The organism is Streptomyces sp. SID13666, assembly GCF_010548325.1.
In the GTDB taxonomy this organism is placed as follows: domain Bacteria; phylum Actinomycetota; class Actinomycetes; order Streptomycetales; family Streptomycetaceae; genus Actinacidiphila; species Actinacidiphila fildesensis.
This window is the reverse complement of the sequence record NZ_JAAGLX010000040.1, coordinates 1-57671: the sequence shown is the minus strand read 5'-3', so window position 1 is coordinate 57671 and position 57671 is coordinate 1. Positions and strand designations below refer to the sequence as shown.

The following is a 57671-nucleotide window of genomic DNA, read 5'->3' as shown; positions in this document are numbered from 1 at the left end:
TCCTGGACGAGATCCACCGCATGTCCCGGCCCGCCGAGGAGATGCTCTACATGGCGATGGAGGACTTCCGGGTCGACGTGATCGTCGGCAAGGGTCCCGGCGCCACCGCCATCCCGCTGGAGCTGCCGCCCTTCACCCTGGTCGGCGCCACCACCCGGGCCGGCCTGCTGCCGCCCCCGCTGCGGGACCGCTTCGGCTTCACCGGCCACATGGAGTTCTACGCCCCCGCCGAGCTGGAACGCGTCATCCACCGCTCGGCCCGGCTGCTGGACGTCGAGATCGAGACGGACGGCGGTGCGGAGATCGCCGGCCGCTCCCGCGGCACGCCCCGTATCGCCAACCGGCTGCTGCGCCGGGTCCGGGACTACGCGCAGGTCAGAGCCGACGGCCGGATCACCCGCGAGATCGCCACGCAGGCCCTGGAGGTCTACGAGGTGGACGCCCGGGGCCTCGACCGGCTGGACCGGGCGGTGCTGCGCGCCCTGCTCCAGCTGTTCGGCGGCGGCCCGGTCGGTCTGTCGACACTGGCGGTCGCCGTCGGTGAGGAGCGCGAGACGGTCGAGGAGGTCGCCGAACCGTTCCTGGTCCGGGAGGGTCTGCTGGCGCGTACTCCCCGTGGCCGGGTGGCTACCCGGGCGGCCTGGACGCACCTCGGCCTGGTCCCGCCCCAGCAGCCCGGGGGCCCCGGCCAGGGTGGCCTGTTCGGACCGTGACGGCATGGGGACTCGCCCCCCAGGAACCCCAGTGCCATGCTGGGCGTTGTTTCACCGGCGAGGACTCGCTTAGACTCCGCCGACGCCCTTCCTCCGGAACGGCATACACCCCCGTAGATCAGGCCAGCCACCGCGGCCGTGCGAAGGAACGTTGTAAATCGTGAGTATCGGCTTGCTCCTCCCGTTCATCATCCTTATCGGTGCCATGTTCCTCATGACCCGGTCTGCCAAGAACAAGCAGCGGCAGGCGGCGACGATGCGGAACCAGATGGAACCGGGCTCCGGTGTCCGCACCATCGGCGGCATGTACGCCGTGGTGAAGGAAGTCAACGAGGACACCGTCCTCCTGGAGCTGGCCGACGGGGTGCACGCGCACTTCGCGAAGAACTCCATCGGCGCCGTCCTGGACCAGTCCGAGTACGACCGGATCGTGCACGGCATCGAGCCGGACGAGCTGGAGGACGGCTCCGAGGACACCGACGAGGACGCGGCCACCGATGAGGACGCCGTGACGGCCGAGGCCGCCGATGACGAGCGCATCGACCTGAGCAAGACGGAGGACGAGCCGAAGAAGGACGGCACCGACCCCAAGTAAGGGCGCGTCGGTCTGGACTCTCACATCACTTCGTGGCCACCCCACGGGCGCGCAGGCCCGGGGGCTGGTTGGACAGGGAGATACAAGAAGGTGGCAGCACCCAAGAAGGGCCGCAGGTCCTCGGGGAGTCAGGGGTACCCCGGGCGCGCCCTGGCCGCGATCCTGATCGCGCTCGTGGCGTTGACGGGGACGATGTTCCTCTCGCACAACACCAAGCCGCGACTGGGCATCGACCTCGCAGGCGGTGTCAGCATCACGTTGACCGCCAAGAGCGATCAGGCCGGCGCGGTCAACAAGACCAACATGAACACCGCTGTGAGCATCATCAACCAGCGTGTGAACGGTCTTGGTGTCTCCGAGGCGGAGGTGCAGACCCAGGGCGACAATCACATCATTGTCAACATCCCCAAGGGCACCGACCCCAAGCAGGCGCAGGAGCAGGTCGGCACGACCGCCCAGCTGTACTTCCGGCAGGTGCTCGCCGAGCAGGCGAACCCCCCGGCGGCCAAGACGCCGCCGGCGACGCCCACCCCGTCCGCGACCCCTTCGGCGACTCCGTCGGGCAAGCCCGGTACCAAGCCGACCGGTACGGCCACGCCGAAGAGCACGCCCTCGACGAAGGCGACTCCCTCGTCGAGCGCCACCACTCAGGGCCGCGCGGTCACCGACGGTCTGAAGGCCGACCCGGCCAAGGCGCCGACCCCGACACCCACCCCGTCCGCGCCCCCGGCCGGCACGCTGGACAGCACGATTCCGGCCGATCTGCAGGCCAAGTTCACCGCCCTTGACTGCAACGACCCGAAGCAGCGGCTGGCCGCGAACCAGGGTGTCAAGCCGGAGAACAAGGTCGTCGGCTGCGGCGAGCGTGGCGACGGCAAGGACAAGATCTGGTACAAGTACGCGCTCGGCCCGGCCGTCCTCGACGGCAAGGACGTCTCCAAGGCCAGTGCGAAGTTCGACACCACGTCCGGCAACGGCTGGGTCGTCGACCTCAGCTTCACCGGCGGTGGCGCCAAGAAGTTCACGAGGGTCACCACGCAGCTCGCCGCCCAGCAGCCCCCGCTGAACCAGTTCGCGATCGACCTCGACGGCAACGTCGTCTCGGCGCCCTCGGTTTCGCAGGCCCTGCCCGGCGGCAGCGCGACGATCTTCGGCAGCTTCACCCAGACGTCCGCGACGAACCTGTCGAACGTCCTGTCCTACGGTTCGCTGCCGCTGTCCTTCGACATCAGCGACGTGACCACGGTCTCCGCCGCACTCGGCGGCGAGCAGCTGCGCGGCGGCCTCATCGCGGGCGCCGTCGGCCTCGCGCTGGTCGTGCTCTACATGCTGGCGTACTACCGGGGCCTCGGCCTCGTCGCGATCGTCAGCCTTCTGGTGTCGGCGGCACTCACCTACACGCTGATGTCCCTGCTCGGCCCGGCCATCGGCTTCGCGCTGAACCTGCCGGCCGTCTGTGGAGCCATCGTCGCCATCGGTATCACCGCGGACTCGTTCATCGTCTTCTTCGAACGGATCCGTGACGAGCTGCGCGAGGGCCGCTCGCTGCAGCCCGCCGTGGCCCGCGGCTGGCCGCGCGCCCGGCGCACCATCCTGGTGTCGGACTTCGTGTCCTTCCTGGCCGCCGCGGTGCTGTTCGCCGTCACGGTCGGCAAGGTCCAGGGCTTCGCGTTCACGCTGGGTCTGACCACCCTGCTCGACGTCGTGGTGGTGTTCCTCTTCACCAAGCCGTTGATGACGATCCTGGCCCGCAACAAGTTCTTCGCGGAGGGCCACAAGTGGTCCGGCCTCGACCCGAAGGGCCTGGGTGTCCAGGCCCCCATCCGCCGCGTCCGCCGCAGGACGAGCACCGAGACGAAGGAGGCCTGATGTCCAAGCTCGGTAATCTCGGACAGCTCGGACACCGGCTGCACCGTGGCGAGATCGCCTACGACTTCGTCGGCAAGCGCAACCTCTGGTACGGCGTCTCGATCCTGATCACGATCGTGGCCATCGCCGGCCTGGCGATCAACGGCCTCAAGCTCGGCATCGAGTTCTCCGGTGGCGCGGTCTTCACCACCGGCAAGACGCCGTACTCGGTCACCGACGTGCAGAACAAGATCGCCGGCCACACCGGCGGTCATGTCGCCACCGTGCAGAAGCTCGGCAACGGCGGCGTCCGGATCCAGGTCAGCGACATCTCCACCGAGGAGTCGAAGACCATTCAGGAGCAGGTCGCCACCGACCTCGGCGGCTCGACCAAGATCGACGCACAGATCGTCGGCCCCAGCTGGGGTGAGGAGATCTCGAAGAAGGCCTTCACCGGCCTGATCATCTTCATGATCCTGGTGGTGATCTATCTCGCCATCGCCTTCGAGTGGCGGATGGCCATCGCCGCCCTCGTCGCCCTGATCCACGACCTCACGATCACCGTCGGCGTCTACGCCCTCGTCGGTTTCGAGGTCACCCCGGGCACCGTGATCGGTCTGCTGACGATCCTCGGTTACTCCCTCTACGACACCGTCGTCGTCTTCGACGGTCTCAAGGAGACGACCCGCAGCATCACCAAGCAGACTCGCTACACGTACAGCGAGCTGGCCAACCGCAGCCTGAACCAGACCCTGGTGCGTTCCATCAACACCACGGTCGTCGCGCTGCTCCCCGTCGGTGCCCTGCTGTTCATCGGTGGCGGCATCCTCGGAGCCGGTGTCCTCAACGACATCGCGCTCGCGCTCTTCGTCGGCCTCACCGCCGGTGCGTACTCCTCGATCTTCATCGCGACCCCGCTGGTCGCGGACTTCAAGGAGCGCGACCCGGAGATCAAGGCCCTCAAGAAGCGTGTGCTGGCCAAGCGCAAGGCCGACGCCGCCAAGGGCGTGGACCCGGCCGACGAGGACCGGCGCGCCCGTGAGGACGTCGCCGCCGCCGAGGACGCCGAGGACGACGAGCCGGAGGACGGCGACCGTGCCGCCGCCGGCGGTGTGGTCGGCCAGCGTCCCCAGGCCGCCCGCAACCGTGGCAAGAACCGTCCTTCCGGGAAGCGGCGGTGACGGCGACGGCGGCCGGCGCCGAAGCGCTGCGCGAGCAGCTGCTCGGCCGGATCCGGGACGTGCCGGACTACCCGCAGCCGGGTGTGATGTTCAAGGACATCACCCCGCTGCTGGCCGACCCCGACGCGTTCAACGCCCTGGTGGACGCCCTGGCCGTGCTCTGCGCGCGCCATGGCGCCACCAAGGTCGCCGGACTGGAGGCGCGCGGGTTCATCCTCGCCGCCCCCGCGGCGGCCCGGGCCCACCTCGGCTTCGTGCCCGTGCGCAAGGCGGGCAAGCTGCCCGGCGCGACGCTGTCGCAGCGCTACGAGCTGGAGTACGGCAGCGCCGAGATAGAGGTGCAGCAGGACGCCCTCGCCCCCGGCGACCGGGTCCTGGTCATCGATGACGTGCTGGCCACCGGCGGCACCGCCGAGGCCTCGCTGGAGCTCATCCGGCGGACCGGCGCGGAGGTGGCCGGGGTCGCGGTCCTGCTGGAGCTCGGCTTCCTCAAGGGCCGCGAACGGCTCTCCACCGCCCTCGCGGGCGCCCCGCTGGACGCACTGATCATCGTCTGACACCACAGGCACAGCGCCCTGCGGCACCACAGCACCGCCCGGAGGCGGGCGCCCGGAAACCACCGGGCGCCCGCCTCCTGCCACAGATCGATACCATGGGTGCTCCCACCCGCGTGAGGAGTGCTCTTGCCAGACGAGGCCCAGCCGCTCGACGCCGAAGGCGGGGACGAAACCCCCGCCGGGAGCAACGGAGCCGCCCCCGAGCCGCCGACGCCTGCCGTCCGGCCCGTACGGACCCCCGCCAGCGCGACGCCGTCGCGCGCCGCAGGCTCCTCCAACCGCGTCCGCGCCCGCCTCGCCCGGCTCGGTGTGCAGCGGTCCAGCCCGTACAACCCGGTGCTGGAGCCGATGCTGCGGATCGTCCGGGGCAACGACCCGAAGGGCGACACCGCGCAGCTGCGCCAGATCGAGCGCGCCTACCAGGTCGCGGAGCGCTGGCACCGCGGAGTGAAGCGCAAGAGCGGCGACCCGTACATCACCCACCCGCTCGCGGTCACCACGATCCTCGCCGAGCTCGGCATGGACCCGGCCACACTGATGGCGGGACTGCTGCACGACACCGTCGAGGACACCGACTACAGCCTGGACGCGCTGCGCCGGGACTTCGGCGACCAGGTCGCGCTGCTCGTCGACGGCGTCACCAAGCTCGACAAGGTGAAGTTCGGCGAGGCCGCGCAGGCCGAGACGGTACGCAAGATGGTCGTGGCCATGGCCAAGGACCCGCGCGTCCTGGTCATCAAGCTCGCCGACCGCCTGCACAACATGCGCACCATGCGGTATCTCAAGCGGGAGAAGCAGGAGAAGAAGGCCCGCGAGACGCTGGAGATCTACGCCCCGCTGGCGCACCGGCTGGGCATGAACACCATCAAGTGGGAGCTGGAGGACCTCGCCTTCGCGATCCTCTACCCCAAGATGTACGACGAGATCGTGCGGCTGGTCGCCGAGCGCGCCCCCAAGCGCGACGAGTACCTCGCCGTCGTCACCGACCAGGTCCAGCAGGACCTGCGCGCGGCCCGGATCAAGGCGACCGTCACCGGCCGCCCGAAGCACTACTACAGCGTCTACCAGAAGATGATCGTGCGAGGCCGCGACTTCGCCGAGATCTACGACCTGGTGGGGATCCGCGTCCTCGTCGACACCGTCCGCGACAGCTATGCGGCGCTCGGGACCATCCACGCGCGCTGGAACCCGGTGCCCGGGCGGTTCAAGGACTACATCGCGATGCCCAAGTTCAACATGTACCAGTCGCTGCACACGACGGTCATCGGGCCCAGCGGAAAACCCGTCGAGCTGCAGATCCGCACCTTCGACATGCACCGCAGGGCCGAGTACGGCATCGCCGCGCACTGGAAGTACAAGCAGGACCCGGTCTCCGGCGCCTCGAAGGTGCGCACCGACACCCCGCGCAAGAGCGACGGCGACACCGTCAACGACATGGCGTGGCTGCGGCAGCTGCTGGACTGGCAGAAGGAGACCGAGGACCCGAGCGAGTTCCTGGAGTCGCTGCGCTTCGACCTCTCGCAGAACGAGGTCTTCGTCTTCACCCCCAAGGGCGACGTCATAGCGCTGCCGGCCGGCGCCACCCCGGTGGACTTCGCCTACGCGGTGCACACCGACGTCGGGCACCGGACCATAGGGGCCCGGGTCAACGGCCGCCTGGTGCCGCTGGAGTCGACGCTCGACAACGGCGACCTGGTGGAGGTCTTCACCTCCAAGGCCGCGAGCGCCGCCCCGTCGCGCGACTGGCTGGGCTTCGTGAAGTCCCCGCGCGCCCGGAACAAGATCCGCGCCTGGTTCTCCAAGGAGCGCCGCGAGGAGGCCGTCGAGCAGGGCAAGGACGCCATCGCGCGGGCGATGCGCAAGCAGAACCTGCCGATCCAGCGGGTCCTGACCGGCGACTCGCTCGTCACCCTCGCCCACGAGATGCGCTACCCGGACATCTCCGCGCTCTACGCGGCGATCGGCGAGGGGCACATCACCGCCCAGTCCGTCGTCCAGAAGCTGGTCGACGCGCTCGGCGGCGAGGAAGGTGCGACCGAGGAGATCGAGGAGGTCACCACCCCCTCGCGCAACCGCTCCAAGCGGCGGGCCAACGCCGACCCCGGCGTGGTCGTCAAGGGCGTCGACGACGTGTGGGTCAAGCTGTCCCGCTGTTGCACCCCGGTGCCCGGCGACCCGATCATCGGCTTCGTCACCCGGGGCAGCGGAGTCTCGGTGCACCGCACGGACTGCGTCAACATCGAGTCGCTGTCCCAGGAGCCCGAGCGGATCCTGGAGGTCGAGTGGGCGCCCACCCAGTCGTCCGTCTTCCTGGTCGCCATCCAGGTCGAGGCGCTGGACCGGTCGCGGTTGCTGTCGGACGTGACGCGGGTGCTGTCCGACCAGCACGTCAACATCCTGTCCGCCGCCGTGCAGACCTCCCGTGACCGGGTCGCGACCTCGCGTTTCACCTTCGAGATGGGCGACCCCAAGCACCTGGGGCACGTCCTGAAGGCCGTACGCGGCGTCGAGGGCGTCTACGACGTGTACCGCGTCACCTCGGGCCGTCAGCGCTGAGCCCGTACGCGAGCGGCCCCGGTACGGAAGATCCGTACCGGGGCCGCTTCGTCGTGCGGTGCGGGCCTCAGGGCCTGCTCAGCCGCCGAACTCCTCCAGGCCCTTCAGGGCCTGGTCCAGCAGGGCCTGCCGGCCCTCGAGCTCACGGGTGAGCTTGTCGGCCTTCGACGCGTTGCCCGCTGCCCGTGCCGCCTCGGCCTGGGTGCGCAGCTTGTCCATGGCTGCCTGGAGCTGACCCGTCAGACCCGCGGCGCGGGCCCGCGCCTCCGGGTTCGTACGGCGCCACTCGTTCTCCTCCGAGTCCTGGATCGCGCGCTCGACCGCGTGCATCCGGGCCTCGATACGGGGCCGGGCGTCGCGCGGCACATGGCCGACGGCCTCCCAGCGCTCGTTGATCGCGCGGAACGCCGCACGGGCCGCCTTGAGATCCGTCACCGGAAGGATCTTCTCGGCCTCGATGGCGAGCTCCTCCTTGAGCGCGAGGTTCTCCCGCTCCTGGGAGTCGCGCTCGTTGAAGACCTCGGTGCGGGCCTGGAAGAACTGGTCCTGGGCGCCGCGGAAGCGGTTCCACAGGTCGTCCTCGGACTCGCGCTGCGCGCGGCCCGCGGCCTTCCACTCCGTCATCAGCTCGCGGTAGCGGGCGGCGGTCGCACCCCAGTCGGTGGAGTTCGACAGCGCCAGCGCCTCCGTGACCAGCTTCTCCTTGGCGCGGCGGGCCTCCTCGCGCTGGGAGTCCAGCGACGCGAAGTGCGCCTTGCGCCGCTTGGAGAAGACCGAACGGGCGTGGCTGAAACGGTGCCACAGCTCGTCGTCGGCCTTGCGGTCCAGGCGCGGCAGCGCCTTCCAGGTGTCCACCAGGGCGCGCAGCCGCTCGCCCGCGGTCCGCCACTGCTCGCTCTCGGCCAGCCCCTCGGCCTCCGCGACCAGCTCCTCCTTGGCCACCTTGGCCTCGTCGGTCGCCTTCGCCTTCGCGACCTTGCGCTCCTCGCGGCGCGATTCCACCAGCCCGACGAGTGCGTCCAGCCGTGTGGCGAGCGCCGCCAGGTCGCCCACCGCGTGCGCCTCGGTGACCGACGCCCGAAGGTGCTCGATCGCGGTCAGCGCGTCCTTGGGCGCGAGGTCGGTGGTCTTCACCCGCCGCTCGAGGAGGCCGATCTCGACGACAAGCCCCTCGTACTTGCGCTCGAAGTAGGCCAGTGCCTCATCCGGAGACCCCGCCTGCCACGAACCGACCTCCCGCTCCCCGTCGGCCGTACGCACGTACACGGTCCCCGTCTCATCGACGCGGCCCCATGGGTCGCTGCTCACAGCGCCTCCTCCACGTGATGCCCGGCCGCTTTCCGGCTCGCGGGCATCGTTCACAGTTTCCTCCGGCCGGGCTGCGCCCTGACCGGTCCAACGCCAACATAGGCGACCGGCGCCCCGGCTGTCCGCATCCAGCACACGCGAAATTTACCGCCGGGGCCCGGCTCATCAGGGGTTCACGACTGCTTCACGACCGCCTTGTTGATCACCACGGTCGCGTTCGGGGCGGTGTTCTGTTGGGCGTCGGGGGCCGCCGCGCCCGCTGCCGCGATCTTCTGCAGCACCTTCATGCCGTCGGCGCCGATGGTGCCGAAGGGCGTGTAGGACGCCGGCAGCGGGCTGTCCTTGTAGACCAGGAAGAACTGGCTGCCGCCGGTGTGAGGCTGCCCGGTGTTCGCCATCGCGATCGTGCCCGCCGGGTAGGTGCCCTTGGCGACGGCCGGGTCCTTGAGGTTCTCGTCCGGAATCGTGTAGCCGGGGCCGCCCTGGCCGGTACCGGTCGGGTCGCCGCACTGCAGGACGAAGATGTTGTCGGCGGTGAGCCGGTGGCACTTGGTGTGGTCGAAGAAGCCCTTGTCGGCGAGGAACTTGAACGAGTTCACGGTGGCCGGCGCCTTCGCCGCGTCCAGCGCCATCGCGATGTCACCGCAGGTGGTCTGGAGCGTGAAGGTGTACTTCGCGCTCTTGTCGACGTCCATCGCCGGCTCGGTCTTCCACTGCTGCTTCCCCGGGGTGCCCGCGCCCGGCTTGGCGCACGGGTCCGGCGCCTTGGAAGGCGTCGTGGCCGACGGGCTGGCGGCCGCGTCGGTCTTCGACTTCTCCTTGCCGTCCAGGCTGCCCGTCGCGTACGCGGTGGCGCCGGCGGCCACCACGACGGCCACCACGGCGGCGATCACGCTGTTGCGCCGGCGGGCCTTGGACTGCTCCGCGGTCCTGCGCTGCTGCTGCCGCTCGAACTTCTCTCGGGCGAGCTGTCGCCGCCGCTGTTCCTTGGTGACCACTTCGCCGTCTCCCGGTCTTCTGCTTCAGTCTTCTCGAAAACGTCATCTCGAACGTGAATCCGCGTGCGGCAGATCTTCGCGCCCCACCCGGCCCGCAGTCCAGTACCCGCGCGCCACGCACAGGCGCACCTGCGGGACGATACGGGTTCGCCGCGGCCACTCCCGCGCCGGTAGGCTCGTGAGCTGCCGACACCTCCGCGGACGACAGAAGGACGAACGTGCTTATTGCCGGGTTCCCCGCCGGGGCCTGGGGGACCAATTGTTATGTGGTCGCCCCCGCCGCCGGTGAGGAGTGCGTGATCATCGACCCGGGTCACCAAGCGACCCAGGGCGTCGAGGACACGCTCGCCAAGCATCGCCTCAAGCCCGTCGCCGTCATCCTCACCCATGGCCACCTCGACCATGTGGCGTCCGTCGTGCCGGTCTGCGGGGCCCATGACGTCCCGGCCTGGATCCACCCCCGGGACCGCTACATGATGAGCGATCCGGAGAAGGCCCTGGGGCGCTCCATCGGGCAGCAGCTGCTGGGCGAGCTGACGATCGGGGAACCCGACGACGTCCGGGAGCTGACCGACGGCGCCGCCCTCGGGCTGGCCGGCCTGGAGTTCACCGTCTCGCACGCGCCGGGCCATACGAAGGGGTCGGTGACCTTCAGGCTTCCCGAGACCTCCGACGTGCCGTCGGTGTTCTTCTCGGGCGACCTGCTGTTCGCCGGCTCCGTCGGACGCTCCGACCTGCCCGGTGGCTCCGCGGACGAGCTGATGGAGTCGCTGGCGCGGGTGTGCCTGCCGCTCGACGACTCGACCGTGGTGCTGTCCGGCCACGGCCCCCAGACGACCATCGGCCGCGAGCGCGCCGCCAACCCCTACCTGGGGGAAGCGGCCCGCGGCTTCGGAGCCGGTTCACCGGCTCCGCGACGAGGATTGTGACAAGGCTTCCTGTGAGTACCTTCCAGGCCCCCAAGGGCACGTACGACCTGATCCCGCCGGACTCCGCGGCGTATCTCGCGGTGCGCGAGGCGATCTCCGCACCGCTCAAGCGGGCCGGCTACGGCTATATCGAGACCCCCGGGTTCGAGGCGGTCGAACTCTTCTCCCGCGGCGTCGGCGAGTCCACCGACATCGTCAGCAAGGAGATGTACACGCTCACCACCAAGGGCGGCACCACGCTCGCGCTGCGCCCCGAGGGCACCGCCTCCGTGCTGCGCGCCGCCCTGCAGAACAACCTGCACAAGCTCGGCAACCTGCCGGTCAAGCTCTGGTACTCGGGCTCGTACTACCGCTACGAGCGCCCGCAGGCCGGCCGGTACCGGCACTTCTCGCAGGTCGGCGCCGAGGCGATCGGCACCGAGGACCCGGTGCTGGACGCCGAGCTGATCATCCTGGCCGTCGACGCGTACAAGGCACTCGGCCTGAAGAACTTCCGGGTGCTGCTCAACTCGCTCGGCGACAAGGAGTGCCGTCCGGTCTACCGGGCCGCGCTCCAGCAGTTCCTGGCCGGTCTCGACCTGGACGAGGACACCGTGCGCCGGGCGGAGATCAACCCGCTGCGCGTTCTGGACGACAAGCGCGACGCGGTGCAGAAGCAGCTGACCGGTGCCCCCATGCTCCGTGACTACCTGTGCGAGGCGTGCAAGGAGTACCACGAGCAGGTGCGCGAGCTGCTGACGGCCGCGGGCGTGGCGTACGAGGACGACCCGAAGCTGGTGCGCGGCCTGGACTACTACACCCGCACCACCTTCGAGTTCGTGCACGGCGGTCTCGGCTCGCAGTCCGCCGTCGGCGGCGGCGGGCGGTACGACGGCCTGTCCGAGATGATCGGCGGCCCCGCGCTGCCGTCCGTCGGCTGGGCGCTGGGCGTGGACCGTACGGTGCTGGCGCTCAAGGCCGAGGGCGTCGAGCTCGAACTGCCCGCGACGACCGACGTGTTCGCCGTACCGCTCGGCGAGGAGGCGCGCCGCACGCTCTTCGGCACGGTCACCGAGCTGCGCCGGGCGGGTATCGCCACCGACTTCGCGTTCGGCGGCAAGGGCCTGAAGAACGCGATGAAGTCGGCGAACCGCGCCGACGCCCGCTTCGCGATCGTGGCCGGTGAGCGTGATCTGGCCGAGGGCGTGGTGCAGCTCAAGGACATGCGGAGCGGTGAGCAGACGGCGGTCGCCCTGGACGCGCTGGTCACCACCCTCCAGGAGAAGCTGGCCTGACCCGCTGCTCCGACCTGCGGGGAAGGGCCCGGACAGCGGTCGCTGTCCGGGCCTTTCGCCCTGTGCGGGACGCGGGGTCAGAGCAGCCCGTGCCGCATCGCGCTGGTGACCGGCCTTGTCCTCGGGACCGACCAGGGCGATGACCTCCGCCGGATCGCGCGGTCGCGGGTAGTACCGCGCGAAGTGCCGCACGCTCTCGCGGACGGTCAGCTCCGCCCGCGCCGACTCGTCTGCCAGACGATGCCGACCCGTGAGCGCCAGGCGCGGCCGGCCAGGTCCGGGTCCTCGCCCAGCACGGTCACCTCGCCGCCGTCCCCCGACCGGTGCCCCTGCAGGATCTCGACCGTCGTGATCTTGCCCGCCCCGTTGGGGCCCAGGATCCCGAACACCTCGCCACGTTCGATGTCGAGATCGACTCCGTCGACCGCGGTGACCTCGCCGTACCGCTTGCGGAGGCCCCGCACCCGCACCGCCTCGTTTCCCATGCCGGTAGGAATCCTCCCGGGCGGGCGCCGCGGGGGACGACCAGGAGGACACTCCCGTGTCCACCGTTCGATGGACCACCGGGCACCTGCGGGCCCTGCCACTGGTGCACAATGAAGGTCGCGCGGGATAACGACGGATCTACGGAACGGCGATATGACGACTTCGGCGCTCGACCAGACTCTCACCGACGGTGACCGCGAGACCGGGAACACCATCGGGGCGGGACGTCCCTTCGCGTGGCTGCTGGTGATCTGCGGCGCGCTCGGCACGCTCGCGTCCTTCGTGATCACCTGGGACAAGTTCAAGCTCCTCGAAGACCCGAACTTCGTCCCGGGCTGCAGCCTGAACCCGATCATCTCCTGCGGCAACATCATGAAGAGCGAACAGGCCCACGCGTTCGGCTTCCCGAACCCGATGATCGGCCTGATCGCCTACCCGATCGTGGTGTGCATCGGCGTCGGTGTGCTCGCGGGCGCCCGCTACCGGGGCTGGTTCTGGCTCGGCCTGCAGGCCGGCACCCTGTTCGGCGTCGGGTTCGTGACCTGGCTGCAGTACCAGTCGCTGTACAACATCAACTCCCTGTGCCTGTGGTGCTCCCTGGCCTGGGTCGTCACCATCGCGCTCTTCTGGTACACGGCCGTGCACAACATCAAGCACGGCATCATCAAGGTCCCGGCCGGGGTGCGTAGCGCGGTCCTGGAGTTCCACTGGGTCGTGCCGGTGCTCTGGTACGGCATCATCGCGATGCTGATCCTGACCCGCTGGTGGTCGTACTGGAAGACGCTCATCTGAGCCCGGGGGCCCGGTAGGCCCGCCGCACCCGTCCTCCGGGCGCGGCGGGGCCCGCGGCTACTGCGGGGTGACGTACGCCCCGCCGATGCCGCCGTCCACGAGGAACTCGCTCGCCGTCATGAAGCTGGAGTCGTCGCTGGCGAGGAACGCCACCGCGGCGGCGATCTCCGTCGGCTCGGCGAAGCGGCCCACCGGAATGTGCACGATCCGGCGGGCGGCGCGCTCCGGGTCCTTGGCGAACAGCTCCTGGAGCAGCGGGGTGTTGACCGGGCCGGGGCACAGCGCGTTGACCCGGATGCCCTCGCGGGCGAACTGCACGCCCAGCTCGCGGGTCATGGCCAGGACGCCGCCCTTGGACGCCGTGTAGGAGATCTGCGAGGTGGCCGCGCCCATCTTGGCCACGAACGACGCGGTGTTGATGATCGAGCCCTTGCCCTGCCGCTGCATGTACGGCAGCACGGCCTTGCAGCACAGGTAGACGGAGGTCAGGTTGACCTCCTGGACCCGGCGCCAGGCGTCCAGGCCGGTGGTGAGGATCGAGTCGTCGTCGGGCGGCGAGATCCCGGCGTTGTTGAAGGCGATGTCGACCGATCCGTAGGTGTCGTACGCCGTCCTGAACAGCGCCTCGACCTGCTCGGGGTCGGTGACGTCGACCTTGACGAAGATCCCGCCGACCTCCTCGGCCGCGGCCTTGCCCGACCCCTCGTCGATATCGGCGACGACCACGTTCGCGCCCTCGGAGGCGAAGCGGCGTGCGGTGGCCAGCCCGATGCCGCTGCCGGCGCCGGTGATGACCGCGGTACGGCCGACGAGGCGGCGGCAGACTTCGGTGGTGGATGGCTCTGACATGCGCTGCTACTCCTCAGTGCTGATGAAGACGTTCTTGGTCTCGGTGAAGGCGGCGAGGGCGTCGGGGCCCAGTTCCCGGCCGAGGCCGGATTCCCCGAAGCCGCCGAACGGCGTCGCGTAGCGGACCGAACTGTGGCTGTTGACCGACAGGTTGCCCGCCGCGACCCCGCGCGACATCCGGAGGGCCCGGCCGAGGTCGCGGGTCCAGATCGAGCCGGACAGCCCGTAGCGGGTGGCGTTGGCGAGCCGCAGTGCGTCCGCCTCGTCCTCGAAGGGCAGGACGACGGCGACCGGCCCGAAGATCTCCTCGGTGGCGGCGGGGGCGGCGGCGCCGACCGGGGCCAGCACCGTCGGCGGGTACCAGAAGCCGGGTCCTTCGGGGGCGCTGCCGCGGGCGGCGACCGGCAGGTCGTCCGTGACGAGCGAGCGGACCCGCTCCCGCTGGACCGCCGAGATCAGCGGGCCCATCTCGGTGGCGGGGTCCGACGGGTCGCCTACCCGGACGGCCTCGACCGCCGGGACCAGCAGCTCCAGGAACCGTTCGTAGACCTCCCGCTGGACCAGGATCCGGGTGCGGGCGCAGCAGTCCTGGCCCGCGTTGTCCAGGAACGCCATCGGGGCCGCCGCCGCGGCCTTCTCCAGGTCCGCGTCGGCGAAGACGATGTTCGGGCTCTTGCCGCCGAGTTCGAGGGTGACCCGCTTCACCTGACGTGCGCACTGCTCCATGATCCGCTTGCCGACGGCGGTGGAGCCGGTGAACACGATCTTCCGCACGTCCGGGTGCTCGACGAGCCGGGTCCCGGTGACCGGGCCCGCGCCGGGTAGTACCTGGAAGAGCCCTTCGGGCAGGCCCGCGGACAGGGCGAGTTCGGCCAGCCGCAGTGCGGTCAGCGGGGTGGTCTCGGCCGGTTTGAGCAGGACGGCGTTGCCCGCCGCGAGCGCCGGGGCGGTGCCCCACGCGGCGATCGGCATCGGGAAGTTCCACGGGGCGATGACGCCGACGACGCCGATCGGCTCGTGGAAGGTGAGGTCGATGCCGCCGGCGACCGGGATCTGCCGGCCGCTGAGCCGTTCCACGCCGCCGGCGGCGTAGTCGAGCAGATCACGGACGTTCCCGGCCTCCCAGCGGGCGTTGCCGAGGGTGTGGCCGGCCTCGCGGACCTCCAGCGCGGCGAGCTCCTCGGCGTGCGCGTCGACCTCGGCGGCGAACCGGCGCAGGCCGCGCGCCCGGTCGGCCGGGGCCAGCGCCGCCCAGCCCTGCTGGGCCTTGGCCGCCGCGGCGACGGCGGTGTCCACGCCCTCCGGGGTGGTCGCCGCGACCGTGGCGACGACCTCCTCGGTGGCGGGGTTGAGTACCTGGTGGTGCTCGGTCACGGGGCTGCTTCCTTACATCCGCTCGAAGGAGCGGAACCGCTCCCAGTCCGTGATGGCGGTGTCGAACGCTTCCTGCTCGATCCGCGCCATGTTGCTGTAGTGGTCGACGACGTCCTGGCCGAAGGCCTCCCGCGCGATCGGGCTGGCCGCCCACAGTCCGGCGGCCTCCCGCAGGGTGCCGGGCACCTGCGCGTAGTCGGCGGTGTAGGCGTTGCCCGTGCAGGCCTCCGGCAGTTCGAGCTTGTGCTCGATGCCGTACAGACCCGCCGCGACCATGCCCGCCACGGCCAGGTACGGGTTGACGTCGCCGCCCGCGACGCGGTTCTCCAGGCGCAGCGAGGCGCCGTGCCCGACGACGCGCAGCGCGCAGGTGCGGTTGTCGACGCCCCAGGCGACCGCGGTGGGGGCGAAGGAGCCCGGCCGGAAACGCTTGTAGGAGTTGATGTTGGGCGCGTACAACAGGGAGAAGTCGCGCAGGGCGGCGAGCTGCCCGGCCAGGAAGTGCCGCATGAGGGGCGACATCTCGCCGTCCTCGCCCGCCATGACAGGGCGTCCCGCCTCGTCCCGCAAGGAGAGGTGGATATGACAGGAGTTGCCCTCGCGCTCGTTGAACTTCGCCATGAAGGTGAGCGAGGCGCCCTCCTGGGCGGCGATCTCCTTGGCCCCGGTCTTGTAGACGGTGTGCTGGTCGCAGGTGACGAGCGCCTCGTCGTAGCGGAAGACGATCTCGTGCTGGCCGAGATTGCACTCGCCCTTGGCGGACTCCGGGGTCAGGCCCGCCCCGGCCATCTCGTTGCGGATCCGGCGCAGCAGCGGCTCGACGCGGGAGGTGGCGAGCACCGAGTAGTCGGCGTTGTACTGGTTGGCGGGGGTCAGGCCGCGGTAGCCGCCGTCCCATGCCTGCTCGTAGGTGTCGCGGAAGACCATGAACTCCAGCTCGGTGCCGGCATGGGCGGTCCAGCCCTGGTCCGCGAGCCGGCCCAGCTGGTGGCGCAGGATCTGCCGGGGCGCGGCGACCACCGGCTTGCCGTCGTTCCAGGCGAGGTCGGCGATGAGCAGCGCCGTGCCGTCCTGCCAGGGGACGTGGCGCAGGGTGCTGATGTCGGGGTGCATGGCGAAGTCGCCGTAGCCGCGTTCCCAGGAGGACATCGCGTAGCCGTCGACGGTGTTGAGGTCGACGTCCACCGCGAGCAGGTAGTTGCAGCCCTCGGTACCGTGGGCCAGCACCTCGTCGAGGAAGAACGGTGCGGCGAATCGTTTGCCCTGCAGCCGCCCCTGCATATCGGCGAAGCCGAGGATGACGGTGTGGATCTTCCCCGCTGCCACCAGGGCGCGCAGGGCGTCGACGGACAGGGGGGGTGTGCGATCTGCCACGAGGGAGGTCCTCTCGGATCGGGCGGAAGCACTAAGGTATGGGTTGGAACCATTGATTGGGAAGGGGCCCGCGCATGAGTGAGCAGCAAATCTCCGCGGATCCGCTCGCCTCGGTGCTGCGGCCGGTCCGCGGCGGCAATGGTTTCGAGGAGGCGCTGGAGCAGGTGCTCCAGGTCGTCCGGCTCGGTCTGGTGCCCGACGGCGAGCGGCTGCCCGCCGAGCGCGAACTGGCCGAACGGCTGCGGATCAGCCGCGTCACCCTGCGCGAGGTACTGAAGGTCCTGCACGAGCAGGGGCTGGTCGAGACCCGCCGCGGCCGGCACGGCGGCACCTTCGTCCGCAACCGGCCGCCGTCCCACGGCGCGGGCCGGGCGGACGCGGAGAACGAACTGCGGCGCAGGGCGGCCGGACTGGGCACCGGCGGCCTGGACGACGTGCTGCGCTTCCGCGAAGTCCTGGAGGTCGGTGCGGCCGGTCTCTGCGCCCGCACCGAACTGACCGGGGAGCAGGCGGACCTGCTGCGCCGCCGGCTGCGCGAGACGGGCGACGCGCCCACCGCCGACTACCGGCGCGCCGACACCCTGCTGCACCTGGCCATCGCCGAGCTCTGCGGCTCCCCTTCGCTGGTCACGCAGTACGCCGCGGTGCGCGCCCAGGTCAACGAACTCCTGGACTGCATCCCCATCCTGGTACGCAACCTCGAACACTCGCAGGGCCAGCACACCGCGCTGGTCGAGGCCATTCTCGACGGCGAGGAGGAGGCCGCGGCGGCGGTGATGCGCGAGCACGCCGAGGGCACCGCGGCCCTGCTGCGCGGCTTCCTCGCCTGACCCCGCCGTGGCCGGCGAACCGGCCGGCCGGTCCCTGCCGGGGGCTTGCGCATCTCCGCGACAGCCGTAAAGGTATGCGTTCAAACCTTTACCCCTCGTCCCGTACGGGAGTGACGCATGCCCCAGCCCGGCGATTCACCGTCCCCAACAGGCAGCACGGCAGGCAGCACGGCGACGGCGACCCCGCCCGGCGCCCCACCCGGCGGCGACGACTACCTGGAGCGCCGCACCCTGCGCCGCGGCACCGCGGGCTGGCTGCTGCTCACCGGACTCGGCGTCGCCTACGTCGTCTCGGGCGACTACTCCGGCTGGAACTTCGGCCTGCGCGAGGGCGGTTTCGGCGGACTGGCCATCGCCACCGCCCTGATGGGCCTGATGTACACCTGCCTGGTCTTCTCGCTCGCCGAGATGTCCTCGGTGCTGCCCACGGCCGGCGGCGGCTACGGCTTCGCCCGCCGCGCCCTCGGACCCTGGGGCGGCTTCCTCACCGGTACCGCCATCCTCATCGAGTACGTGCTCGCGCCCGCCGCCATCGCCACGTTCATCGGTGCCTACGTCGAGTCCCTCAACCTCTTCGGGCTCACCTCCGGCTGGCCGGTCTTCCTCGCCTGCTTCGTGATCTTCATCGGCGTGCATCTGTGGGGCGTCGGCGAGGCGCTGCGGTTCAGCTTCGTCGTCACCGCCGTCGCCGTCCTCGCGCTGGTGGTCTTCGCCGTCGGAGCCCTGGGCTCCTTCGACGCGAGCCGGCTCAACGACATCAAGGTGACCGACGCGGTCGGCGCCGGATCCTGGCTGCCCTTCGGCCTGATGGGGATCTGGGCCGCGTTCCCCTTCGGAATGTGGTTCTTCCTGGGCGTCGAAGGCGTTCCGCTCGCCGCCGAGGAGACCAAGGACCCGGTGAAGAGCCTGCCCAGGGCCATGGCGCTCTCCATCGGCATCCTCGTGGTGCTCGCCGTCATCACCCTGCTTCCGACGGTCGGAGCGGGCGGCGCCGACGCGCTCAAGGAGTCCGGGAACCCGCTGGTCGAGGCGCTGCAGACGGCCAACGACGGGAAGTCCTCCGCACTGAGCCAGATCGTCAACTACGCGGGTCTCGCCGGTCTGGTCGCCTCGTTCTTCTCGCTCATCTACGCCGGATCGCGGCAGCTGTTCGCCCTGTCCCGGGCCGGCTATCTGCCCCGCTTCCTCTCCCTGACCAGCAAGCGCAAGGCCCCGTACCTGGGGCTGGTGGTCCCCGGCACCATCGGCTTCGTCCTGGCTGCGGCCAACGCCGACGACGGGTCCAAGGTCCTGAACATGGCGGTCTTCGGCGCGGCGGTCAGCTACGTCCTCATGGCGCTGTCGCACATCGTGCTGCGGCTGCGCGAGCCCGCCCTGCACCGGCCCTACCGCACCCCCGGCGGCATCGTCACCTCCGCCGTCGCCTTCGTACTCGCCGTCGCGGCCGTGGTCGCCACGTTCCTGGTCGACATCGACGCGGCCCTCACCGCACTCGCCGTCTACGCCGTGGCCATCGCCTACTTCGCCCTCTACAGCCGCAAGCGGCTGGTCGCCTCCGCCCCCGAGGAGGAGTTCGCAGCACTGGCCGCCGCCGAGGCCGAGCTGGCACGGGACTGACGGCCGCCGCGCGACACCCGCGCGACACCCGCGCGGCTCCGGACGCCCGGCAGCCGTCCGCGCCACAATCGACCCCGTCATCCAGGAGGATCAGTTCATGCCCGAGCAGCCGCTGGTCGGCGTCACGACCTATCTCGACACCGCCAGGTGGGGCGTCTGGGAGACCAGCGCCGTACTCCTGCCGGAGGTCTACCCCCGCATGGTCCGCGCCGCGGGCGGCATCGCCGCGCTGCTGCCGCCGGACGATCCCGACGTCGCGGCCGCGGCGGTCGCCAGGATGGACGCCGTCATCGTCGCCGGCGGCCCCGACGTCGAACCCTCGCTCTACGGGGAACCGCGCCATCCGCGCACCGGGCCGCAGGCGCGCGAGCGCGACCGGTGGGAACTGGCGGTGCTGCGGGCCGCGATCGACTCCGGCACACCCGTCCTGGCCGTGTGCCGCGGGATGCAGCTGTTGAACGTGCTGTGCGGCGGGACGCTCGTCCAGCACCTCCCGGAGCAGGTCGGCCACGACGGGCACGCCGTCACGCCGGGGGTCTTCGGCGACCACGTCGTGACACCGGTGCCGGGCACCCTGCTGGCCCGGATCACCCCGGCCCCGGAGAAGGTGCCGACCTACCACCACCAGGCCGTCGGCTCGCTCGGCGCCGGTCTGACGGTGAGCGCGTACGCCGAGGACGGCACCGTGGAGGCGGTCGAGCTGCCCGGGCCCGGCTTCGCGCTGGGCGTGCAGTGGCACCCCGAGATGGGCTCCGACCCGCGGCTGGTGCGGGCGCTGCTGGCCGCGGCAGGAGGCGCTGTCACACCCGTGCCATAGGCTCGGACGAATGGAGCCCGACCTGTTCACCGCAGCTGCCGAGGAACGCCAGGAGAGGGAGCCGGGCAACAGCCCGCTCGCCGTGCGGATGCGTCCGCGCGTCCTGGACGAGGTGGTCGGCCAGCAGCATCTGCTCAAGCAGGGAGCACCGCTGCGCCGGCTCGTCGGCGAGGGCAGCGGCGGCCCGGCGGGGCCGTCCTCGGTGATCCTGTGGGGCCCGCCCGGCACCGGCAAGACGACGCTCGCGTACGTGGTCAGCAAGGCCACCAACAAGCGCTTCGTCGAGCTCTCGGCGATCACCGCGGGCGTCAAGGAGGTCCGCGCGGTCATCGAGAGCGCCAAGCGGCAGTCCGGCGGCTACGACCGGGAGACGGTGCTCTTCCTGGACGAGATCCACCGCTTCAGCAAGGCGCAGCAGGACTCGCTGCTGCCGGCCGTCGAGAACCGCTGGGTCACCCTGATCGCGGCCACCACCGAGAACCCGTACTTCTCGATCATCTCCCCGCTGCTGTCCCGCTCGCTGCTGCTCACCCTGGAGCCGCTCACCGACGAGGACCTGAGCGGAGTGCTGCGCCGGGCGCTGACCCACGAGCGCGGTCTCGGCGGCGCCGTCACGCTCCCCGCCGACTCCGAGGCCCATCTGCTGCGCATCGCGGGCGGGGACGCACGGCGGGCCCTGACCGCCCTGGAGGCGGGCGCCGGCGCGGCCATCGCCAAGGGCGAAGCGGAGATCACCCTCAGCACGCTGGAGGAGTCCGTCGACCAGGCCGCGGTGAAGTACGACCGGGACGGCGACCAGCACTACGACGTGGCGAGCGCCCTGATCAAGTCCATCCGGGGCTCGGACGTGGACGCCACGCTGCACTATCTGGCGCGCATGATCGAGGCGGGGGAGGACCCCCGCTTCATCGCCCGCCGGCTGATGATCTCGGCGAGCGAGGACGTCGGCATGGCCGACCCCACCGCGCTGCAGACCGCGGTCGCCGCCGCGCAGGCCGTCGCGATGATCGGCTTCCCCGAGGCGCGCATCATCCTGTCGCAGGCCGCGATCGCGCTCGCCCTGGCGCCGAAGTCCAACGCGGCGTACATGGCGATCGACGCGGCGCTCGCCGATGTGCGCAAGGGCCTGGCGGGGCCGGTGCCGCCGCATCTGCGCGACGGGCACTACAAGGGCGCGGCCAAGCTCGGCCACGCGCAGGGCTACCAGTACCCGCACGATCTGCCCGGCGCCATCGCCGCCCAGCAGTACGCCCCCGACGAGATCCACGGCCGCCGCTACTACGAGCCCACCCGCTACGGTGCGGAGGCCCGGTACGCCGACGTCCTCGACCGCGTCCGGGAACGCCTGTCGGGGGAGTGACCCCGCCGGCAGGGCGAAGTGGCCGGGCCCGTGATCAGACCGGCAGTTCCTGGCGGTACTCCGCCATCGCCGGCACCGTCTTCGTGGCCAGGAACTCGGTGATCCGGTAGGCGCAGACCCCCGCGGTGACGAACGGGTCGCCGGAGACGATCTCCTCGATCGCCGCCCGGTCCCGGGCCACCGCGAGGATCACCCCGCCCTCGCGCGGCTCCTTGCGGCCCGAGGCCAGGAAAGCCCCGGCCGCGTACTGCAGGTCCAGCCAGCCGACGTGATCGGCGAGGACGGCGTCGACCTGCTCCACGGGGGCGGTGTACGTGATGTCGAGTACGAACATGAAAGTCAGGCTACGCCCCGTGAAGATCGTCCGCGGAGGCGCGGGCCGCGTCGAAGAGGGTGTGCATCGCGTGGTGCAACTCCTCGTGGCCGCGCACCGGTTCGGGGAAGTCGAAGCGCGCGTCGAAGCTGCCGTCGGGGTCGGTGAAGCGGACCCGCAGCCCGAAGCGGTCCAGCGCCACCGGCACCGCCGTCCGGGTGCCGGCGCACTCGGGGCCCCGTCCGCCGTAGCCGCCGACGAGCCCGCACAGCCACCCCACCTGGTCCTCGTGCGCGGCGGCCAGGTGCTGGAGCAGCTCGGACTCGTGGGCCGCCAGCGGGTCGGCGGTGGCGTCGGCGAACTCGTCGGGTTCCACCTGCTCCGCGCCCCACAGGTCGTCCACGGACGCCTCGCCGACCTCCAGCCGGAGCAGCGCGGTGCCGGGCACGACCGGTTCGTCGCGCACCGGCGTCAGCCAGCCCGCGATCCAGGCCCGCCCGCGGATCCGGTACGGCACCGAGACCGGTGCGACGTCCGTGATCTCCAGCACAGCGGTCAGCTCGTCGGCCTCGGCGTGGGTGGCGGCCCGCACGGCCGGGGAATCCACCGGGAACAGCAGGAACACGTCGCCCTCGGGGCCGACGCTGCGCATCTCGGGGACCATCTGACCGGGCAGTACGGGGTCCAGCCCGGGAATGACCAGGACAGCCGACGGGTTACCCTCGACTAGAGTTCGCGCGCGTTCGGCTGCCGATGGCATCCGGAGCGCATCGTCCACGTCGGGGCGCGGCTGACCGTGCGCAGGCATGGGGTTCCCGGGTCGAATCATGCGATCTCCTCAGCTAAGGTAAGCCTTACCTAATTTACATGGAGGATCGTTCCACGTGAACCAGTCGCGTCCCAAGGTCAAGAAGTCGCGTGCGCTCGGCATCGCGCTGACCCCGAAGGCAGTCAAGTACTTCGAGGCCCGCCCCTACCCGCCCGGCGAGCACGGTCGCGGTCGCAAGCAGAACAGCGACTACAAGACCCGTCTGCTCGAGAAGCAGCGTCTGCGTGCCCAGTACGACATCAGCGAAACGCAGATGCGCCGTGCCTACGACCGCGCTCGGAAGGTCGACCTCAAGACAGGCGAAGCGCTGATCATCGAGCTGGAGCGCCGTCTGGACGCGCTCGTCCTGCGGGCCGGTCTGGCCCGCACCATCTACCAGTCCCGGCAGATGGTCGTGCACGGTCACATCGAGGTCAACGGCCGCAAGGTCGACAAGCCCTCCTTCCGCGTGCGCCCCGACGACGTCGTCATGGTCCGCGAGCGCAGCCGCGAGAAGACCCCGTTCCAGGTCGCCCGTGAGGGTGGCTGGGCCGGCGAGGGCGAGACGCCGAAGTACCTGCAGGTCAACCTGCAGGCCCTGGCCTTCCGCCTGGACCGCGACCCGAACCGTCGCGAGATCCCGGTGATCTGCGACGAGCAGCTCGTCGTCGAGTACTACGCCCGCTGATCCAGCGAGAGCCCCCGTACTTCTCAGCCCGCCGTCTCCCCGCCGCCCACGGCAGGGGAGGCGGCGGGTTCGTGCGTACGGGGGCCGGCCACCCGCGCCACCGTGCCGAGCCGCTCCGGCGGCTGCTCCGCCGGCAGCTCGCGCAGCGCCCGTGCCACCGCCGCGTCCAGGCCGAACCGCGCGCCCTCAGCCAGCCCCGCCTCGTAGGCGGCATCGCCCAGGGCGGTCCTGGCCCGCTTCTCGCACAGCTCGTGCGGCGCGTTGAAGAACTGCGAGCCGAACAGCCGCAGGCCCACCGAGCGCCAGAGCCGGCCGGCCGCGCCCTGCAGCACCGCCGCCTCGTACGGCGCGCCCTCGCCCTCGGTGATCAGCGCCAGCAGCTCGATGGCGAGCACCGCGCCGACCAGGTCGTGGAAGGCGTGGTCGATGACCAGGCACTCCTCGACCAGTTCCCGGGCGGTGGCCGGGTCCCCGCCGAGCCAGGCCGCGTACCCCAGGACATAGAGCGCGTAGGCCAGCGCCCAGCGCTCACCGTGGTCGCGGCAGATGTCGCGGACCTCCTCGCTCAGCGCCACCGCCCGCTCGAGATCGCCCCGGAAGGCGACCGCCATCGCCAGCTCGACCTGCGCCATCAGCACATTGCTGTTGAGCTCGCCGATCTCGCGGTAGGCGTCCAGCGCCGCCCCGATCAGCTCCTCGGCCCTGACCATGTCGTCCGACAGCAGCGCGAGGCATCCCAGCCGGTGCACCGCGTACGCCGAGGCCGGCGCGTTGCCCGTCAGCGCGGCCTCGTCGCGGCACTCCTGCAGCACGCCGAGCGCGCACACCGGATCGCCCTGCAGCACGGCCACATACCCGTACACCCACATCGCCTTGGCCCGCGCCTCGGCGTGCGAGGTCTCCAGCTCCAGCGCTCTGGCCAGCCAGAGCCGGCCCTCGGACAGCCGGCCGCAGCCCACCCAGTAGAACCAGAGGGTGGCCGCGAGGTACTGGCCCACGTGCGGATCCTCGGCGCCGCTGAGGCTGAACTCCAGCGCCAGCCGCAGATTGGGCAGATCCGTCTCGACCCGGGCGGCGACCTCGGCCTGCCGGGGGCTGAACCAGTCCAGCTCGCACCAGGTGGCCAGCCCGAGGTACCAGTCGCGGTGCCGGCGCTGCATGCGCTCCGTGTCGTCCAGCGCCTCCAGCCAGCCGGCGCCGTACTCGCGGACGGTCTCCAGCATCCGGTAGCCGACGCCCGCCTCGCAGGCCACCACCGACTGCGCCACCAGCTGGGCGACCGTCTCCATGACGTCCTCGGCGGGCAGATCGGGACTGGAGCACACGTACTCCGCGGCCTCCAGGTCGAACAGCCCGGCGAAGACCGAGAGCCGGGCCCACAGCAGCCGCTGGGCGGGCGTGCACAGTTCGTGGCTCCAGCCGATCGCGGTCCGCAGTGTGTGATGCCGGGTCGGCGCGCTGGGGTCGCCGCCGGTCAGCAGCCGGAAACGGTCGTCGAGGCGCTGCAGCACCTGGTCCACCGAGAGCGCCCGCAGCCGGCCCGCCGCCAGTTCCAGCGCCAGCGGAATGCCGTCCAGCCGCCGGCACAGCTCCACCGTGGCCTCCTGGTCGGCCGCGGTGACCGTGAAGCCCGGCAGCACGGCGGCCGCCCGGTCGGCGAACAGCCGGACGGCGTCACCGTCCGCGGCCGCCGCGGGCAGCGGCGCCAGCGGGACGGTGTGCTCGCCGGTGATGCCCAGCGGCCGGCGCGCGGCGGCCAGCACCCGCAGCCCGGGCGCCCGGCGCAGCAGTTCCGCGACGAGTTCCGCGCACTCCCGCACCACATGCTCGAAACCGTCCAGCACCAGCAGCAGTTCACGTTCGGCCAGTTCCTCGGCGAGCGCGGTCCGCGGCGGCCGTCCGGTGTGGTCGGCCAGCTTCAGCGCCTCGGCCAGGCTGTGTTCCAGCAGCTCCGCGTTGTACAGGGCGGACAGCTCCACGAGCCACACCCCGTCGGGGAACCTGCCGGCCACCTGCCGTGCCGTCCGCACCGCCAGCCGGGTCTTGCCGACGCCGCCGACCCCGGTGATGGTGACCAGCCGCGCCTGCTCCAGCAAACCGGCGAGGGCCGAGAGTTCGGCGGCCCGCCCGACGAAGCTGTTCAGCTCGGCGGGGAGGTTTCCCGCAGTGTCCATGGTCTACGGAGAGTACGGGGTGGTAAGCGGAACGTACAATCACGCCACCTCCGGGGGCCCGGGGCACTACCCTGCGACGCTGCCGCCGCGCCGGGAATGCGGTACGAACGCCGAGGCCGGGCGCGATAGGGTCGGTAGCTGATTGTTGTTGTGAAGTGGTGACGGTGAGGGAGCGCAGCAACGTGTCCGGTGGAGAGGTGGCCGGCCTGATCGTGGCCGTCTTCTGGGCGATCCTGGTGTCGTTCCTGGCGGTGGCGCTCGTCCGGCTGTCCCAGACGCTCAGGAAGACCACCGAACTGGTCGCGAACGTCACCGAACAGGCCGTTCCGCTGCTCGGCGAGGCGACCTCGGCGCTCCGCTCCGCGCACACCCAGCTCGACCGGGTCGACACGATCACCGCGGACGTCGCCGAGGTGACCGCCAACGCCTCCGCGCTCTCCTCGACGGTGGCCTCCACCTTCGGCGGGCCGCTGGTGAAGGTCGCCGCCTTCGGCTACGGGGTGCGGCGCGCGGTCGGCCTGCAGGCCAAGGGCGCGGGGAAGACCCGCACCGTCGTGGTCGGCAAGGCGCTGCCGGCCGCCCGGCGCGGCAGCCGACGCAACCGTTCGAAGGGCTGACACACCATGTTCCGCCGCCTGTTCTGGTTCTTCACCGGCGCCGCCGCGGGCGTCTGGGCCACCACCAAGGTCAACCGCGCGGTGCGCAGGCTCTCCCCGGACAGCCTCGCCGCGACGGCGGCCGACAAGGCGCTCGAAACCGGCGCCCGCCTGCGGCTCTTCGCCCAGGACGTGCGCGCCGGGATGACCGAGCGCGAGATCGAACTCAAGGACGCGCTGGGCCTGGAGGCCGCCGAGGGAGACCTCCCCGGGCAGCGCCGGGCCGAACTCGACGCACCGCAGCCGCTCCCGCAGCAGTCACACCCCCAGAAGTCCTACAAGCAGTCGCACAAGCAGTCGTACAACCGGAAGGACAATCACTGATGGAGTCGGCAGAAATCCGCCGCCGCTGGCTGCGCTTCTTCGAGGAGCGCGGGCACACGGTCGTGCCCTCGGCGTCCCTCATCGCCGACGACCCGACGCTGCTGCTGGTCCCGGCGGGCATGGTCCCGTTCAAGCCGTACTTCCTCGGCGAGGTCAAGCCGCCCTTCGAGCGCGCCACCAGCGTGCAGAAGTGCGTGCGGACGCCCGACATCGAAGAGGTCGGCAAGACCACCCGGCACGGCACGTTCTTCCAGATGTGCGGCAACTTCTCCTTCGGCGACTACTTCAAGGAAGGCGCCATCACGTACGCCTGGGAGCTGCTCACCAGCTCCGTGGCGGACGGCGGCTACGGCCTGAAGCCCGAGAAGCTCTGGGTCACCGTGTACCTGGACGACGACGAGGCCGAGCGCATCTGGCGCGAGGTCGTGGGCGTCCCCGCCGAGCGGATCCAGCGCCTGGGCAAGGCCGACAACTACTGGTCCATGGGCGTCCCCGGACCGTGCGGACCCTGCTCCGAGATCAACTACGACCGGGGCCCGGCGTTCGGCGAGGAGGGCGGCCCGGCCGTCAACGACGAGCGCTACGTGGAGATCTGGAACCTGGTCTTCATGCAGTACGAGCGCGGCCCCGGCCAGGGCAAGGACGACTTCGAGATCCTCGGCGAGCTGCCGTCGAAGAACATCGACACCGGCCTCGGCCTCGAACGCCTCGCGATGATCCTGCAGGGCGTGCAGAACATGTACGAGACCGACACCCTGCGCGTGGTGATGGACACGGCCACCGAACTCACCGGTGTCCGGTACGGCGCCGAGCACGGCACCGACGTCTCGCTGCGCGTCGTCGCCGACCACATGCGCACCTCCGTGATGCTCATCGGCGACGGGGTCACCCCCGGCAACGAGGGCCGCGGCTACGTGCTGCGCCGCATCATGCGCCGTGCCATCCGCAACATGCGGCTGATGGGCGCCACCGGGCCGGTCGTCGGCGAGCTCGTGGACACCGTCATCAAGACGATGGGCGAGCAGTACCCGGAGCTGGTCACCGACCGCAAGCGCATCGAGACCGTCGCCCTCTCCGAGGAGGTCGCCTTCCTCAAGGCGATCAGCGGCGGCACCAACATCCTGGACTCCGCCGTCAGTGAGACCAAGGCCGCCGGCGGCACCGTCCTCTCCGGCGACAAGGCGTTCCTGCTGCACGACACGTGGGGCTTCCCGATCGACCTCACCCTCGAAATGGCCTCCGAGCAGGGCCTGTCGGTGGACGAGGAGGGCTTCCGCCGGCTCATGAAGGAGCAGCGGGACCGCGCCAAGGCCGACGCCCGCGGCAAGAAGCAGGGCCACGCCGACCTCTCGGCCTACCGTGAGGTCGCCGACCGCTCCGGCACCACCGAGTTCACCGGCTACAGCTCCAACCAGAACGAGGCCACCGTCGTCGGACTGCTCGTCGACGGTGTCCCGTCGCCGGCCGCCCACGAGGGCGACGAGGTCGAGATCGTCCTGGACCGCACCCCGTTCTACGCCGAGGGCGGCGGCCAGCTCGCCGACACCGGCCGGATCAGGATCGACACCGGCGCGATCATCGAGATCCGCGACGTGCAGCAGCCGGTGGCCGGCGTCAGCGTGCACAAGGGCGTCGTCCAGGTCGGCGAGGTCACCCTCGGCGCCGGCGCGCTCGCCCAGATCGACCTGGTGCGCCGCCGGGCCATCGCCCGCGCGCACAGCGCGACGCACCTCACGCACCAGGCGCTGCGGGACGCGCTCGGCCCCACCGCCGCCCAGGCCGGTTCGGAGAACTCCCCGGGGCGCTTCCGCTTCGACTTCGGCTCGCCCGCCGCCGTACCCGGCACGGTGCTCACCGACGTCGAACAGAAGATCAACGAGGTGCTCGCCCGGGAGCTCGACGTGACCGCCGAGGTCATGAGCATGGAAGAGGCCAAGAAGCAGGGCGCCATCGCCGAGTTCGGCGAGAAGTACGGCGACCGGGTCCGCGTGGTCACCATCGGCGACTTCTCCAAGGAGCTGTGCGGCGGTACGCACGTCGGCAACACCGCCCAGCTCGGGCTGGTCAAGCTGCTCGGTGAGTCGTCCATCGGCTCCGGAGTGCGCCGGGTCGAGGCGCTGGTCGGGGTGGACGCGTACAAGTTCCTGGCCCGTGAGCACACGGTCGTCGCGCAGCTCACCGAGCTGGTGAAGGGCCGTCCCGAGGAGCTGCCCGACAAGATCTCGGGCATGCTCGCCAAGCTCAAGGACGCGGAGAAGGAGATCGAGCGGTTCCGCGCCGACAAGGTCCTGCAGGCCGCGGCCGGACTGGCGCAGGGCGCCCAGGACATCAAGGGCGTGGCCCTGGTCACCGGCACCGTGCCGGAGGGCACCGGCGCCGACGACCTGCGCAAGCTCGTCCTGGACGTGCGGCAGCGCATCGGGGGCGGCCGGCGCGCCGTCGTCGCGCTGTTCACCGTGGCCAACGGCCGCCCGCTCACCGTCATCGCCACCAACGAGGCCGCCCGCGAGCGCGGTATCAAGGCCGGTGAACTCGTCAGGTCCGCCGCCAAGACCCTCGGTGGTGGTGGAGGCGGCAAGGACGACGTCGCGCAGGGCGGCGGCCAGAACCCGGCCGCCGTGGACGAGGCCGTCGCCGCGGTCCAGCGCCTGGTCGAAGAGAAGGCCTGACGGTGCGCAGAGGCAGGCGTATCGCCGTCGATGTCGGGGATGCCCGGATCGGGGTCGCCTCGTGCGACCCCGACGGGGTCCTCGCGACACCGGTCGAGACGGTTCCGGGGCGGGACGTCCCGGCGGCGCTGCGCCGCCTCGCGGCGATCATCGAGGAGTACGAGCCGATCGAGGTCGTCCTGGGGCTGCCGCGCTCGCTGAGCGGGAACGAGGGTCCCGCGGCGGTCAAGGTCCGGGCGTTCGCGCAGGATGTGGCAAAAATCATCGCGCCCGTCCCGGTGCGGCTGGTGGACGAGCGGATGACCACGGTCACCGCCACCCAGGGCCTGCGGGCATCGGGCGTCAAGGCCAAGAAGGGCCGTGCGGTGGTCGATCAGGCAGCCGCGATCGTCATCCTGCAGAGCGCCCTCGAGACCGAACGGGTGTCGGGGAAACCAGCGGGGGAGAGCGTCGAAGTGGTCATCTGATCGCGGTACGGTAACGTTCCGCGCGACACGGCGGCGCCACCTGGCGCCGCCCGTTTCGCAAGGGGCGGCCAGTTCCGAGGATGCGATCGCCCCGCGTACCGACGCGTACCAAGGGGATCGATGACTGACTATGGCCGGGGCTCCGGCTCCGAACCGTGGCATCCCGAGGACCCGCTCTTCGGTGACCAGGGGTACCAGCAGCAGCCGCGCCAGCCGCAGCCGCAGGACGACTGGGACCCCTACGCCACCGGGCAGCAGCCGCAGTACCCGTACAACGGTCAGCAGGCTCCCCAGCAGCAGTACCCCCCGCAGCAGCAATACCCCCAGAACCAGCAGCAGAACCCCCAACAGCAGCAATACCCCCAGAACCAGCAGCAGAACCCCCAACAGCAGCAATACCCGCAGAATCCGCAACAGCAGCAGTACCCCCAGCAGGAGCAGTACCCGCAGCAGGGGTACCCCCAGCAGCACCAGCAGTACCCGCAGCAGCAGCAACAGCACCTCCAGCAGGGCCAGCAGCAGTACAACGACTGGGACACCTCCGGAGGTTCGTCCGCCCCGTACGGTGCCAACCCCGGCGATCCCTACGGCGGCCAGCCGCCGGCCGATCCCTACGGCGCCCAGCAGCCCGACTTCTACGGCCAGGGCGGCTACCCGCCCCCGCAGCAGCCGCAGCACCGGCAGCCGCCGGAGCAGCAGCCCCAGCAGCCGATGCGGTCCGCCCCGGACAACACCGGCGACTGGGAGGCCGAGTCCGAGCCGGAGACGCACGCCTTCTTCGCCGACGACACGGACGAGGAAGAGCCGGACGACGACACCCCGGCCGGCCGCGGTGGACGCAAGCGTGGCGGCAAGGGCGGCAAGAAAGAGGGCAAGAAGCGCCGCAGCGGCTGCGCCTGCCTGGTCGTCCTGCTGGTCCTTGGCGGCGGCATCGGCGGTGCCGGCTACTTCGGCTACCAGTTCTACGAGAGCCACTTCGGCGCGGCACCCGACTTCTCGGGCGAGGGCACCGGCGACGTACAGGTCGAGATCAAAAAGGGCTCGACGCTCACGGACATGGGCAACATCCTCAAGGCGGCGGGCGTGGTGAAGAGCGTCGACGCCTTCACCGCGGCGGCCGGCAAGAACCCCAAGGGCAAGAGCATCCAGGCCGGCATCTTCCTCCTCCACAAGGAGATGTCGGCGGCGGCGGCGGTCACGATGATGACCGACCCGTCCAAGCAGAGCGCCATCATCATTCCCGAGGGATGGCGCGACACTCAGGTCTACGCGTTGATCGACAACAAGTTGGGACTCGCGGCGGGTACGACCAAGGGTGTGGCGATCGCCAAGGCCAAGAGTCTCGGTCTGCCAGCCTGGGCGAATTCAGCCGCGAATATCAAGGACCCGCTGGAAGGCTTCCTCTTCCCCACGCGCTACAGCGTAGGAAAGGGCATGAAGCCCGAGGAAGTACTGAGCCAGATGGTCAAGGAAGCCTCGAAGCGGTACGCGGAGTACGACCTCGCGGGCGAGGCGACGAAGCTGGGCCTCAAGTCGCCGCTCGAAGTCATCACGGTCGCGAGCCTGGTGCAGGCCGAGGGAAAGACGACGGACGACTTCCGTAAGATGTCGCGCGTTGTCTACAACCGCCTGAATCCGAAGAACACCGAGACCAATGGCAAGCTCGAGTTCGACTCCACATTCAACTACATCAAGAACCAGCACAACACAAAGCTGAATCTTGCCGAAATGCGTAAGCTGAACGACCCGTACAACACGTACCACAACGCGGGTCTTCCGCCCGGCCCGATCGGCAACCCGAGTATCGACGCGCTGAAGGCAGCCATCGATCCCGAGCCCGGTGACTGGTACTACTTCATCTCGCTGGACGGGAAGAAGACTCAGTTCACCAAGACCTTGGCAGAACACGACAAACTCGCCAGGCAGTACAAGGGCTAGCGGCAAGACATGTGGAGGGCTTCGGCGGGGAGCCGGCTGCACGGCACCCCGACGAAGCCCTGCGTCTCTATGAGCTGGTCTTGCGGTCCAGCATCAGGATCGGACCCGCTCGATAGCTGTGCTGCGAGACGACACCAGCGATCAATGGATCATAGAGATTCATAGCGCAATTGCTTAGAACTGGGCGGTCCAGTCTTGCGAAGCGTCCGCATAATAATCTTCTTGGATAACATTGGTTCCGTTTTCGAGGCTCCAATTTGCGCCGGTTATCCACTGATTACTACTGTAGCCGCGGAGGCCGATGGCGCCACTATTTGTTCGCCAGTTTTGGACTTCGGCACCATTGCAAGGCCAGAGAGTGAGTTGGGCGCCACTTTTGCTGCTGTTTCCGTAGGGAGTGAGGCACTTTCCGCTCGCATTGTTCACGAGTTGATAAAGATTGCCCCCCAATGCCATTGTTGACTGGCGCCCCCATTGCAAGGCCATACGGTTATGCGAGTTCCATTTGCCGTTCCGTTCCCGTATGGGGTCAGGCATTTCGGAGACCAATTGACCCGAAGATTTCCGATCACCCCGGATCCGCTGGGAGCGGCATTCGCCACACCACCGCACGTTATGGATATAAATATGAATGCCGCTGCGATCGCTATGGACTTTCTTGAAGACATGGAATCTCCTTTGTTTGCATGAAGTAGTGATCATCTCATGCCCGCGAGGCGCCATGGAAGAGCATCTTTTTTGGAAACATTTAGAAGGGGATCGTAGCGCTATAGATACCTTCGACTTGTGGAAATGGGTGAGATTCTATGCTTATATCGGACATGTGGCAGCGCTTTGTCTCGCCTGAACGCATAAATCGGCGTACTGGTGAAGGGCGACTGTGTCGAAGCCGCATCCCTCCTGGACCGGACTGGGGTAAGGGACTCCAAGGACCCCGCCGGTCCAGTCGTGGCCTTCAATTTCGAAGCGTGGTCGGCGTTCGTTGCCGACGTGAAGCGCGACGCGTTCCGGGCGGTATGACCGCCCACGACCAATCGGCGTTGGTCGAGAAGATCGGTTGCGCGGCTGGTTTGCTGCCCGGCCCCGCACGCTGCCCCGAGAAGGTGCATCCCGACGCCGCTACGGCCGCTCGGCGGAACGTGGACGTCAACGTCCGGCTAAGCAGCGTATGCCTGCACGATGTGGGTGCCCAGGGAGGCAACCAGCGGATCGACATTGGGCTGACGCTGCCCATCCGTATTCTGGGGTGATCAGCGGGACCGGGCATGACCGCGCGCCTCACTCGGGAGGCAGCGGGACCGGCGGAACGGAAACGGGCAACGTGAACGTGGAGCAGCGCCGGGCAGCAGTTCTGGGATCGCCGATCGCCCACTCGCTCTCACCGGTGCTGCACCGGGCCGCGTACGCCGAGCTCGGTCTCAGCGGCTGGCGCTACGACCCCTTCGAGGTGGACGAGGCTGCGCTGCCCGGCTTCCTGGCCGGGCTCCGGGACGGCACGGGGGAGCCGGGCAGCTGGGCCGGGCTGTCGCTGACGATGCCGCTCAAGCGCGCGGTCATCCCGCTGCTGGACGAGGTCAGCGCCACCGCGGCCTCCGTCGAGGCCGTCAACACCGTGGTCTTCACCGCGGACGGCCGGCTGACCGGCGACAACACCGACATCCCGGGAATCGCCGCCGCGCTGCGCGAACACGGTGTGACGAGCGTGGAGTCCGCGGTCGTGCTCGGCGCCGGGGCGACCGCCTCGTCCGCGCTGGCCGCGCTCGCCCGGATCTGCGCCGGCGAGGTCACCGTGTACGTGCGCAGCGCCGCGCGTGCCGCCGAGATGCGCGAGTGGGGCGAACGGCTGGGCGTGCGGGTGCGCACCGAGGACTGGGGCGACGCGGCGAAGGCCTTCGAGGCACCGCTGGTGATCGCCACCACCCCGGCGGGCGCCACCGACGGCCTCGCCGAGTTCGTGCCGGAGCGGCCGGGCGCGCTCTTCGACGTGCTGTACCACCCGTGGCCGACCGCCCTCGCGGCGGCCTGGACGGCCCGCGGTGGCGAGGTCGTCGGCGGCCTCGACCTCCTGGTGCACCAAGCCGTGCTCCAGGTCGAGCGGATGACCGGCCGGACGCCCGCACCGCTCGCGGCGATGCGCGCCGCCGGCGAGGCGGCACTGGGTGTCTGACACCGGCGGCGTCCACCCGTTCTGAGCCCGCCGCGCCGCCACGTCCACAACCTGGACCGGAGGCGGGACGTCCGCCCCGGCCGTGGGAGGATCGGTGGTGGCGGGCCAGGGCCGCGCACCCGGCCGTGCCGTTGAATTTCGGACGTTCGAGGCGCGAGCAAGAGGAGCACCGTTGAGCAGGTTGCGCTGGCTGACCGCGGGGGAGTCGCACGGTCCCGCACTCGTCGCGACGCTGGAGGGGCTGCCCTCCGGCGTACCCGTCACCACGGCGATGGTGGCGGACGCGCTGGCGCGCCGGCGGCTGGGTTATGGCCGCGGTGCCCGGATGAAGTTCGAGCAGGACGAGGTCACCTTCCTCGGCGGCGTACGGCACGGCCTGACCATGGGCAGCCCGGTCGCCATCATGGTCGGCAACACCGAGTGGCCCAAGTGGGAACAGGTCATGGCGGCCGACCCCGTCGACCCGGAGATCCTGGCCGGTCTGGGGCGCAACGCGCCGCTGACCCGCCCGCGCCCCGGCCACGCGGACCTCGCCGGTATGCAGAAGTACGCGCTGGACGAGGCCCGGCCGATCCTGGAGCGCGCCAGCGCCCGGGAGACCGCCGCCCGCGTCGCGCTGGGCGCCGTCGCCCGCTCCTACCTCAAGGAGACGACGGGCATCGAGATCGTCAGCCATGTCGTCGAACTGGCCGCGGCCAAGGCCCCGTACGGGGTCCTGCCGGTGCCCGCCGACGAGGCCCGGCTCGACGCCGACCCGGTGCGCTGCCTGGACTCCGACGCGAGCGACGCGATGGTCGCCGAGATCGACCAGGCCCACAAGGACGGCGACACCCTGGGCGGAGTCGTCGAGGTGCTGGCGTACGGCGTTCCCGTCGGACTCGGCAGCCACGTCCACTGGGACCGCCGGCTCGACGCGCGGCTGGCCGCCGCCCTGATGGGCATCCAGGCGATCAAGGGCGTCGAGGTCGGCGACGGCTTCGGGCTGGCCCGGGTGCCGGGTTCGCAGGCGCACGACGAGATCGTGCCCGGCCCCGAGGGCATCCGCCGCTCCACCGGCCGCTCCGGCGGCACCGAGGGCGGGATGAGCACCGGTGAGCTGCTGCGGGTCCGGGCGGCGATGAAGCCGATCGCGACGGTGCCGCGCGCCCTGGCCACCGTCGACGTCACCACCGGTGAGGTCGCCGCGGCCCATCACCAGCGCTCGGACGTCTGCGCGGTGCCGGCCGCCGGGATCGTCGCGGAGGCCATGGTCGCGCTGGTGCTCGCCGACGCGGTCGCGGAGAAGTTCGGCGGCGACTCGGTGGGCGAGACCCGGCGCAACGTCCAGGGGTACCTCGAGAACCTGGCGATCCGTTGACCGGGCCGCTGGTCGTCCTCGTCGGCCCGCCCGGTGCGGGCAAGACCACCGTCGGCATGCTGCTCGCGGCCCGGCTCGGCACCACCTACCGGGACACCGACGCGGATGTCGCGCAGACCGCGGGCAAGTCCATCCCGGAGATCTTCATCAACGACGGTGAGGACCACTTCCGGCAGCTCGAACTGGCCGCGGTCACCGACGCCCTCGCCGAGCACACCGGCGTACTGGCGCTCGGCGGCGGAGCGATCATGTCGCCGGTCGCCCGCAGCCTGCTGCGCGGCCGCCCGGTGGTCTTCCTGGACGTCGGGGTCAACGACGCCGTCAAGCGGGTCGGGCTGGACGCCCCACGCCCGCTGCTCGCCGTCGCCCCGCGCCAGCAGTGGCGCGAGCTGATGGAGAAGCGCCGTCCGCTGTACACCGAGGTCGCCCGCGCGGTCGTCTCCACCGACGACCGCACCCCCGAGGACGCTGCCGAAGCGGTCCTCGACGCACTGGAGTTGAAGGACGCATGAGCGAGAACCCCACCCGTATCGCGATCGCCGGCACCGCGGGTACGGAACCCTACGAGGTGCTGGTCGGACGCCAGCTGCTGGCCGAGCTGCCCGCCCTCATCGGGCCGGCCGCCAAGCGGGTCGCGGTCCTGCACCCGGAGGCGCTCGCCGCCACCGGCGAGGCGCTGCGCGCTGACCTCGCCGAGCAGGGCTTCGAGGCCATCGCGATCCAGCTGCCGAACGCCGAGGAGGCCAAGACCGTCGAGGTCGCCGCCTACTGCTGGAAGGCGCTGGGCCAGACCGGCTTCACCCGCACCGACGTGATCGTCGGCGTCGGCGGCGGAGCCACCACGGACATCGCCGGCTTCGTGGCGGCGACCTGGCTGCGCGGAGTGCGCTGGATCGCCGTCCCCACCACCGTGCTGGGCATGGTGGACGCGGCGGTCGGCGGGAAGACCGGCATCAACACCGCCGAGGGCAAGAACCTGGTCGGGGCGTTCCACCCGCCGACCGGGGTGCTGTGCGACCTCGCGGCGCTGGACTCGCTGCCGCCCAACGACTACATCAGCGGCCTCGCCGAGATCATCAAGGCCGGCTTCATCGCCGACCCGGTGATCCTGGACCTGATCGAGGCCGACCCGGCCGGGGCCCGTACGCCGCAGGGCGAGCACACCGCCGAGCTGATCGTGCGCTCCATCCAGGTCAAGGCCGACGTGGTCTCCGCCGACCTCAAGGAGAGCGGCCCGCGCGAGATCCTGAACTACGGCCACACCCTGGCGCACGCCATCGAGAAGAACGAGCGCTACAACTGGCGGCACGGCGCCGCGGTCTCCATCGGCATGGTCTTCGCCGCCGAGCTGGGCCGGCTGGCCGGCCGGCTGGACGACGCGACCGCCGACCGGCACCGCACCGTCCTGGAGTCGGTGGGGCTGCCGCTGACCTACCGCGGGGACCAGTGGCCGAAGCTGCTGGACACCATGCGCGTCGACAAGAAGTCCCGCGGTGACCTGCTGCGCTTCATCGTGCTGGACGGGCTGGCCAAGCCCACCGTCCTGGAGGGCCCGGACCCGGCGGTCCTGGTGGCCGCCTACGCGGAGGTCTCCAAGTGACCGGGGTGAGCGGCCGCGTCCTGGTGCTGAACGGGCCGAACCTCGGCCGGCTCGGCTCCCGCGAGCCCGACGTGTACGGCGCCACCTCGTACGCCGGGCTCGTCGAGGCCTGCACCACCCTCGGCAAGGAGCTCGGCTTCGACGTCGAGGTCCGCGAGACCAACGACGAGGGCGAGCTGATCCGCTGGCTGCACGAGGCGGCCGACGGCCGGATCCCGGTCGTCATCAACCCGGGCGCGTTCACCCACTACTCGTACGGGATCCGGGACGCGGCGGCGCAGCGCACCGCTCCGCTCATCGAGGTGCACATCTCGAACCCGTACACCCGTGAGGAATTCCGCCACACCTCGGTCATCGCGGCCGTCTCCACCGGTACCGTCGCCGGCTTCGGCATCGGCTCCTACCGGCTGGCGCTGCGCGCCCTGGCGGAGGAGATCACCGGCTGACATCGCCGTCCGGGCACCTGTGCCGCTCCCCGGCCGTTCACACAAGAGCCTCCGGGGACGGTACGGTTCGGTTCGAACGGCCTGTTCCCGGCCGTCACGGAAGCAGAACCTCCGGCACGAGATGGAGTGGGACGGGATGCAGCACGCTGTGGGGGCACCGCAGCCCGGCCGGCCGGGACCTCAGCCGGCCCCCAGCACCACCGGCCACTTCCCCCTGCCTGCCGCCGGCCCGGTCCAGCTGCCCGCCGCTTCCGGCGGCTCGCCGCCGGGCGGCGGCCCGGGGCCCGTGGCGGTCCTGCTGATCGGCGCGGCCGGGGCCGGCAAGACCACCATCGCCCGGCACTGGGCGGACAACCGCGGCGTACCGACCGCCCACATCAGCCTCGACGACGTCCGCGAGTGGGTCCGCTCCGGTTTCGCGGACCCGCAGGCCGGCTGGAACGAGCACTCCGAAGCCCAGTACCGGCTGGCCCGCCGCACCTGCGGCTTCTCGGCCCGGAACTTCCTGGCCAACGGCATATCGTGCATCATCGACGACGCGGTCTTCCCGGACCGGCCGGTCGTCGGCCTCGGCGGCTGGAAGCGGCACGTCGGCCCCGGCCTGCTGCCCGTCGTCCTGCTCCCGGGCCTGGACGTGGTGCTGGCCCGCAACGCCGCGCGCAACGGGAACCGGCGGCTGTCCGACGAGGAGGTCGCCCGGATCCACGGCCGGATGGCCGGCTGGTACGGATCAGGGCTGCCGATCATCGACAATTCGCAGCTCGACGTGGTCGCGGCGGCCGCGGCGCTGGACCGGGTCGTGGCCCGCAGCGTCCAGGGCCCGCCCGTCTGGTAGCCCGGCGGGCCGTCCCCGGTCGGACGCGCTCGGGCGGCCCCCCGGGCGGCCCGCACGTACGCTCGCGACATGTCCGACGTGCACGCAGCCCGCAGAGAACGCCTGCGCGACCGATGCGCGGCGTCCGGAGCGGCGGCGGCGCTGGTCTCCCGCCCCGCGAACGTCCGCTATCTGACCGGCTGCGCGCCCACCGGCGCGGTCCTGCTGATCGGCCCCGGCGACCAGGACGCGCTGGTCCGCAGCCGCCCCGCGGTCGGGGACCTGTCCGAGGCGCAGCCGCCGGAGGACGTACGGACCGTGGTCCTGGCCCGGTCGGACGGCGATCCGGTGGTGGCCGCCGCCGGACTGGTCCTCGACCGGCGGGGCGACACGCTGGCCGTCGAGGAACACCACCTCACGGTCAGCCGGCACCGGGCGATCGGCTCGGTCGCGCCCGGCCTGCGGCTGACCGACCTCCGCGGGGCCGTGGAACAGCTGCGGGTGGTCAAGGACGAGCAGGAGATCGCCTCGATCCGGATCGCCGCCGAACTCGCCGACCAGGCGCTCGGCGAGCTGCTGGAGTCGATCCTGGTCGGCAGGACCGAGCGGCACCTCGCGCTGGAACTGGAGCGCCGGCTGGTCGACCACGGCGCGGACGGTCCGGCCTTCCCCACCTGTGTGGGCACCGGGCCGCACTCGGGGGCCGCGCGGCACGTCCCCACCGACCGGCGCGTCGAGGAGGGCGACTTCCTCACCGTCCGGCTCGGCGCCTGCTACCGCGGATACCGCTGCGAGGTCGGCCGCACCTTCGTCGTGGGGACTTCTCCCGCTGACTGGCAGATCGAGCTGTACGAGCTGGTCTTCGCCGCCCAGCGGGCCGGCCGGGAGGCGCTCGCACCCGGTGTGGCCTGCCGTGATGTGGACCACGCGGCGCGCTCCGTACTGGCCGCCGCGGGCTACGGGGAGGCCCTCGGAGAGGTGACGGGACACGGCGTGGGACTCGAAATCGACGAGGACCCTCGGCTGTCACCTGCGGCCATGGGTAAACTGGACGCTTGCGTGCCGGTCACCGTCGAACCGGGGGTCCACCTTCCGGGCCGCGGCGGTGTCCGCATCGACGACACACTCGTCGTACGTCCACCGACGGACGGCGGGCCCGAGCTACTCACCATTACGACCAAGGAACTGCTCGCCCTGTAAAAGGGCGCGCCCCCTCGGTCTCCGAAGCTGCACTTTCAGGAGATTCCGCAACCGTGGCATCCACGAACGACCTCAAGAACGGCCTCGTGCTCAAGCTCGACGGCGGCCAGCTCTGGACCGTTGTCGAGTTCCAGCACGTCAAGCCCGGCAAGGGCCCCGCCTTCGTCCGCACGAAGCTCAAGCACGTGCTGTCCGGCAAGGTCGTCGACAAGACCTTCAACGCCGGCATCAAGGTCGAGACGGCCAACGTCGACAAGCGCGGTATGCAGTTCTCCTACAAGGACGGCACCGACTTCGTCTTCATGGACACCGACACCTTCGACCAGGTGTACATCACCCCCGAGGTCGTCGGCGACGCCGCCAACTACCTCCTCGAAGGCTTCGAGGCCGTCGTGGCGATGTACGAGGGCGCTCCGCTCTACATCGAGCTCCCGGCCTCCGTCGAGCTGGTCATCGAGTACACCGAGCCGGGTGTCCAGGGCGACCGGTCCACCGGTGGCTCCAAGCCGGCCCGGCTCGAGACCGGCTACGAGATCGGCGTTCCGCTCTTCATCACCACCGGTGAGAAGATCAAGGTCGACACCCGTTCGGGTGACTATCTCGGCCGGGTGAACAGCTAACGTGGCTGCTCGGAACAAGGCCCGCAAGCGTGCCTTCCAGATCCTCTTCGAAGCGGATCAGCGGGGTGTCGACCCGAAGACCGCCATGGCGGACTGGATCCGGCTCGCCCGGACCGACGACCGGCAGCCGCCGGTCACCGAGTACACCATGCAGCTGGTCGAGGGGTACGCCGCCAACGCGCCCCGCATCGACGAGCTGCTCGCGACCTACTCGGTGGGCTGGACGCTGGACCGGATGCCGGTCGTCGACCGGAACGTCCTGCGGCTCGGCACCTATGAGCTGATCTGGGAGGACGAGACCCCGGACGCGGTCGTGCTGGACGAGGCGGTCCAGCTCGCCAAGGAGTTCTCCACCGATGAGTCGCCCGCCTTCGTCAACGGGCTGCTGGCCCGTCTGAAGGACCTCAAGCCGACTCTCCGGCGATAGCGTCACCCGCACCGACCAGGCCCGGAGCAGAAGCTGAACAATCTTCTGCTTTGGGCCTGGTGCGTTTCCCGGACGGTGGCCTAGTTTCGCTGGCATGTCCGATCAGGAGACCGATCAGGAGATCATCGACCGGCTGACGGCGCTGCGGTCCCAGGACCTGCCGGTGCGCGGCGGCCGCACCATGGCGTACGTCTACGACTCCGGGCTGGACGGTCTCGACGACCTCGCGGAGCGCGCCCAGGCGGCCTTCGCCGGGGTCAACGGCCTGGACATGACGGCCTTTCCCAGCGTGGTGGCCCTGGAGAACGACATCGTCGGCCGGGTCGCCGGACTGCTCGGCGGGGACGACAGGACAGCCGGCACCTTCACCAGCGGCGGTACCGAGAGCTGTCTGCTCGCCGTGCTGACCGCCCGGAACCACGCCCGCCGCACCCGGGGCGTCACCGCCCCGGAACTCGTGCTGCCCGCCACCGCCCACGCGGCCTTCCGCAAGGCCGCCGCGCTCTTCGGCCTGACCGTCGTCACGGTCCCGGTGGACCCGGCGACGTTCCGGGCCCGCCCGGAGGCCATGGCGGCCGCCACCACCGACCGGACGGCCCTGGTGGTGGCCTCGGCACCGTCCTACGCCCACGGGGTGATCGATCCGGTCACCGAGATCGCCGCCGCGGCGGCCGGGCGCGGGGTGCTGTGCCATGTCGACGCCTGCATCGGCGGCTGGTACCTGGCGCACCTGCCCAGGACGCTGCCCCGGCCGCCCGCGTTCGACCTGGCGGTGCCGGGCGTCACGTCGCTCTCGGTGGACCTGCACAAGTACGCGTACACCCCCAAGGGCGCCTCGGTGCTGCTCTTCCGGGACGCCGAGCTGCGCCGGCACGGCTGGTTCGCGGACGCCTCATGGCCCGGCTACCCGGTGGTCAACGCGACGCTCCAGGGCACCAAGTCCGCCGGGCCGCTGGCCGCCGCCTGGGCGGTCCTGCGGCGGATCGGCCCCTCGGCCTACGCCGAGCTCTCCGGGCGCGTGCACGAGGCGGTACAGGCCCTCGTCGGGGGCATCGGCCGAATCGACGGGCTGCGGGTGCTGGGCAGCCCGCAGGCGTCGCTGGTCGCCGTGGCCTCCGACGACCCGGGGCTGGACCCCTTCGTCGTCGCCGACGAGATGCGGCTGCGCGGGTGGTTCCTGCAGCCGCAGCCCGCCTTCGGCGGCTCCCCGCCCAATCTGCATCTGACCGTCACGGCCGCGGTGGCGTCCCCCGGGCGGATCGCCCTGCTGCTGGAGGAGCTCGGCGGCGCCGTACGGCGGGCCCGTGACCTCGGCCCGGCCACCGTCGACGAAGGGCTCGCCGGGCTCGCCGCCCAGCTCGATCCCGACACGCTCGGCCCCGAGGAGGTCGCTCTGGCCCTCCAGCTCGCCGGCATTTCCGACGACGGGGCGCTCCCGGAGCGGATGGCCCCGGTGCTGGCGGTCCTGCAGGCGCTGCCGCCCCGGCTGACCGAACGGCTGCTGCCGGAAGTCATCGGCCGGCTCTACCGGGCGCGGACTGGGCCGTACGAGTGACGGGGACCGCCGCGGGCCCGTTCCGGGCGCCGGGGCAAACAGAACCGCCCGGGGCGGTGTCCCTGCGGACACCGCCCCGGGCGGTACGTTTCTGCACTTGTGTTTGACAGCCGTTTTCAGCCGTCTTCGTGCTGAACCGCGCGGCGCGCGTCGGCGTCGAGGACGCCCCAGCCGATGAGCTGCTCGGTGAGGACCGACGGCGACTGGTCGTAGATCACGGCCAGCGTGCGCAGGTCGTCCTGGCGGATCGACAGCACCTTGCCGTTGTAGTCCCCGCGCTGGCTCTGGATGGTGGCGGCGTAGCGCTGCAGCGGACCGGCCTTGTCCGGCGGGACCTGGGACAGTCGCTCCAGGTCCAGGACAAGCTTCGGCGGCGGCTCGGCGGCCCCGCCCGGCGTGGTGCCGGGCAGCAGTTCCTGGACCGGCACTCCGTAGAAGTCCGCCAGCTCGGCGAGTCGCTGTACGGTCACGGCGCGGTCGCCACGCTCGTACGAGCCGACGACGACGGCCTTCCAGCGGCCCTGGGACTTCTCCTCGACGCCGTGAAGGGAGAGACCCTGCTGCGTGCGGATGGCGCGGAGCTTGGCTCCGAGCTGTTTGGCGTAATCGCTGGACATAAGGCTCCCCGGACGGAATCTCGGTGACTCACTGTGAGGTTACGCAGCGTAATTTGACTTCGTCAAGCCGAATGGTCCGGACCGGTCTCCCTGTACTGCACGAGCGTCCGATTCGTACCGGTGTGCCTATCGTGCGGGTGACCGCCCGAGAACGCGACCTGCGCGCCTGGTAACGTGAGGCTGTATCCCTGGCGTCCTTTAAGACCCGTCCTGTGAGGCGGGGAAGGAGAGCCCTTCATGGCTGAAGACCGCAGTACATCCGCACGCCCGGTGCTCGAAGCACCGGACATGGCCCGGGTCCTGACCCGCATCGCCCACGAGATCGTCGAACGCGCAAAGGGCGCCGACGACGTGGTGCTCCTCGGCATTCCCACCCGCGGTGTCTTCCTCGCCCGCAGGCTGGCCGACAAGCTCGCCGACATCACCGGCCGCAAGGTCCCGGTCGGGTCGCTCGACATCACCATGTACCGCGACGACCTGCGGCTGCACCCGGCCCGCGCGCTGGCCCGCACCGACATCCCCGGTGACGGCGTCGACGGCCGGCTGGTGATCCTCGTCGACGACGTGCTCTTCTCGGGCCGCACGATCCGCGCCGCCCTCGACGCGCTCAACGACATCGGCCGGCCGCGAGCCGTACAGCTCGCCGTCCTGGTCGACCGCGGCCACCGCGAACTCCCGATCCGGGCCGACTACGTCGGCAAGAACCTCCCCACCTCGCTGCGCGAGACCGTCAAGGTCCACCTCACCGAAGAGGACGGCCGTGACACGGTCCTCCTCGGCGTGCGCGAGGGCTCCCCGGCGGACGAATAGCGCAAGCACGACCCGGACCCCTGTGTGGTCCGGGCCCACGAGCATGCCCTCCGCCGTCCCAGTACCCCCTTCGGAGTGACCCGATGAAGCGCCACCTGATCTCGGCCGCCGACCTGACCCGCGACGACGCCATCCTCGTACTCGACACCGCCGAGGAAATGGCCCGCGTGGCCGACCGGCCGATCAAGAAGCTGCCGACCCTGCGCGGCCGCACCGTCGTCAACCTCTTCTTCGAGGACTCGACCCGCACCCGCATCTCCTTCGAGGCCGCCGCCAAGCGGCTCTCCGCCGATGTCATCAACTTCTCCGCCAAGGGCTCCTCGGTCTCCAAGGGCGAGTCCCTCAAGGACACCGCGCTGACCCTGGAGGCGATGGGCGCCGACGCCGTCGTCATCCGGCACGGCTCCTCCGGCGCCCCGCACCGGCTCGCCACCTCCGGCTGGATCGGCGGCTCGGTCGTCAACGCCGGTGACGGCACCCACGAACACCCCACCCAGGCGCTGCTCGACGCCTTCACCATGCGCCGGCACCTGGCGGGCTCAAAGGATGGTGGCCCCACGTTCCACCGCGGCCCCGGTGACGGAAGCGGGCGCGATCTGGCGGGCCGCCGGATCACGATCGTGGGCGACATCCTGCACAGCCGGGTCGCCCGCTCCAACGTCCATCTGCTCAACACGCTCGGCGCCCAGGTCACCCTGGTCGCCCCGCCGACCCTGCTGCCGATCGGCGTGGACACCTGGCCCTGCGACGTCTCCTACGACCTGGACGCGGTGCTCGCCAAGTCCGACGCCGTGATGATGCTGCGGGTGCAGAGCGAACGGATGAACGCCGCGTTCTTCCCCACCGAGCGCGAGTACTCCCGGCGCTACGGCCTCGACGGCGGCCGGATGGCCGCCCTGCCGGAACACGCCATCGTCATGCACCCCGGCCCGATGAACCGCGGCATGGAGATCACCGCCGAGGTCGCCGACTCCGAGCGCTGCACCGTCGTCGAGCAGGTCGCCAACGGCGTCAGCATCCGGATGGCCGTCCTGTACCTGCTGCTCGGCGGGAACGAACCCGCCATCGCCACGGCCGCCCCCGCCGCCCGCACCGAGGAGAACCACCAGTCATGAGCAAGACCCTGATCCGAGGCGCGAAGATCCTTGGCGGCGACCCGCAGGACGTCCTGATCGACGGTGAGACGATCGCCGCCGTCGGAACCGCTCTGGAGGCCGGCGACGCCACCGTCGTCGAGGCCGACGGCATGATCCTGCTGCCGGGCCTCGTCGACCTGCACACCCATCTGCGCGAGCCGGGCCGCGAGGACTCCGAGACGGTCCTGACCGGCACCCGCGCCGCCGCCATCGGCGGCTACACCGCCGTGCACGCGATGGCCAACACCTTCCCCGTCGCGGACACCGCGGGCGTCGTCGAGCAGGTCTGGCGGCTCGGCCGCGAGTCCGGCTACTGCGACGTGCAGCCGGTCGGCGCCGTCACCGTCGGCCTGGCGGGCAAGCAGCTCGCCGAGCTCGGCGCGATGGCCGACTCCGCCGCCGGTGTGCGGGTCTTCTCCGACGACGGCAAGTGCGTCGACGACGCGGTGATCATGCGCCGCGCGCTGGAGTACGTGAAGGCCTTCGACGGTGTCGTCGCCCAGCACGCCCAGGAGCCCCGCCTCACCGAGGGCGCCCAGATGAACGAGGGCATCGTCTCCGGCGAACTGGGCCTGATCGGCTGGCCGGCGGTCGCCGAGGAGTCGATCATCGCTCGCGATGTGCTGCTCGCCGCGCACGTCGACTCCCGGGTGCACATCTGCCACCTGTCCACGGCCGGCTCCGTCGAGATCGTCCGCTGGGCCAAGTCCAAGGGCTGGAACGTGACCGCCGAGGTCACCCCGCACCACCTGCTGCTCACCGACGAGCTGGTCCGCTCGTACAACCCGGTTTACAAGGTCAACCCGCCGCTGCGCACCGAGGCCGACGTCATGGCGCTGCGCGAGGCGCTGGCCGACGGCACCATCGACTGCGTCGCCACCGACCACGCGCCGCACCCGCACGAGGACAAGGACTGCGAGTGGGCCGCGGCCGCCATGGGCATGGTGGGCCTGGAGACCGCGCTGTCCGTCGTCCAGCAGACGATGGTCGACACCGGTCTGCTCGACTGGGCCGGCGTCGCCGACCGCATGTCGGCGCGGCCCGCCGCCATCGGCCGGCTGGCAGGACACGGACGGCCGGTCGCCGCGGGCGAGCCCGCGAACCTCACTCTCGTCGATCCGGCATACCGTGGAGTGGTGAACCCCGCGGGCTTCGCCTCCCGCAGCCGCAACACCCCGTACGAGGGCCGCGAGCTGCCGGGCCGGGTGATCGCCACCTTCCTGCGGGGCAGGGCGACGGTCGTGGACGGGAAACTCGCGTGACAACTCTGACTCTTCTGCTGGCGGCGGACCAGAAGTCCCAGCAGGTCACCGACTGGTCCGCACGGATCGGCTGGATCGTCGGCCTGGGCCTGTTCGTCGCGCTCGTCTACTGGCTGATGCGCGAGGGCTGGAAGTGGCGCGGCACCCTGCAGGGCGGCCTGCCCGAGCTGCCCACCGCCCCCGAGGACGGCGCCGAACCGCTGCTGACCCTCAAGGGCCGCTACCACGGCAGCACCACCGCGGGTCAGTGGCTTGACCGCATCGTCGCCCACGGTCTCGGGGTGCGCAGCATGGTCGTGCTCACTCTGACGGAGCAGGGCCTGCGCGCGGAACGGACCGGCGCGCCGGACTTCTTCGTCCCCACCGCCGCACTGCGCGGCGCCCGGCTCGACAAGGGCATCGCCGGCAAGGTCCTCACCGAGGGCGGCCTGCTGGTGATCACCTGGGAGCACGGCGGCCGGCTCATCGACTCGGGCTTCCGCTCCGAGCACGCGGCCGAGCACGCCGGCTGGGTCGACGCGGTCGACTCCATGGCATCAGCATCCGGGGCCGCGGCATCCGCAGCGGACGCCCCCGAACCCGACCAGCACCCCGGCGACAGTGCCGTCGCCGCCCCGCTCCACCAGGAAGGCCCACGATGACGACCTCCACCCAGCGGGCAGACAGGACCCCCGCCGTACTCGTCCTGGAGGACGGCCGGATCTTCCGCGGCCGTGCTTACGGCGCGGTGGGGGAGACCTTCGGCGAGGCCGTCTTCTCCACCGGCATGTCCGGTTACCAGGAGACGCTGACCGACCCGTCGTACCACCGCCAGGTGGTCGTCATGACGGCCCCGCACATCGGCAACACCGGCGTCAACGACGAGGACCCGGAGTCCTCCCGCATCTGGGTCGCCGGCTATGTGGTCCGCGACCCCGCCCGGGTCTCCTCCAACTGGCGCGCCCGCCGCACCCTCGACGAGGAACTCGTCAACCAGGGCGTCGTCGGCATCAGCGGCATCGACACCCGCGCCCTCACCCGCCATCTGCGCGAGCGCGGCGCCATGCGGGTCGGCATCTTCTCCGGTGCCGGCATCGGCACCGACGCGGACCTGCTCGCCAAGGTCCTCCAGGCGCCCGAGATGAAGGGCGCCGACCTGTCGGCCGAGGTGGCGACCAAGGAGTCGTACATCGTCCCGGCGATCGGCACCAAGCGCTTCACCGTGGCCGCGATCGACCTCGGCATCAAGGCGATGACGCCGCAGCGGATGGCCGAGCGCGGCATCGAGGTCCATGTGCTGCCCGCCACCGCGACCGTCGAGGACGTGTACGCCGTCGCGCCCGACGGGGTGTTCTTCTCCAACGGCCCCGGCGACCCGGCCACCGCCGACCACCCGGTCGCGGTGATGCGCGGTGTGCTGGAGCGGAAGACCCCGCTCTTCGGCATCTGCTTCGGCAACCAGATCCTGGGCCGCGCGCTCGGGTTCGGCACCTACAAGCTCAAGTACGGCCACCGCGGCATCAACCAGCCGGTCCAGGACCGCACCACCGGCAAGGTCGAGGTCACCGCGCACAACCACGGCTTCGCCGTCGACGCGCCGCTCGACACGGTCTCCGACACGCCTTACGGCCGGGCCGAGGTCAGCCACGTCTGCCTGAACGACAACGTGGTCGAGGGACTCCACCTCCTCGACCAGCCGGCGTTCAGCGTCCAGTACCACCCCGAAGCAGCCGCCGGCCCGCACGACGCCGCGTACCTGTTCGACCGCTTCGTATCTCTGATGGAGGGCCAGCGTGCCTAAGCGCACCGATATCCAGTCCGTCCTGGTCATCGGCTCCGGCCCGATCGTCATCGGCCAGGCAGCGGAGTTCGACTACTCCGGTACCCAGGCCTGCCGGGTGCTGAAGTCCGAGGGCCTGCGGGTCATCCTCGTGAACTCCAACCCGGCCACGATCATGACCGACCCCGAGATCGCCGACGCCACCTACGTCGAGCCGATCACGCCGGAGTACGTCGAGAAGATCATCGCCAAGGAGCGCCCCGACGCGCTCCTGCCCACCCTCGGCGGCCAGACCGCGCTCAACACGGCGATCTCGCTGCACGACAACGGCGTCCTGGACAAGCACAACGTCGAGCTGATCGGCGCCAACGTCGAGGCGATCAACAAGGGCGAGGACCGCCAGCTCTTCAAGGGCGTCGTCGAGGCCGTCAACGCCAAGATCGGCTACGGCGAGTCCGCCCGCTCCGTCATCTGCCACTCGATGGACGACGTCATCTCGGGCGTGGACACCCTCGGCGGCTACCCCGTCGTCGTCCGCCCGTCCTTCACCATGGGCGGCGCCGGCTCCGGCTTCGCCCACGACGAGGAGGAACTGCGCCGTATCGCCGGCCAGGGCCTCACGCTCTCGCCGACCACCGAGGTGCTCCTGGAGGAGTCCATCCTCGGCTGGAAGGAGTACGAGCTGGAGCTGATGCGCGACCGCAACGACAACGTCGTGGTCGTCTGCTCCATCGAGAACTTCGACCCGATGGGCGTCCACACCGGCGACTCCATCACCGTCGCCCCGGCGCTGACGCTGACCGACCGCGAGTACCAGAACCTGCGGGACGTCGGTATCGCGATCATCCGCGAGGTCGGCGTCGACACCGGCGGCTGCAACATCCAGTTCGCGATCAACCCCGAAGACGGCCGCGTCATCGTCATCGAGATGAACCCGCGGGTCTCGCGCTCCTCGGCGCTCGCCTCCAAGGCCACCGGCTTCCCGATCGCCAAGATCGCCGCCCGGCTCGCCGTCGGCTACACGCTCGACGAGATCCCGAACGACATCACCGAGAAGACCCCGGCGTCCTTCGAGCCGACGCTCGACTACGTCGTCGTCAAGGTGCCGCGCTTCGCCTTCGAGAAGTTCCCGGCGGCCGACGCGACCCTCACCACCACCATGAAGTCGGTCGGCGAGGCCATGGCGATGGGCCGCAACTTCACCGAGGCGCTGCAGAAGGCGCTGCGCTCGCTGGAGAAGAAGGGCAGCCAGTTCACCTTCGTCGGCGAGCCCGGCCACAAGGACGCGCTGCTGGCCACGGCGGCGGTGCCGACCGACGGCCGGATCAACACCGTCATGCAGGCGATCCGCGCCGGCGCCACCCCGGAGGAGATCTTCGACGCGACGCGGATCGACCCGTGGTTCACCGACCAGCTCTTCCTGATCAAGGAGGTCGCCGACGATCTGGCGGCCGCCGACAAGCTCGGCCCCGAGCTGCTCGCCGACGCCAAGCGGCACGGGTTCTCCGACATTCAGATCGGTGAGATCCGGGGACTGCGCGAGGACGTCGTGCGCGAGGTCCGGCACGCGCTGGGGGTGCGCCCGGTCTACAAGACGGTCGACACCTGCGCCGCCGAGTTCGCCGCCAAGACCCCGTACTTCTACTCGTCCTACGACGAGGAGTCCGAGGTCGCGCCGCGCGAGAAGCCCGCCGTGATCATCCTCGGCTCGGGCCCCAACCGCATCGGCCAGGGCATCGAGTTCGACTACTCCTGCGTCCACGCCTCGTTCGCGCTGCACGACGCGGGCTACGAGACCGTGATGGTCAACTGCAACCCCGAGACCGTCTCGACGGACTACGACACCTCCGACCGCCTGTACTTCGAGCCGCTGACGCTCGAGGACGTGCTGGAGATCGTGCACGCCGAGTCGCTGGCCGGCCCGATCGCGGGCGTCATCGTCCAGCTCGGCGGCCAGACCCCACTCGGCCTGGCGCAGGCCCTCAAGGACAACGGGGTGCCGATCGTCGGCACCTCGCCCGAGGCCATCCACCTCGCCGAGGACCGCGGCGCCTTCGGCCGCGTCCTGGCCGAGGCCGGACTGCCCGCCCCCAAGCACGGCACCGCGACCACCTTCGACGAGGCCAAGGCCATCGCCGACGAGATCGGCTACCCGGTCCTGGTCCGCCCGTCGTACGTGCTCGGCGGCCGCGGTATGGAGATCGTCTACGAGGAGGCCCGGCTCTCCTCGTACATCGCCGAGTCCACCGAGATCAGCCCGACCCGCCCGGTCCTGGTCGACCGGTTCCTCGACGACGCCATCGAGATCGACGTCGACGCGCTCTACGACGGCACCGAGCTCTACCTCGGCGGCGTCATGGAGCACATCGAGGAGGCCGGTATCCACTCCGGCGACTCCGCCTGCGCACTGCCCCCGATGACCCTCGGCGGCTACGACATCAAGCGGCTGCGCGCCTCCACCGAGGCCATCGCCAAGGGTGTCGGCGTCCAGGGTCTGATCAACATCCAGTTCGCGCTGGCCGGGGACATCCTCTATGTCCTCGAGGCCAACCCGCGCGCCTCGCGCACCGTCCCCTTCACCTCGAAGGCGACCGCGGTGCCGCTGGCCAAGGCCGCCGCCCGGATCTCGCTCGGTGCGACCGTCGCCGAACTGCGGGCCGAGGGCATGCTCCCGAAGACCGGCGACGGCGGCACCCTGCCGCTGGACGCGCCGATCTCCGTCAAGGAGGCCGTCATGCCATGGAGCCGCTTCCGCGACATCCACGGCCGCGGCGTCGACACCGTGCTGGGCCCGGAGATGCGCTCCACGGGCGAGGTCATGGGCATCGACTCCGTCTTCGGCACCGCCTACGCCAAGTCCCAGGCCGGCGCGTACGGCGCGCTGCCCACCAAGGGCACCGCGTTCATCTCGGTGGCCAACCGCGACAAGCGCAACCTGGTCTTCCCGGCCCGCGCGCTCGCCGACCACGGCTTCGAACTGCTCGCCACCTCCGGCACCGCCGAGGTGCTGCGCCGTAACGGCATCCACGCCACCATCGTGCGCAAGCAGAGCGAGGGCACCGGCCCGGACGGTGAGCCGACCGTGGTGCAGCTGATCCACGACGGCAAGATCGACCTGATCGTCAACACCCCGTTCGGCACCGGCGGCCGCCTCGACGGCTACGACATCAGGACCGCCGCGGTCTCCCGCGGTGTCCCGTGCCTGACCACGGTGCAGGCGCTCGCCGCCGCCGTGCAGGGCATCGACGCGCTCAACCGCGGCGACATCGGGGTCAGATCGCTGCAGGAACACGCGGAACGGCTGAACGCCGCCCGCGAGGGATAGCGCCAGGAGGGGGACACCGAACGGTGTCCCCCTCGCCATGTGACCGCCGCCCCGCAGAATCCCGTAGAAGGCTCCGCATGTATCCCCTCCTCTTCCGACTGCTCTTCCGGCGCATGGACCCCGAGCGGGCGCACCACCTGGCGTTCGCCTGGATCCGGTTCGCCGCCCGCGTCCCGGTCCTGCGCACCCTCGTGGCGGCCGTGCTCGCGCCCCGCCACAAGGCGCTGCGCACCGAGGCGCTGGGCTTGCGCATGCACGGCCCGTTCGGCCTCGCGGCCGGCTTCGACAAGAACGCCGTCGCGATCGACGGCATGGCGATGCTCGGCTTCGACCACATCGAGATCGGCACCGTCACCGGGCAGCCGCAGTCCGGCAACCCGAAGAAGCGGCTCTTCCGCCTCGTCCAGGACCGGGCGCTGATCAACCGCATGGGCTTCAACAACGAGGGCTCCGCCGCGGTCGCCGCCCGGCTGGCGGCCCGTAACCCGGTCTTCCGGACGACGGTCGGCGTCAACATCGGCAAGACCAAGGTGGTCCCCGAGAACGAGGCCACCGGGGACTACGTGACGTCCACCGAGCGGCTCGCGGCCCACGCGGACTACCTCGTCGTCAACGTCTCGTCGCCGAACACCCCGGGCCTGCGCAATCTGCAGGCCGTCGACCAGCTGCGCCCGCTGCTGACCGCGGTGCGCGAGGCCGCCGACCGCACGGTCACCACCCGCCGGGTACCGCTGCTGGTGAAGATCGCCCCCGACCTGGCCGACGACGACATCGACGCGGTCGCCGACCTCGCCGTCGAACTCGGTCTGGACGGCATCATCGCCACCAACACCACGATCGCCCGCGACGGCCTGGGGCTGACCTCGGACCCGGCGCTGGTCCAGGAGACCGGCGGGCTGTCCGGCGCTCCGCTGCGATCCCGCTCACTGGAGGTGCTGAGCCGGCTGTACGCCCGGGTCGGCGACCGGATCACCCTGGTCGGGGTCGGCGGCGTCACGACCGCCGACGACGTCTGGGAGCGCATCCTGGCCGGCGCCACCCTGGTCCAGGGGTACAGCGCCTTCATCTACGAGGGCCCGTTCTGGTGCCGCGCCCTCCACAAGGGCCTCGCGGCCCGGCTGGCCGCGAGCCCGTACGCCACCCTCGCCGACGCGGTCGGCGCCGAACACCGGAAGGTGAGCTCATGAGCGTGGAGAACCTGGAACCCTTCGGCGCGCGGCTGCGGCACGCGATGGACACCCGCGGTCAGCTCTGCGTCGGAATCGACCCGCACGCGGCGCTGCTGACCTCCTGGGGCCTCAACGACGACGTGGCCGGTCTGGAGCGCTTCACCCGCACCGTGGTCGAGGCCCTCGCCGACCGGGTCGCCGTCCTCAAGCCGCAGAGCGCGTTCTTCGAGCGCTTCGGCTCGAAGGGCATCGCCGTGCTGGAGCGGGCCGTCGCCGACGCCCGCGCCGCCGGCGCCCTGGTGCTGATGGACGCCAAGCGCGGTGACATCGGCTCCACCATGGCCGCCTACGCCGCCACGTTCCTCGACAAGGACTCCCCGCTCTTCTCCGACGCGGTCACCGTCAGCCCGTACCTCGGCTTCGGCTCGCTGCGCCCCGCGCTGGACGCGGCGCGGATCTCCGGCGCCGGGGTCTTCGTCCTCGCTCTGACCTCCAACCCGGAGGGCGCCGAGGTCCAGCGGGCCACGGCGGCGAACGGTAAGTCGCTCGCCCAGGTGATGCTCGACCACATCGCGGCGGAGAACGCCGGCGAGCGGCCGCTCGGATCCGTCGGCGCCGTGGTCGGTGCCACCCTCGGCGAGGCCGGCGCGGACCTGGACGTCAACGGGCCGCTGCTGGCCCCCGGTATCGGCGCCCAGGGCGCGACGCCCGCCGGTCTTCCCGGGCTCTTCGGGTCCGCGGTCGGCAACGTCCTCCCGAGCGTGAGCCGCGATGTGCTGCGGCACGGCCCCGACGCGGCCGGACTGCGGGACGCCGCGGCCCGGTTCTCCGACGAGGTCCGTGCCGCCCTGGCGGGCTGAGCGGCAACCGGCGCCCTTCAGGACCCCTGTCGGGAGCCGCGACAGCGTCAACCGGTGCCGATATGTCCTAAAAATCCCAGCGGATCGAGTCTGACCAGGACTTTTCGTCTGTTCTCGCTGACTTGAGCCGCCGTGACCGCTAGTCTCCGACGAGAGCGAGCACGCAAGTGCTTCGTTCGTTGCCCTGCAGGTGAGGGCGACTAGGTTCCACAACCGGTCCGTATCCGACAGTTCGATATCCGAGGTGACGTAGGCGTGGCTCTTCCGCCCCTTACCCCTGAACAGCGCGCTGCCGCGCTCGAGAAGGCCGCTGCGGCTCGCCGGGAGCGCGCCGAGGTCAAGAATCGGCTCAAGCACTCCGGCGCTTCGCTGCACGAGGTCATCAAGTCGGGCCGAGAGAACGATGTCATCGGCAAGATGAAGGTCTCGGCCCTCCTTGAGTCCCTGCCCGGTGTGGGCAAGGTCCGCGCCAAGCAGATCATGGAGCGGCTCGGCATCTCCGAAAGCCGCCGGGTGCGGGGTCTCGGCTCCAACCAGATCGCATCTTTGGAGCGTGAGTTCGGCGGCGGCGCCGCCTGACGGTCCCCAGCACCTCCGGGAACCGGGATAATCGCTTCATGGCTGCAACATCCCGGGGGACGTCCCCCGTGCCCCCGGACGTACGTCCGCGGCTGACCGTGCTCTCCGGCCCCTCCGGGGTCGGCAAGAGCACGGTCGTCGCTCATATGCGCAAGGTCCACCCCGAGGTATGGCTCTCGGTGTCGGCCACCACTCGTCGGCCACGGCCGGGCGAGCAGCACGGAGTGCACTACTTCTTCGTGGACAACGACGAGTTCGACAAGCTCGTCGCCAACGGTGAACTGCTGGAGTGGGCCGAGTTCGCGGGCAACCGCTACGGCACCCCGCGCAAGGCGGTCCTGGACCGGCTCGACGCGGGCGAACCCGTGCTGCTGGAGATCGATCTGCAGGGTGCCCGGCTGGTACGCCAGTCGATGCCCGAGGCGCAGCTCGTCTTCCTGGCCCCTCCGAGCTGGGACGAGCTGGTCCGCCGGCTCACCGGGCGGGGCACCGAATCGCCCGAGGTGATCGAGCGGCGGCTGGCCGCGGCCAAGGTCGAACTGGCTGCCGAATCCGAGTTCGACATCACCCTTGTCAATACCTCCGTCGAGGATGTAGCACGTGAGCTGCTAGCCTTGATGAGAGTTGTATGATCCACTTCCATTCTTTTCCACAAGCAAGTAGGGGTAGGTAGAGAATGTCCTCTTCCATCACCACGCCCGAGGGCATCATCAACCCGCCGATCGACGAGCTGCTCGAGGCCACGGACTCGAAGTACAGCCTGGTGATCTACGCGGCCAAGCGCGCGCGCCAGATCAACGCGTACTACTCCCAGCTCGGTGAAGGCCTGCTGGAGTACGTCGGCCCCCTGGTGGACACCCACGTCCACGAGAAGCCGCTGTCGATCGCGCTGCGCGAGATCAACGCGGGACTGCTGACCTCCGAGGCCATCGAGTCGGCCGGCTAGCAGTACCCGAATCCTTGTCACCACGGGCCCGGCAGCACCGCTGCCGGGCCCGTGGTGTGTGATGGACACCAGAGAATCCACAGCTCGGCGGGAGAGACGATGGGCCAGCCACAGGTCGTCCTGGGGGTGAGCGGCGGGATCGCCGCCTACAAGGCGTGCGAGCTGCTGCGGCGGCTCACCGAGTCCGGGCACGGCGTACGCGTGGTCCCCACCGATTCGGCGCTGCACTTCGTGGGAGAGGCCACCTGGTCGGCACTGTCCGGCAACCCCGTCTCGACCCGGGTGTGGGACGACGTCCAGGAAGTCCCGCACGTCAGGATCGGCCAGCACGCCGACCTCGTGGTGGTCGCCCCGGCCACCGCCGACCTGCTTGCCAAGGCCGCGCACGGCCTCGCCGACGACCTGCTCACCAACACCCTGCTCACCGCGCGATGTCCGGTGGTGTTCGCGCCGGCCATGCACACCGAGATGTGGGAACACCCCGCCACCCAGGAGAACGTCGCCACCCTGCGCCGCCGGGGCGCGATCGTGATCGAGCCCGCCGTCGGCCGGCTGACCGGTGTGGACACCGGCAAGGGCCGGCTGCCCGACCCCGCCGAGATCTTCGAGGTCTGCCGCCGGGTGCTCGCCCGCGGCCCGCGGGGGCTCGCGAACGATCTCGCCGGGCGCCATGTGGTGATCAGCGCCGGCGGCACCCGTGAGCCGCTGGACCCGGTGCGCTACCTGGGCAACCGCTCCTCGGGCAAGCAGGGCTACGCACTGGCCCGTACGGCGGTCGCCCGCGGCGCCCGGGTCACCCTGGTGGCCGCCAACACCGACCTCGCCGACCCGGCGGGCGCCGATGTGGTGCGGGTCGGCACCGCGCTGCAGCTGCGCGAGGCGGTGCTGAAGGCGGCGGCGGACGCCGATGTGGTCGTCATGGCGGCGGCCGTGGCGGACTTCCGGCCCGCGCACTACGCCGAAGGCAAGATCAAGAAGAAGGACGACCAGGAGCAGCCGCCCCTGGAACTCGTCCGCAACCCCGACGTCCTCGCCGAACTCGCCACACAACGTTCATACCCCGGACAGCTCATCGTCGGGTTCGCCGCCGAAACCGACGATGTACTGGCGAACGGTCGGGCCAAACTGCTCCGCAAGGGCTGTGACCTGCTCGTTGTCAACGAGGTCGGGGACCACAAGGCGTTCGGCTCCGAGGAGAACGAAGCCGTGGTGCTGGGTGCGGACGGCAGCGAGACCCCGGTACCGTACGGTCCGAAGGAAGCCCTCGCCGACCAGGTGTGGGATCTCACGCTGGCCCGGTTGACGTGAAATAGTTCCTCCGGGTGTACCAAAACCGGAATTCTGCGGCATTCTGCCCGTACGACAAGGCCGATCGTCGTACCGGCGCCAGTGGTGTCGCAGGTCACGGCATATCCAAGTACCGAGATGGCTTGTCGGTCCGGCCGGAGCGAACGATAAACTAGCCACGGAACGCCGGGCGCAGCCCCGCGCGTCCCACCCCATGATCAGCCAGCAGCCGCTGCAACCCCAGGGAGCAATGTGTCCCGCCGCCTGTTTACCTCGGAGTCCGTCACCGAGGGACATCCCGACAAGATCGCTGACCAGATCAGCGACACGATCCTCGACGCCCTCCTCAAGGAGGACCCGACCTCCAGGGTCGCGGTCGAGACGCTGATCACCACCGGCCAGGTGCACGTCGCCGGTGAGGTCACCACCAAGGGATACGCGGACATCGCGACCCTGGTGCGCAACAAGATCCTCGAGATCGGCTACGACTCGTCGAAGAAGGGCTTCGACGGCGCCTCGTGCGGCGTCTCGGTGTCCATCGGCGCGCAGTCGCCCGACATCGCCCAGGGTGTGGACACCGCTTACGAGCAGCGTGTCGAGGGTGACGAGGACGAGCTCGACAAGCAGGGCGCCGGCGACCAGGGCCTGATGTTCGGCTACGCCTGCGACGAGACCCCCGAGCTGATGCCGCTGCCGATCCACCTGGCACACCGGCTCGCCCGCCGGCTCTCCGAGGTCCGCAAGAACGGGACCATCCCGTACCTGCGCCCGGACGGCAAGACCCAGGTCACCATCGAGTACGACGGCGACAAGGCCGTCCGCCTCGACACCGTGGTCGTCTCCTCGCAGCACGCCTCGGACATCGACCTCGAGTCGCTGCTCGCGCCCGACATCCGCGAGTTCGTCGTCGAGCACGAGCTCAAGGCGCTGCTCGGTGACGGCATCAAGCTGGAGACCGAGGGTTACCGCCTGCTGGTGAACCCGACCGGTCGCTTCGAGATCGGCGGCCCGATGGGCGACGCCGGCCTCACCGGCCGCAAGATCATCATCGACACCTACGGCGGCATGGCCCGTCACGGCGGCGGTGCCTTCTCGGGCAAGGACCCGTCCAAGGTCGACCGTTCCGCCGCGTACGCCATGCGCTGGGTCGCCAAGAACGTCGTCGCCGCGGGCCTCGCCTCGCGCTGCGAGGTCCAGGTCGCCTACGCGATCGGCAAGGCCGAGCCCGTGGGTCTGTTCGTCGAGACCTTCGGCACCGCGTCCGTGGACGTCGAGAAGATCGAGCAGGCCATCGCGTCGGTCTTCGACCTGCGCCCGGCCGCGATCATCCGCGACCTGGACCTGCTGCGTCCGATCTACTCCCAGACCGCCGCGTACGGCCACTTCGGCCGCGCGCTGCCGGACTTCACCTGGGAGCGCACCGACCGTGTCGAGGCGCTGCGCGCCGCCGCCGGTCTGTAGGACCCGGCAGCAGACACACCCGCACCACGCGTACGGCCCCGGACCCTGCGGTCCGGGGCCGTCGCGCTGTCCGGGACGTCTGGTAGGACTGGGGCTGTGAGCAGCGAGGACGAGCGGACGAATCCACCGGCGGGGGAGCAGCTGGCGCTCATCCGCGAGTCCGTGCGCAAGGCGAAGGAACCCAAGGCCAGGCGTGGCACCTGGCGCGGTGCCGATCTCGCCGAGGGGCTGCCCGTCGCCCGCGTCCTGGTCGACAAAGGCGTGCTGCACCTCGACAAGTACTTCGACTACGCGGTGCCCGCCGCGATGGACGCGGACGCGCAGCCCGGGGTCCGGGTCAGGGTCCGCTTCGGCGCCGGGGCGCACAACGTCGTCAGCGGACGCCGTGAGGGCGGCGGGCTGATCGACGGGTTCGTCGTCGCCCGGCTCACCGAGTCCGACTACGCAGGCCCGCTCGCGGCGATCGCCCAGGTGGTGTCCCCGGAGCCGGTGCTCAGCCCGGCGCTGCTGCGGCTCTGCCGCGCGGTCGCCGACCGGTACGCCGGATCGCTCGCCGACGTGATCCAGCTCGCCGTGCCCGCCCGGCACGGCCGGGTGGAGAAGAAGCCCTCCCCGGAACCGCCCGCCACCCCCGCCCCACCGGATTCCGGCACCTGGTCGCGCTATCCGACCGGCCCCGCGCTGCTGCGCGCGCTGGGCCGCGGTGACTCGCCGCGCGCCGTGTGGACCGCGCTGCCGGGCCCGCACTGGCCCGCCGAGCTGGCCGCCGACATCGCCGC

The 57671-nt window shown here is 70.6% G+C and carries 54 protein-coding genes and 2 pseudogenes (1 of these 56 running past the window's edge); 45 read left to right on the top strand and 11 right to left on the bottom strand.

The features are described from left to right. From ruvB to G3I60_RS34415, 6 genes are all read left to right on the top strand, one after another. Positions 1-713 carry the 3' portion of a Holliday junction branch migration DNA helicase RuvB gene (gene ruvB / locus G3I60_RS34440; protein WP_138352637.1) on the top strand. It extends 364 nt beyond the left edge of the window, so 713 of the gene's 1077 nt are visible here — the last part of the coding sequence; its start codon lies beyond the left edge, outside the window; it ends in the stop codon at positions 711-713. A gap of 160 nt (positions 714-873) precedes the next feature. Continuing rightward, complete coding sequence (yajC, locus tag G3I60_RS34435) at positions 874-1308, top strand: preprotein translocase subunit YajC (protein ID WP_164296868.1); 435 nt, start codon at positions 874-876, stop codon at positions 1306-1308. Positions 1309-1398: 90 nt separating this feature from the next. Beyond that, positions 1399-3177, top strand: a complete 1779-nt coding sequence (gene secD / locus G3I60_RS34430) for a protein translocase subunit SecD (RefSeq protein ID WP_164296866.1) — start codon at positions 1399-1401, stop codon at positions 3175-3177. After that, positions 3177-4337 (top strand): protein translocase subunit SecF, encoded by a 1161-nt coding sequence (secF, locus tag G3I60_RS34425; RefSeq protein WP_138352634.1) that lies wholly within the window; start codon positions 3177-3179, stop codon positions 4335-4337. The genes secD and secF overlap by 1 nt, the downstream gene beginning before the upstream one ends. Next, positions 4334-4894 (top strand): adenine phosphoribosyltransferase, encoded by a 561-nt coding sequence (locus G3I60_RS34420; protein WP_138352633.1) that lies wholly within the window; start codon positions 4334-4336, stop codon positions 4892-4894. Before secF ends, G3I60_RS34420 begins: the two co-directional genes overlap by 4 nt. Positions 4895-5020: 126 nt before the next feature. Then, positions 5021-7450, top strand: a complete 2430-nt coding sequence (locus tag G3I60_RS34415) for a bifunctional (p)ppGpp synthetase/guanosine-3',5'-bis(diphosphate) 3'-pyrophosphohydrolase (RefSeq protein ID WP_138352632.1) — start codon at positions 5021-5023, stop codon at positions 7448-7450. A 78-nt stretch (positions 7451-7528) separates the two neighbouring features. Here G3I60_RS34415 and G3I60_RS34410 read toward each other — a convergent pair whose 3' ends face one another. Continuing rightward, positions 7529-8758, bottom strand: a complete 1230-nt coding sequence (locus G3I60_RS34410; RefSeq protein ID WP_164296864.1) for a DUF349 domain-containing protein — start codon at positions 8756-8758, stop codon at positions 7529-7531. A 173-nt stretch (positions 8759-8931) separates the two neighbouring features. Continuing rightward, a complete protein-coding gene (locus tag G3I60_RS34405) occupies positions 8932-9756 on the bottom strand; it encodes a peptidylprolyl isomerase (protein ID WP_164296862.1) in 825 nt (274 codons plus the stop codon). 218 nt (positions 9757-9974) lie between these two features. Here G3I60_RS34405 and G3I60_RS34400 point away from each other — a divergent pair, with 218 nt between their 5' ends. Together G3I60_RS34400 and hisS are read left to right on the top strand one after the other, a co-directional pair. Continuing rightward, complete coding sequence (locus G3I60_RS34400; RefSeq protein WP_138352629.1) at positions 9975-10685, top strand: MBL fold metallo-hydrolase; 711 nt, start codon at positions 9975-9977, stop codon at positions 10683-10685. An 11-nt stretch (positions 10686-10696) separates the two neighbouring features. Continuing rightward, a complete protein-coding gene (gene hisS, locus G3I60_RS34395) occupies positions 10697-11959 on the top strand; it encodes a histidine--tRNA ligase (RefSeq protein ID WP_164296860.1) in 1263 nt (420 codons plus the stop codon). A 108-nt stretch (positions 11960-12067) separates the two neighbouring features. Here hisS and G3I60_RS34390 read toward each other — a convergent pair. Beyond that, positions 12068-12444, bottom strand: a pseudogene (locus G3I60_RS34390) (ATP-binding cassette domain-containing protein); the annotation flags it as partial. A gap of 154 nt (positions 12445-12598) precedes the next feature. On the opposite strand from G3I60_RS34390, the gene G3I60_RS34385 reads away from it, so the two are divergent. Further along, entirely contained in the window at positions 12599-13237 is a 639-nt protein-coding gene (locus G3I60_RS34385; RefSeq protein WP_164296858.1) for a vitamin K epoxide reductase family protein, read from the top strand. A 57-nt stretch (positions 13238-13294) separates the two neighbouring features. On the opposite strand, the gene G3I60_RS34380 is transcribed toward G3I60_RS34385, so the two are convergent. From G3I60_RS34380 to G3I60_RS34370, 3 genes are read right to left on the bottom strand one after another with little or no spacing between them, the layout of a single operon-like run. Further along, the gene (locus G3I60_RS34380; RefSeq protein WP_138352626.1) at positions 13295-14086 is read right to left on the bottom strand and encodes a 3-oxoacyl-ACP reductase; all 792 of its coding nucleotides are present in this window, start codon (positions 14084-14086) and stop codon (positions 13295-13297) included. Between the two features lie 6 nt (positions 14087-14092). Then, entirely contained in the window at positions 14093-15460 is a 1368-nt protein-coding gene (locus G3I60_RS34375) for an aldehyde dehydrogenase family protein (protein ID WP_164296856.1), read from the bottom strand. A gap of 12 nt (positions 15461-15472) precedes the next feature. Beyond that, on the bottom strand, positions 15473-16834 hold the full coding sequence (locus G3I60_RS34370; RefSeq protein ID WP_164608128.1) for a glutamine synthetase family protein: 1362 nt from the start codon (positions 16832-16834) through the stop codon (positions 15473-15475). A gap of 74 nt (positions 16835-16908) precedes the next feature. On the opposite strand from G3I60_RS34370, the gene G3I60_RS34365 reads away from it, so the two are divergent. The 4 genes from G3I60_RS34365 to G3I60_RS34350 all read left to right on the top strand — a co-directional run bounded on the left by G3I60_RS34365 (position 16909) and on the right by G3I60_RS34350 (position 21458). Next, entirely contained in the window at positions 16909-17664 is a 756-nt protein-coding gene (locus G3I60_RS34365) for a FadR/GntR family transcriptional regulator (protein ID WP_164296853.1), read from the top strand. Positions 17665-17781: 117 nt separating this feature from the next. Further along, the gene (gene eat, locus G3I60_RS34360) at positions 17782-19281 is read left to right on the top strand and encodes an ethanolamine permease (RefSeq protein WP_164296851.1); all 1500 of its coding nucleotides are present in this window, start codon (positions 17782-17784) and stop codon (positions 19279-19281) included. Positions 19282-19378: 97 nt separating this feature from the next. Continuing rightward, a complete protein-coding gene (locus G3I60_RS34355) occupies positions 19379-20098 on the top strand; it encodes a gamma-glutamyl-gamma-aminobutyrate hydrolase family protein (RefSeq protein ID WP_138352621.1) in 720 nt (239 codons plus the stop codon). Between the two features lie 10 nt (positions 20099-20108). Next, positions 20109-21458: a replication-associated recombination protein A gene (locus tag G3I60_RS34350; RefSeq protein ID WP_164608126.1), complete on the top strand. Its 1350-nt coding sequence runs from the start codon at positions 20109-20111 to the stop codon at positions 21456-21458. 34 nt (positions 21459-21492) lie between these two features. Here G3I60_RS34350 and G3I60_RS34345 read toward each other — a convergent pair whose 3' ends face one another. Together G3I60_RS34345 and G3I60_RS34340 are read right to left on the bottom strand one after the other, a co-directional pair. Then, on the bottom strand, positions 21493-21792 hold the full coding sequence (locus tag G3I60_RS34345; RefSeq protein ID WP_138352619.1) for a YciI family protein: 300 nt from the start codon (positions 21790-21792) through the stop codon (positions 21493-21495). A 10-nt stretch (positions 21793-21802) separates the two neighbouring features. Continuing rightward, positions 21803-22531: a DUF2470 domain-containing protein gene (locus G3I60_RS34340; protein ID WP_138352723.1), complete on the bottom strand. Its 729-nt coding sequence runs from the start codon at positions 22529-22531 to the stop codon at positions 21803-21805. Between the two features lie 124 nt (positions 22532-22655). Between G3I60_RS34340 and rpsD the strand changes: the two genes are divergently transcribed. After that, positions 22656-23267: a 30S ribosomal protein S4 gene (gene rpsD, locus G3I60_RS34335; RefSeq protein WP_138352618.1), complete on the top strand. Its 612-nt coding sequence runs from the start codon at positions 22656-22658 to the stop codon at positions 23265-23267. A 23-nt stretch (positions 23268-23290) separates the two neighbouring features. Here the strand turns inward: rpsD and G3I60_RS34330 are convergent, their stop codons facing one another. Continuing rightward, positions 23291-25441, bottom strand: coding sequence for an AAA family ATPase (locus G3I60_RS34330; protein ID WP_164296848.1), 2151 nt, complete (start codon positions 25439-25441; stop codon positions 23291-23293). A 182-nt stretch (positions 25442-25623) separates the two neighbouring features. On the opposite strand from G3I60_RS34330, the gene G3I60_RS34325 reads away from it, so the two are divergent. The 5 genes from G3I60_RS34325 (at position 25624) to mltG (ending at position 31495) form a co-directional block, all read left to right on the top strand. Then, entirely contained in the window at positions 25624-26058 is a 435-nt protein-coding gene (locus tag G3I60_RS34325) for a DUF948 domain-containing protein (protein ID WP_138352616.1), read from the top strand. Positions 26059-26064: 6 nt separating this feature from the next. After that, positions 26065-26421 carry a DUF6167 family protein gene (locus G3I60_RS34320; RefSeq protein ID WP_138352615.1) on the top strand — a complete coding sequence of 119 codons (357 nt, stop codon included), beginning with the start codon at positions 26065-26067 and terminating at the stop codon, positions 26419-26421. Beyond that, on the top strand, positions 26421-29090 hold the full coding sequence (alaS, locus tag G3I60_RS34315) for an alanine--tRNA ligase (RefSeq protein WP_164608124.1): 2670 nt from the start codon (positions 26421-26423) through the stop codon (positions 29088-29090). The genes G3I60_RS34320 and alaS overlap by 1 nt, the downstream gene beginning before the upstream one ends. A 2-nt stretch (positions 29091-29092) precedes the next feature. Continuing rightward, positions 29093-29557 carry a Holliday junction resolvase RuvX gene (gene ruvX, locus G3I60_RS34310; RefSeq protein ID WP_138352613.1) on the top strand — a complete coding sequence of 155 codons (465 nt, stop codon included), beginning with the start codon at positions 29093-29095 and terminating at the stop codon, positions 29555-29557. A 120-nt stretch (positions 29558-29677) separates the two neighbouring features. Next, a complete protein-coding gene (gene mltG / locus G3I60_RS34305) occupies positions 29678-31495 on the top strand; it encodes an endolytic transglycosylase MltG (RefSeq protein ID WP_164296845.1) in 1818 nt (605 codons plus the stop codon). A 174-nt stretch (positions 31496-31669) separates the two neighbouring features. On the opposite strand, the gene G3I60_RS47140 is transcribed toward mltG, so the two are convergent. Further along, complete coding sequence (locus G3I60_RS47140; protein WP_369334872.1) at positions 31670-31951, bottom strand: RICIN domain-containing protein; 282 nt, start codon at positions 31949-31951, stop codon at positions 31670-31672. 411 nt (positions 31952-32362) lie between these two features. On the opposite strand from G3I60_RS47140, the gene G3I60_RS34295 reads away from it, so the two are divergent. The 12 genes from G3I60_RS34295 (at position 32363) to G3I60_RS34240 (ending at position 41681) form a co-directional block, all read left to right on the top strand. Next, entirely contained in the window at positions 32363-32515 is a 153-nt protein-coding gene (locus tag G3I60_RS34295) for a DUF397 domain-containing protein (RefSeq protein ID WP_343241758.1), read from the top strand. Beyond that, positions 32512-32745, top strand: coding sequence for a hypothetical protein (locus G3I60_RS34290; RefSeq protein ID WP_164296825.1), 234 nt, complete (start codon positions 32512-32514; stop codon positions 32743-32745). Before G3I60_RS34295 ends, G3I60_RS34290 begins: the two co-directional genes overlap by 4 nt. A 71-nt stretch (positions 32746-32816) precedes the next feature. Next, entirely contained in the window at positions 32817-33662 is an 846-nt protein-coding gene (locus tag G3I60_RS34285) for a shikimate dehydrogenase (RefSeq protein ID WP_343241756.1), read from the top strand. A gap of 172 nt (positions 33663-33834) precedes the next feature. Beyond that, positions 33835-35019, top strand: coding sequence for a chorismate synthase (gene aroC, locus G3I60_RS34280; RefSeq protein WP_164296840.1), 1185 nt, complete (start codon positions 33835-33837; stop codon positions 35017-35019). Further along, positions 35016-35531: a shikimate kinase gene (locus G3I60_RS34275; protein ID WP_138352609.1), complete on the top strand. Its 516-nt coding sequence runs from the start codon at positions 35016-35018 to the stop codon at positions 35529-35531. The genes aroC and G3I60_RS34275 overlap by 4 nt, the downstream gene beginning before the upstream one ends. Further along, positions 35528-36619: a 3-dehydroquinate synthase gene (gene aroB, locus G3I60_RS34270; RefSeq protein ID WP_138352608.1), complete on the top strand. Its 1092-nt coding sequence runs from the start codon at positions 35528-35530 to the stop codon at positions 36617-36619. Before G3I60_RS34275 ends, aroB begins: the two co-directional genes overlap by 4 nt. Positions 36620-36624: 5 nt before the next feature. Next, entirely contained in the window at positions 36625-37065 is a 441-nt protein-coding gene (aroQ, locus tag G3I60_RS34265; protein ID WP_138352722.1) for a type II 3-dehydroquinate dehydratase, read from the top strand. A gap of 136 nt (positions 37066-37201) precedes the next feature. After that, entirely contained in the window at positions 37202-37900 is a 699-nt protein-coding gene (locus G3I60_RS34260; protein ID WP_138352607.1) for an AAA family ATPase, read from the top strand. Between the two features lie 69 nt (positions 37901-37969). Beyond that, positions 37970-39079 carry an aminopeptidase P family protein gene (locus G3I60_RS34255; protein WP_164296836.1) on the top strand — a complete coding sequence of 370 codons (1110 nt, stop codon included), beginning with the start codon at positions 37970-37972 and terminating at the stop codon, positions 39077-39079. Between the two features lie 53 nt (positions 39080-39132). Continuing rightward, the gene (gene efp / locus G3I60_RS34250) at positions 39133-39699 is read left to right on the top strand and encodes an elongation factor P (RefSeq protein ID WP_138352605.1); all 567 of its coding nucleotides are present in this window, start codon (positions 39133-39135) and stop codon (positions 39697-39699) included. Position 39700: 1 nt separating this feature from the next. Next, positions 39701-40126, top strand: coding sequence for a transcription antitermination factor NusB (gene nusB / locus G3I60_RS34245; RefSeq protein ID WP_138352604.1), 426 nt, complete (start codon positions 39701-39703; stop codon positions 40124-40126). A 94-nt stretch (positions 40127-40220) separates the two neighbouring features. Further along, entirely contained in the window at positions 40221-41681 is a 1461-nt protein-coding gene (locus G3I60_RS34240) for an aminotransferase class V-fold PLP-dependent enzyme (protein WP_164296834.1), read from the top strand. Between the two features lie 116 nt (positions 41682-41797). Here the strand turns inward: G3I60_RS34240 and bldD are convergent, their stop codons facing one another. Further along, on the bottom strand, positions 41798-42298 hold the full coding sequence (bldD, locus tag G3I60_RS34235; protein WP_138352602.1) for a transcriptional regulator BldD: 501 nt from the start codon (positions 42296-42298) through the stop codon (positions 41798-41800). Positions 42299-42535: 237 nt separating this feature from the next. Here bldD and pyrR point away from each other — a divergent pair, with 237 nt between their 5' ends. From pyrR to G3I60_RS34165, 14 genes and pseudogenes are all read left to right on the top strand, one after another. Further along, the gene (gene pyrR / locus G3I60_RS34230) at positions 42536-43108 is read left to right on the top strand and encodes a bifunctional pyr operon transcriptional regulator/uracil phosphoribosyltransferase PyrR (RefSeq protein WP_138352601.1); all 573 of its coding nucleotides are present in this window, start codon (positions 42536-42538) and stop codon (positions 43106-43108) included. An 83-nt stretch (positions 43109-43191) separates the two neighbouring features. Further along, positions 43192-44223, top strand: a complete 1032-nt coding sequence (locus G3I60_RS34225; RefSeq protein WP_164296831.1) for an aspartate carbamoyltransferase catalytic subunit — start codon at positions 43192-43194, stop codon at positions 44221-44223. Further along, positions 44220-45506 (top strand): dihydroorotase, encoded by a 1287-nt coding sequence (locus G3I60_RS34220; RefSeq protein ID WP_138352599.1) that lies wholly within the window; start codon positions 44220-44222, stop codon positions 45504-45506. Before G3I60_RS34225 ends, G3I60_RS34220 begins: the two co-directional genes overlap by 4 nt. Then, positions 45503-46147 carry a hypothetical protein gene (locus G3I60_RS34215; protein WP_343241751.1) on the top strand — a complete coding sequence of 215 codons (645 nt, stop codon included), beginning with the start codon at positions 45503-45505 and terminating at the stop codon, positions 46145-46147. The genes G3I60_RS34220 and G3I60_RS34215 overlap by 4 nt, the downstream gene beginning before the upstream one ends. Next, positions 46144-47286: a glutamine-hydrolyzing carbamoyl-phosphate synthase small subunit gene (carA, locus tag G3I60_RS34210; protein ID WP_138352598.1), complete on the top strand. Its 1143-nt coding sequence runs from the start codon at positions 46144-46146 to the stop codon at positions 47284-47286. The genes G3I60_RS34215 and carA overlap by 4 nt, the downstream gene beginning before the upstream one ends. Continuing rightward, complete coding sequence (carB, locus tag G3I60_RS34205; RefSeq protein WP_164296829.1) at positions 47279-50590, top strand: carbamoyl-phosphate synthase large subunit; 3312 nt, start codon at positions 47279-47281, stop codon at positions 50588-50590. The genes carA and carB overlap by 8 nt, the downstream gene beginning before the upstream one ends. A 77-nt stretch (positions 50591-50667) precedes the next feature. After that, positions 50668-51777: a quinone-dependent dihydroorotate dehydrogenase gene (locus tag G3I60_RS34200; RefSeq protein ID WP_138352596.1), complete on the top strand. Its 1110-nt coding sequence runs from the start codon at positions 50668-50670 to the stop codon at positions 51775-51777. Continuing rightward, complete coding sequence (pyrF, locus tag G3I60_RS34195; RefSeq protein ID WP_138352595.1) at positions 51774-52619, top strand: orotidine-5'-phosphate decarboxylase; 846 nt, start codon at positions 51774-51776, stop codon at positions 52617-52619. The genes G3I60_RS34200 and pyrF overlap by 4 nt, the downstream gene beginning before the upstream one ends. Positions 52620-52874: 255 nt before the next feature. Beyond that, positions 52875-53198 carry an integration host factor gene (locus G3I60_RS34190; RefSeq protein ID WP_138352594.1) on the top strand — a complete coding sequence of 108 codons (324 nt, stop codon included), beginning with the start codon at positions 52875-52877 and terminating at the stop codon, positions 53196-53198. Between the two features lie 38 nt (positions 53199-53236). Then, on the top strand, positions 53237-53830 hold the full coding sequence (gene gmk, locus G3I60_RS34185; protein WP_138352593.1) for a guanylate kinase: 594 nt from the start codon (positions 53237-53239) through the stop codon (positions 53828-53830). A gap of 44 nt (positions 53831-53874) precedes the next feature. Further along, positions 53875-54144, top strand: coding sequence for a DNA-directed RNA polymerase subunit omega (rpoZ, locus tag G3I60_RS34180; protein ID WP_138352592.1), 270 nt, complete (start codon positions 53875-53877; stop codon positions 54142-54144). 99 nt (positions 54145-54243) lie between these two features. Beyond that, positions 54244-55452: a bifunctional phosphopantothenoylcysteine decarboxylase/phosphopantothenate--cysteine ligase CoaBC gene (coaBC, locus tag G3I60_RS34175; RefSeq protein ID WP_164296827.1), complete on the top strand. Its 1209-nt coding sequence runs from the start codon at positions 54244-54246 to the stop codon at positions 55450-55452. A gap of 231 nt (positions 55453-55683) precedes the next feature. Further along, complete coding sequence (metK, locus tag G3I60_RS34170; RefSeq protein WP_138352590.1) at positions 55684-56892, top strand: methionine adenosyltransferase; 1209 nt, start codon at positions 55684-55686, stop codon at positions 56890-56892. Positions 56893-56988: 96 nt separating this feature from the next. Beyond that, a pseudogene (locus G3I60_RS34165) lies at positions 56989-57671 on the top strand (primosome assembly protein PriA); the annotation flags it as partial.

What these genes read in the sequence shown, in the direction of transcription:
- secF (WP_138352634.1), top strand. Translation starts at nt 3,177, where the DNA reads ATGTCCAAGCTCGGTAATCTCGGACAGCTCGGACACCGGCTGCACCGT.
- G3I60_RS34385 (WP_164296858.1), top strand. Translation starts at nt 12,599, where the DNA reads ATGACGACTTCGGCGCTCGACCAGACTCTCACCGACGGTGACCGCGAG.
- G3I60_RS34380 (WP_138352626.1), bottom strand. Translation starts at nt 14,086, where the DNA reads ATGTCAGAGCCATCCACCACCGAAGTCTGCCGCCGCCTCGTCGGCCGT.
- G3I60_RS34365 (WP_164296853.1), top strand. Translation starts at nt 16,909, where the DNA reads ATGAGTGAGCAGCAAATCTCCGCGGATCCGCTCGCCTCGGTGCTGCGG.
- eat (WP_164296851.1), top strand. Translation starts at nt 17,782, where the DNA reads ATGCCCCAGCCCGGCGATTCACCGTCCCCAACAGGCAGCACGGCAGGC.
- G3I60_RS34355 (WP_138352621.1), top strand. Translation starts at nt 19,379, where the DNA reads ATGCCCGAGCAGCCGCTGGTCGGCGTCACGACCTATCTCGACACCGCC.
- G3I60_RS34350 (WP_164608126.1), top strand. Translation starts at nt 20,109, where the DNA reads ATGGAGCCCGACCTGTTCACCGCAGCTGCCGAGGAACGCCAGGAGAGG.
- G3I60_RS34345 (WP_138352619.1), bottom strand. Translation starts at nt 21,792, where the DNA reads ATGTTCGTACTCGACATCACGTACACCGCCCCCGTGGAGCAGGTCGAC.
- G3I60_RS34340 (WP_138352723.1), bottom strand. Translation starts at nt 22,531, where the DNA reads ATGCCATCGGCAGCCGAACGCGCGCGAACTCTAGTCGAGGGTAACCCG.
- G3I60_RS34330 (WP_164296848.1), bottom strand. Translation starts at nt 25,441, where the DNA reads ATGGACACTGCGGGAAACCTCCCCGCCGAGCTGAACAGCTTCGTCGGG.
- G3I60_RS34320 (WP_138352615.1), top strand. Translation starts at nt 26,065, where the DNA reads ATGTTCCGCCGCCTGTTCTGGTTCTTCACCGGCGCCGCCGCGGGCGTC.
- alaS (WP_164608124.1), top strand. Translation starts at nt 26,421, where the DNA reads ATGGAGTCGGCAGAAATCCGCCGCCGCTGGCTGCGCTTCTTCGAGGAG.
- mltG (WP_164296845.1), top strand. Translation starts at nt 29,678, where the DNA reads ATGACTGACTATGGCCGGGGCTCCGGCTCCGAACCGTGGCATCCCGAG.
- G3I60_RS47140 (WP_369334872.1), bottom strand. Translation starts at nt 31,951, where the DNA reads ATGGCATTGGGGGGCAATCTTTATCAACTCGTGAACAATGCGAGCGGA.
- G3I60_RS34290 (WP_164296825.1), top strand. Translation starts at nt 32,512, where the DNA reads ATGACCGCCCACGACCAATCGGCGTTGGTCGAGAAGATCGGTTGCGCG.
- aroB (WP_138352608.1), top strand. Translation starts at nt 35,528, where the DNA reads ATGAGCGAGAACCCCACCCGTATCGCGATCGCCGGCACCGCGGGTACG.
- G3I60_RS34260 (WP_138352607.1), top strand. Translation starts at nt 37,202, where the DNA reads ATGCAGCACGCTGTGGGGGCACCGCAGCCCGGCCGGCCGGGACCTCAG.
- G3I60_RS34255 (WP_164296836.1), top strand. Translation starts at nt 37,970, where the DNA reads ATGTCCGACGTGCACGCAGCCCGCAGAGAACGCCTGCGCGACCGATGC.
- G3I60_RS34240 (WP_164296834.1), top strand. Translation starts at nt 40,221, where the DNA reads ATGTCCGATCAGGAGACCGATCAGGAGATCATCGACCGGCTGACGGCG.
- bldD (WP_138352602.1), bottom strand. Translation starts at nt 42,298, where the DNA reads ATGTCCAGCGATTACGCCAAACAGCTCGGAGCCAAGCTCCGCGCCATC.
- pyrR (WP_138352601.1), top strand. Translation starts at nt 42,536, where the DNA reads ATGGCTGAAGACCGCAGTACATCCGCACGCCCGGTGCTCGAAGCACCG.
- G3I60_RS34225 (WP_164296831.1), top strand. Translation starts at nt 43,192, where the DNA reads ATGAAGCGCCACCTGATCTCGGCCGCCGACCTGACCCGCGACGACGCC.
- G3I60_RS34220 (WP_138352599.1), top strand. Translation starts at nt 44,220, where the DNA reads ATGAGCAAGACCCTGATCCGAGGCGCGAAGATCCTTGGCGGCGACCCG.
- carA (WP_138352598.1), top strand. Translation starts at nt 46,144, where the DNA reads ATGACGACCTCCACCCAGCGGGCAGACAGGACCCCCGCCGTACTCGTC.
- G3I60_RS34200 (WP_138352596.1), top strand. Translation starts at nt 50,668, where the DNA reads ATGTATCCCCTCCTCTTCCGACTGCTCTTCCGGCGCATGGACCCCGAG.
- pyrF (WP_138352595.1), top strand. Translation starts at nt 51,774, where the DNA reads ATGAGCGTGGAGAACCTGGAACCCTTCGGCGCGCGGCTGCGGCACGCG.
- gmk (WP_138352593.1), top strand. Translation starts at nt 53,237, where the DNA reads ATGGCTGCAACATCCCGGGGGACGTCCCCCGTGCCCCCGGACGTACGT.
- rpoZ (WP_138352592.1), top strand. Translation starts at nt 53,875, where the DNA reads ATGTCCTCTTCCATCACCACGCCCGAGGGCATCATCAACCCGCCGATC.
- coaBC (WP_164296827.1), top strand. Translation starts at nt 54,244, where the DNA reads ATGGGCCAGCCACAGGTCGTCCTGGGGGTGAGCGGCGGGATCGCCGCC.